This window comes from Mucilaginibacter sp. P4_C11, from assembly GCF_056402115.1.
On record NZ_JBFUIA010000010.1, the window covers coordinates 173,015 to 218,638 of the forward strand.

Annotated in this window: 30 protein-coding genes and 3 pseudogenes (1 of these 33 running past the window's edge); 23 read left to right on the forward strand and 10 right to left on the reverse strand. The window is 43.6% G+C overall.

From position 1 onward, the window contains the following. The 5 genes and pseudogenes from AC1DU2_RS11625 to AC1DU2_RS11645 form a co-directional block, all read left to right on the forward strand. Window positions 1–2,844, forward strand: the 3' portion of a protein-coding gene (locus AC1DU2_RS11625; protein ID WP_477384530.1) for a hybrid sensor histidine kinase/response regulator. It extends 1,359 nt beyond the left edge of the window; 2,844 of the gene's 4,203 nt are visible here — the last part of the coding sequence; its start codon lies off the left edge, out of view; its stop codon occupies window positions 2,842–2,844. A 36-nt stretch (window positions 2,845–2,880) separates the two neighbouring features. Beyond that, complete coding sequence (locus AC1DU2_RS11630) at window positions 2,881–3,663, forward strand: NIPSNAP family protein (protein WP_477384532.1); 783 nt, start codon at window positions 2,881–2,883, stop codon at window positions 3,661–3,663. A gap of 281 nt (window positions 3,664–3,944) precedes the next feature. Further along, window positions 3,945–5,795, forward strand: a pseudogene (locus AC1DU2_RS11635) (PAS domain-containing protein); the annotation flags it as partial. Window positions 5,796–5,867: 72 nt separating this feature from the next. Next, window positions 5,868–6,485 (forward strand): annotated as a pseudogene (locus AC1DU2_RS11640) (sensor histidine kinase); the annotation flags it as partial. Between the two features lie 102 nt (window positions 6,486–6,587). After that, on the forward strand, window positions 6,588–6,926 hold the full coding sequence (locus AC1DU2_RS11645; protein ID WP_477359633.1) for a response regulator: 339 nt from the start codon (window positions 6,588–6,590) through the stop codon (window positions 6,924–6,926). Window positions 6,927–6,999: 73 nt separating this feature from the next. On the opposite strand, the gene AC1DU2_RS11650 is transcribed toward AC1DU2_RS11645, so the two are convergent. The 8 genes from AC1DU2_RS11650 to AC1DU2_RS11685 all read right to left on the reverse strand — a co-directional run bounded on the left by AC1DU2_RS11650 (window position 7,000) and on the right by AC1DU2_RS11685 (window position 17,583). Then, window positions 7,000–8,670 carry an alpha-amylase family protein gene (locus tag AC1DU2_RS11650; RefSeq protein WP_477384534.1) on the reverse strand — a complete coding sequence of 557 codons (1,671 nt, stop codon included), beginning with the start codon at window positions 8,668–8,670 and terminating at the stop codon, window positions 7,000–7,002. A gap of 109 nt (window positions 8,671–8,779) precedes the next feature. Beyond that, window positions 8,780–10,078, reverse strand: coding sequence for a sensor histidine kinase (locus tag AC1DU2_RS11655; RefSeq protein ID WP_477359627.1), 1,299 nt, complete (start codon window positions 10,076–10,078; stop codon window positions 8,780–8,782). Beyond that, a complete protein-coding gene (locus AC1DU2_RS11660) occupies window positions 10,062–11,435 on the reverse strand; it encodes a sigma-54-dependent transcriptional regulator (protein ID WP_477384536.1) in 1,374 nt (457 codons plus the stop codon). The genes AC1DU2_RS11655 and AC1DU2_RS11660 overlap by 17 nt, the downstream gene beginning before the upstream one ends. A gap of 75 nt (window positions 11,436–11,510) precedes the next feature. After that, complete coding sequence (locus AC1DU2_RS11665) at window positions 11,511–12,698, reverse strand: ABC transporter permease (RefSeq protein ID WP_477384538.1); 1,188 nt, start codon at window positions 12,696–12,698, stop codon at window positions 11,511–11,513. A 29-nt stretch (window positions 12,699–12,727) separates the two neighbouring features. Then, window positions 12,728–13,960, reverse strand: a complete 1,233-nt coding sequence (locus AC1DU2_RS11670) for an ABC transporter permease (protein ID WP_477384540.1) — start codon at window positions 13,958–13,960, stop codon at window positions 12,728–12,730. A gap of 22 nt (window positions 13,961–13,982) precedes the next feature. Continuing rightward, the gene (locus AC1DU2_RS11675) at window positions 13,983–14,648 is read right to left on the reverse strand and encodes an ABC transporter ATP-binding protein (protein ID WP_477359615.1); all 666 of its coding nucleotides are present in this window, start codon (window positions 14,646–14,648) and stop codon (window positions 13,983–13,985) included. A 138-nt stretch (window positions 14,649–14,786) separates the two neighbouring features. Beyond that, on the reverse strand, window positions 14,787–16,244 hold the full coding sequence (locus AC1DU2_RS11680; RefSeq protein ID WP_477384542.1) for a TolC family protein: 1,458 nt from the start codon (window positions 16,242–16,244) through the stop codon (window positions 14,787–14,789). An 88-nt stretch (window positions 16,245–16,332) separates the two neighbouring features. Next, entirely contained in the window at window positions 16,333–17,583 is a 1,251-nt protein-coding gene (locus AC1DU2_RS11685; protein ID WP_477384544.1) for an efflux RND transporter periplasmic adaptor subunit, read from the reverse strand. Between the two features lie 503 nt (window positions 17,584–18,086). Here AC1DU2_RS11685 and AC1DU2_RS11690 point away from each other — a divergent pair. The 8 genes from AC1DU2_RS11690 to AC1DU2_RS11725 all read left to right on the forward strand — a co-directional run bounded on the left by AC1DU2_RS11690 (window position 18,087) and on the right by AC1DU2_RS11725 (window position 29,585). Beyond that, window positions 18,087–19,397, forward strand: coding sequence for a hypothetical protein (locus AC1DU2_RS11690; RefSeq protein WP_477384546.1), 1,311 nt, complete (start codon window positions 18,087–18,089; stop codon window positions 19,395–19,397). 6 nt (window positions 19,398–19,403) lie between these two features. After that, the gene (locus AC1DU2_RS11695) at window positions 19,404–20,333 is read left to right on the forward strand and encodes a nucleoside hydrolase (protein ID WP_477359602.1); all 930 of its coding nucleotides are present in this window, start codon (window positions 19,404–19,406) and stop codon (window positions 20,331–20,333) included. Between the two features lie 120 nt (window positions 20,334–20,453). After that, a complete protein-coding gene (locus AC1DU2_RS11700) occupies window positions 20,454–22,670 on the forward strand; it encodes an outer membrane protein assembly factor BamB family protein (RefSeq protein ID WP_477384548.1) in 2,217 nt (738 codons plus the stop codon). A 17-nt stretch (window positions 22,671–22,687) separates the two neighbouring features. Continuing rightward, the gene (locus AC1DU2_RS11705) at window positions 22,688–23,068 is read left to right on the forward strand and encodes a DUF5071 domain-containing protein (protein WP_477384550.1); all 381 of its coding nucleotides are present in this window, start codon (window positions 22,688–22,690) and stop codon (window positions 23,066–23,068) included. A 58-nt stretch (window positions 23,069–23,126) separates the two neighbouring features. Beyond that, on the forward strand, window positions 23,127–23,810 hold the full coding sequence (locus AC1DU2_RS11710) for a hypothetical protein (protein ID WP_477384552.1): 684 nt from the start codon (window positions 23,127–23,129) through the stop codon (window positions 23,808–23,810). Between the two features lie 316 nt (window positions 23,811–24,126). Then, the gene (locus tag AC1DU2_RS11715) at window positions 24,127–27,099 is read left to right on the forward strand and encodes a gliding motility-associated C-terminal domain-containing protein (RefSeq protein WP_477384554.1); all 2,973 of its coding nucleotides are present in this window, start codon (window positions 24,127–24,129) and stop codon (window positions 27,097–27,099) included. Window positions 27,100–27,237: 138 nt separating this feature from the next. Next, on the forward strand, window positions 27,238–29,220 hold the full coding sequence (locus AC1DU2_RS11720; RefSeq protein WP_477384556.1) for a M1 family metallopeptidase: 1,983 nt from the start codon (window positions 27,238–27,240) through the stop codon (window positions 29,218–29,220). A gap of 116 nt (window positions 29,221–29,336) precedes the next feature. After that, a complete protein-coding gene (locus AC1DU2_RS11725; RefSeq protein WP_477359589.1) occupies window positions 29,337–29,585 on the forward strand; it encodes a hypothetical protein in 249 nt (82 codons plus the stop codon). Window positions 29,586–29,588: 3 nt separating this feature from the next. On the opposite strand, the gene AC1DU2_RS11730 is transcribed toward AC1DU2_RS11725, so the two are convergent. Beyond that, window positions 29,589–30,872, reverse strand: a complete 1,284-nt coding sequence (locus AC1DU2_RS11730; RefSeq protein ID WP_477359585.1) for a hypothetical protein — start codon at window positions 30,870–30,872, stop codon at window positions 29,589–29,591. A 133-nt stretch (window positions 30,873–31,005) separates the two neighbouring features. Here AC1DU2_RS11730 and AC1DU2_RS11735 point away from each other — a divergent pair, with 133 nt between their 5' ends. From AC1DU2_RS11735 to AC1DU2_RS11780, 10 genes are all read left to right on the forward strand, one after another. Next, entirely contained in the window at window positions 31,006–31,650 is a 645-nt protein-coding gene (locus AC1DU2_RS11735; RefSeq protein WP_477359582.1) for a hypothetical protein, read from the forward strand. A gap of 25 nt (window positions 31,651–31,675) precedes the next feature. Beyond that, window positions 31,676–32,323, forward strand: a complete 648-nt coding sequence (locus tag AC1DU2_RS11740) for a LamG domain-containing protein (protein WP_477359579.1) — start codon at window positions 31,676–31,678, stop codon at window positions 32,321–32,323. 2 nt (window positions 32,324–32,325) lie between these two features. After that, complete coding sequence (locus AC1DU2_RS11745) at window positions 32,326–33,156, forward strand: alpha/beta fold hydrolase (protein ID WP_477384558.1); 831 nt, start codon at window positions 32,326–32,328, stop codon at window positions 33,154–33,156. Window positions 33,157–33,248: 92 nt separating this feature from the next. After that, on the forward strand, window positions 33,249–34,463 hold the full coding sequence (locus AC1DU2_RS11750; protein WP_477384560.1) for a glycoside hydrolase family 88 protein: 1,215 nt from the start codon (window positions 33,249–33,251) through the stop codon (window positions 34,461–34,463). A 27-nt stretch (window positions 34,464–34,490) separates the two neighbouring features. Continuing rightward, window positions 34,491–35,093, forward strand: coding sequence for a TMEM175 family protein (locus tag AC1DU2_RS11755; protein WP_477384562.1), 603 nt, complete (start codon window positions 34,491–34,493; stop codon window positions 35,091–35,093). A gap of 154 nt (window positions 35,094–35,247) precedes the next feature. Further along, window positions 35,248–35,892 carry an RNA polymerase sigma factor gene (locus AC1DU2_RS11760; RefSeq protein WP_477384564.1) on the forward strand — a complete coding sequence of 215 codons (645 nt, stop codon included), beginning with the start codon at window positions 35,248–35,250 and terminating at the stop codon, window positions 35,890–35,892. A 90-nt stretch (window positions 35,893–35,982) separates the two neighbouring features. Next, window positions 35,983–37,197 carry a FecR family protein gene (locus tag AC1DU2_RS11765; protein WP_477384566.1) on the forward strand — a complete coding sequence of 405 codons (1,215 nt, stop codon included), beginning with the start codon at window positions 35,983–35,985 and terminating at the stop codon, window positions 37,195–37,197. Between the two features lie 349 nt (window positions 37,198–37,546). Next, entirely contained in the window at window positions 37,547–40,900 is a 3,354-nt protein-coding gene (locus AC1DU2_RS11770; RefSeq protein WP_477359561.1) for a TonB-dependent receptor, read from the forward strand. A 23-nt stretch (window positions 40,901–40,923) separates the two neighbouring features. Continuing rightward, window positions 40,924–42,429, forward strand: coding sequence for a RagB/SusD family nutrient uptake outer membrane protein (locus AC1DU2_RS11775; RefSeq protein WP_477384568.1), 1,506 nt, complete (start codon window positions 40,924–40,926; stop codon window positions 42,427–42,429). Between the two features lie 203 nt (window positions 42,430–42,632). Then, a complete protein-coding gene (locus AC1DU2_RS11780) occupies window positions 42,633–44,915 on the forward strand; it encodes a GH92 family glycosyl hydrolase (protein WP_477359555.1) in 2,283 nt (760 codons plus the stop codon). 502 nt (window positions 44,916–45,417) lie between these two features. On the opposite strand, the pseudogene AC1DU2_RS11785 reads toward AC1DU2_RS11780, so the two are convergent. Next, window positions 45,418–45,624, reverse strand: a pseudogene (locus AC1DU2_RS11785) (hypothetical protein); the annotation flags it as partial.

Genomic DNA, 45,624 nt, shown 5'->3' on the forward strand with positions numbered 1-45,624 from the left:
TATTTAAATGATCCTGCTAACCCCAATAGCTTAAGCAATAACAATATATACGCGCTAATACATACCCGCGACGGCAATGCCTGGATAGGTACCTATAATGGCGGGCTTAACAGGTTTGACAGCAAAACGAAATTGTTTAAAACCTTTAGGTTTGACGCCCATGATGCCGGTAGCGTGAGCAGCGACCGGATATACTCGCTATTTGAAGACAGCAAAGGAAACCTCTGGATTGGTACCTTTGATGGCGGCCTGAATAAATATAACCCTGCAACAAACTCCTTCACGCGGTTTATACACGATGAAAAAACAAACAGCATCAGCAATAACGGTGTCCCGGATATTTTTGAAGATAGCAAGGGGCGGCTATGGATAAGCACCCTGTTAGGCTTAGACCTTTTTGACCCTGTAACCGGGCGCTTTACCGTTTTCAATACCAAAGATGGCCTGCCCAGCGATATTATTTATGCGGTGAGGGAGGATAAAAAAGGGACGCTGTGGGTGAGTACCAACAATGGCCTTTCTAATTTTGACCCTGTAAAACGCACCTTTAAAAATTATACTGTGGAGGATGGGTTGCAGGAAGATGAGTTTAAATCGCATTCGGCATTGCAAACCAACGATGGTAAATTATACTTTGGCGGCATTAACGGGTTTAACGGATTTAAGCCAGGGCAAATTTTAAAGCCCGCGGGCTTTTCGCCCCTCGTAATTACCGATTTTCAGCTGTTTAATAAATCGTTGACGATAGCGCGTAATGCCCAGGATCCGTCGCCGCTTAAGCAGGAAATTGTGGATACTAAATCCATTATATTATCCTATCGTCAGTCGGTAATAACTATGCGTTATGCTGCGCTTGATTATGCATCGGCTGATAAAAACCACTACAGTTATATCCTGGAAAATTTTGATAAGGAATGGAATAACGTGGGTAGCCGCAATACAGCCTCATATACCAATTTACCTCCCGGGCACTATCAGTTTAAATTAAAATACAAAAACACTGCGGGTAACTGGTCGCCGGTTACACTTGGTTTGCAGATTACCATAGTGCCCCCTTTCTGGTTAACCTGGTGGTTTAAGCTACTGGGACTTTTAGGTATCATCGGCCTGGCTGATGTTTTTTTCAGGTATCGTATTATGCTCGAAAAAAAGCAAAAAGTGGTATTGGAACGTTTGGTTGAGGAGCGCACCGATAGCCTGACCAAAATGACCATCGACGAACGGATTTCGCGCGAGGCCGCCGAAAAGGCCCGCGAGGAGGCCGAAAAAGCAAAAGAGGATGCTGAAGCTGCCAACAAGGCAAAAAGCGTTTTTCTGGCTACTATGAGCCATGAAATCCGTACGCCTATGAATGGCGTAATTGGCATGGCATCGCTGCTGGCCAGCACGAGCCTTACTCCAGAGCAGGAAGAATATACCGAAACAATAAAAACAAGCGGCGATGCCCTGTTGACGGTGATTAACGACATCCTGGATTTTTCTAAAATCGAATCCGGAAACATGGAAATTGAGGAGGAAGATTTTGATTTGCGCGAATGTATAGAAAGCGTATTGGACGTTTTTGCCGAGAAATCATCGCGCTCGAATCTCGATCTGGTATACCAGGTGCAGCACGATGTACCGGCTCAAATAGTTTCCGATTCGTTACGCTTGCGGCAGATATTGATAAACCTGGTGGGTAACGCTATTAAATTCACCACGCAGGGCGAAGTATTCATCAGCGTATCAGTTAAAAGTAACCAGGACGACGTACTAGAATTGCTGTTTAAAGTACGCGATACGGGTATCGGTATTCCCGAGGATAAGATGGAGCGCCTGTTTAAAGCCTTTTCCCAGGTTGATTCAAGCACCACCCGAAAATATGGCGGTTCGGGACTGGGGCTGGCCATTAGCGAAAAGCTTGTTAAAATAATGGGTGGCGAGATCACTGTAAAAAGCGAGGTTGGTATAGGCACAACCTTTGCCTTCAGCATTAAAACAAAAATAGGTAACAAGGCCAAACGCAATTATGTGTACCAGAATCTTGCCGAACTGGAGAATAAGCGCATCATGGTTATTGATGATAATTTAACCAATCGCGAGATTATGGAAACGCTGCTGCGCCAATGGAAATATGAGCCAGTGATGGCATCATCGGGTGCCGAAGCTATTAAACTATTGACGCATGCTGCCGCTGTCGACCTGGTAATAACAGATATGAAGATGCCGGGCATGGATGGTGCACAGGTAGCAAAAGAAATTAAAAAGCAATGGTCGGCCTTACCCGTAATCCTGGTAAGCTCGGTAGGTGGCGAGCATCATAAAAACGAAGCAAACCTATTTGACGCCGTATTGACCAAACCCGTAAAACACCATGTGCTGCACAAATTGGCTACAGAACAATTAAAGAAGCTTACGCCTCAAAAAAAAGATGCACAACTTACCCACTCCCAGTTTTCGGAAGAGTTTGCAAAGCGGTACCCCATGCGTATTTTAATTGCCGAGGATAATGTTATTAACCAACGGCTGGCAATCCATATTTTAACAAAAATGGGATTTACCCCGGACCTGGCCGAGAATGGACATGAGGCAGTTAACGCGTTAATGGCTAAAGATTATGATGTGATACTGATGGATGTGCAAATGCCCGGCATGGATGGGCTTGAGACCACCCGCTTCATACGGCAGAATATGGCCACACAACCACTTATTATAGCCATGACGGCAAATGCACTGCCCGAAGACAGGGCTGCCTGCCTTGAGGCAGGTATGGATGATTATTTGAGCAAACCTATGAAGCTTTTGGATATTATGGATATGCTGGAAAAATGGGGTAAATACATTAATAAAATGCCCGGAAATTAAAAGTTTGAATCTATATTTACGAAATTTTAAGTATTCATGAAAACACAACTTACCCGTACACTTACCTTGGCTTTTGGCTTCCTGCTTTTGGCTTTTAGCTTATCTGCCTCTCCAAAAAGGTATTATTATGAGCTTAAAGTTTACCACTATAAAACAGTGGATCAGGAGGCTAAAATTGAGCATTATTTAAAGGATGCTTATTTGCCGGCGCTGCACAGGGCAGGTATACCCAATGTTGGTGTATTTAAACCCGTAAAACAGGACACTGCGGATAGGCGTATTTATGTTTACACTCCGTTTACCAGTTTAGATAAACTTACAGGTATTGATAAAAAATTACAGGGCGATACCCAATATTTTACCGATGGCGAGGAGTACATGAACGCCGATTATAAAGATGCCCCTTATTCACGTATCGAAATTATGATACTGCACGCGTTCCCCGGTATGCCGGCGCCCTCTGTTCCCCTGCTTACAGGTAATAAAGCAGACAGGGTTTACGAACTCAGAAGCTATGAAAGTCCTACAGAAAAATATAACTACAATAAAGTACGAATGTTTAATGACGGCGACGAAATCGGGCTGTTTAAACGCCTTGGTTTTAACGCGGTTTTTTACTCGGAGGTAGTATCGGGCTCGCATATGCCCAACCTGATGTACATGACTACTTTTGAAAATAAAGAAGAAAGAGAAAAGCACTGGGCGGCGTTTGGTAGCGATGCGTATTGGAAAACCCTTTCGGCAAAAGCCGAGTACCAGCACAATGTATCGAAAGCCGATATTTTCTTTCTTTTTCCGACGGACTACTCAGATTATTAATACCCATCCGGCAAACAAAAGGTGCACTATATGGTTGTAAATGGAATTTAATTGCAAATATATTTTTTGTTATAAAAATTATATTAGTTGTTGGTAAAAATTTACAGCAATTCCGGTTGATGCTACACCATAATTACAAATTTTTAGAAGGCAGTGGCGAAATGGCTACCCTGATCAGGGAGCATGATTGGTCGCAAACATCCATAGGCACGCCTGATAAATGGCCGGTTAGCCTGCTAACAACCATTGGTATAGTTTTAAATTCCCGGTTCCCGATGTTTATGTACTGGGGGTCGGAGCTTGTTTGTTTTTATAATGATGCCTATCGCCCCAGTTTAGGTGTAAATGGCAAACATCCACAATTTTTAGGTCAGCCTGCAAAAGTATTCTGGTCTGATATATGGCATGTTCTCGAACCGCTTATTCAGCAGGTATTATCGGGCGGCGGGGCAACCTGGCATGAAGATCAATTGATACCGTTTTACCGTAACGGTACCACCGAAGATATTTATTGGACATTTAGCTACAGCCCTGTTTTAGATGAAACCGGTAATCCGGGCGGCATTATAGTAGCATGTACCGAAACAACCGAAAAGGTGCTTGGCCTAAACCAGATTCGCGAAAGCAAACAGGAATTGGAGTTTGCAATAGATGCAGCCGAATTAGGTACCTGGGACCTTAACCCATATAACAATAAGTTTATAGGCAATAACCGGCTTAAAAGCTGGTTTGGCATTAAGCCCGAAGCTGAAATAGACCTATCCCTGGCCTTGAAGGTAATAGCCGATAAAGACCGCTACAGAGTAGCAAGCGCTATTGAGGAAGCTTTGCAACCATCGTCAGGCGGCAAATATGATACAGAATATACCATTATCCACCCCGAAACAAAAACAGAACGGATAGTAAGGGCCAAAGGAAAAGCACTTTTTGATGAAAATGGTACGGCCGTACGCTTAAACGGCACGCTGCAGGATATAACGGAAGAGGTAGTGGCCCGGATAGAACTTACACGAAGCGAGCAGCAATTTCGGGCTTTGATATTGCAGGCGCCGGTAGCAATAGCCGTATTTAAAGGGCCGCATTTTGTTGTTGAGGTAGCAAACGAGCCCATGTACCAGCTTTGGGGCAGGGGACGCGACCAAATTATGGGGAAGCCTATATTTGAGAGTCTGCCAGAAGCGCAGGGACAAGGTTTAGAAATACTATTGGAAAACGTATACCTCACGGGCGAAAGATTTGAGGCCCGGGAACACCTGGTAATGCTGCCGCGTAATGGAAAGGTTGAGGTAACCTACATTAATTTTGTTTATGAGCCATTGCGCGATAACAACGGTATAACTGGTGTAATTGGTGTGGCTTCGGAAGTTACAGAACAGGTAATTGCCAAGCGTAAGATTGAAGACGCCGAGGAGCGGGCCCGGCTTGCCCTTGATGCGGCCGAGATGGGCAGTTTTGACTATAACCTGGTCACAAAGCAAATTATAGGGTCGGATCGCCTTAATGCGATATTTGGGTTGCAAGGAGTTCCTGAGCATGAGGATTATTTGAGAAAGCTTAAAGCAGATGATCAACACGTAAGGCTCAAGGCATTTGAAGAAGCCTTAAAAACAGGCCACCTGTATTATGAAAGCAGGCTAATTTGGGATGACGGCAGCGTTCGCTGGATTCAAACGGAAGGCAAGGTTTATTTTGATGAAGATAACAAGCCAGTGCGTTTGCTGGGTACAGTGCTTGATGTAACCCAGGAAAAAGAATATAGCGAGGAGTTGTTGAAAATTAACCAGCGCCTGGAGATTGCTTTGGAAGCTGGTAGGTTGGGGTCATATGAACTGGTTATAGATACAGGTTTAATGACCTGCACAGCACAATTTAAAGCCAATTATGGTTTGAATAACGAAGCTGAGTTTGAGTTTGAAGATCTTATTACTTTAATTCTGCCTCAATACCGCGATGGCGTTAAACAAAAGATGGATGATGCCATTACAAATCACAGTGTATACAATATAGAATACCAGGTGCAATGGCCCGATGGATCAACTCATTGGATAAATGCATCGGGCAAGGCCAGGTATGACGAAGTTGGCCGTGCTACAATTATGGTAGGGGTTACTTTTGACATTACTGAGCAAAAACTGCTGCAACAGCAAAAAGACGAATTTATTGGCATTGCCAGTCATGAACTCAAAACGCCGGTAACCAGTATTAAAGCTTATACGCAGGTGCTTGAGCGCATGCTGACTCAAAAAGGTGATACGCGTGAAGCCGCGATGATTGGTAAAATGGACGCCCAGTTAAACCGTCTCACCAGCCTTATTGCCGATTTGCTTGATGTTACCAAAATAAACTCGGGCAGGCTGCAATTTAACTATACCTGGTTTGATTTTAATCAATTGATAGCCGAAGTTGTAGAGGATTTACAACGCACTACACAAAAACATACACTTATTGAAGATATGCAGCAAACAGGAAAAGTGTATGCCGATCGTGAAAGGGTAAGCCAGGTATTGGTCAATTTAATTACCAATGCTATCAAATACTCGCCTCACACTAAGGAAATTATTATTAGTACACGAAAAGAAAATGACGAGGTGTTAGTGGGCGTACAGGATTTTGGCATTGGTATCTCCAAAGAAAAACAAGAGCGGGTTTTTGAGCAATTTTATCGCGTTAGCGGCGTAAAACAGCATACTTTCCCCGGTTTGGGACTTGGTTTATACATATCTTCAGAAATTATAAAACGTGAGGGTGGTCGTATTTGGGTTAATAGTGCAGAGGGTAAAGGCTCTACTTTTTATTTTGCCCTTCCGGTGCAAAAAAGTTAAAATGATTGTAAGTGAAATTTAATAAGAAATATTCCTAAAACTGCTAACGTAGGCTTGATTTTTGCTGTGAAAATTGTATAAGTGGGAAATTTAAAAAAAATCATGATAGCGGACGATGATCCGGCGATTGTGGACGCGGTAGAGATTATACTGGATTTTGAAGGATACGAGGTTTCGTCGACCGTTAATGGTGCTACGGTGTTGGATATGAAAACAGAATTTCCAGACTTACTTTTGCTTGATATATGGATGTCTGGCTCAGATGGCCGCGATATTTGCCGCGAACTTAAACACCGGTTGGATACCAGGGCAATTCCCATTATTATGATATCTGCCAGCCGCGATATCGAACGTTCTGCGTACGAAGCAGGTGCCGATGATTTCCTGGCCAAACCCTTTGAAATTGATGACCTTTTGGGAAAAATAAAACGATTGTTATAAGTAAAAAATCCTCTATTAACAGGCGGTACATCGTACTATTAACAGAGGATACAGGTATCTGCAATATTATTGGTTAAGCCCAATCAAAATCTACCACTTTTCCGTCGAGTTTCCATTTTTGAGGTAGCATCGTTTCCATCCAATCTATAGGTTCACCCAATGGGAGCACTTTGGCTGCACTGGCAAAAGCCTTTTTAACGGCAGCCTTTTGTTCGGCGCCCATAGCTTCGGGTTGGCCGGATACAAATAGGGGCGCACCACTACCGGCCAATAATTCCAGCCATTGCTTATTGCGGCCCCATGCTATTTTAGTAGTTATACCTACGCAATCACCATCTACAGCATAGAATTTATTGTGCTGCGGCAGGCGGAAAGCAAGTGTGTTTACGCCCATTTTGCGAGTGCGCTCCCATTCGTTACCGCTGGTGTCATCGCCTATGCGGCACATCTCGAAAATGCCCGCGCTTAAATGGCTCATGGTGTTACAGCCTATTACATATATTCCATCGCCTGCTGCTTCGCGAATATCGCGGTACAAATCAAGAATGATTTCGGCTGTAGTTTTACTCCGGTCGTGATAATTCCAGTTGGGCGCCGTAATGCTGTCTTTCATGTCAAACCCCCAACGGCCTGTGATATCGTAAGTGGTAAAGTCGTGTTTAACCATCTCGTATCCCCATTGCTTGTAAAAGGTAAAATTGCGCTTAATACGCTCCCGGTTTTCGGGGATGGTAGGGTCGAGCGTAGGGTTTTTAGGATCGTCCCGGCCGGGAATTTTTGGTGCAAGCAAGCTCGTCTTTTCATCATGGCGGGCACATAACGGACGCATCCATAAACCCGGACGCATGCCCAGTTTCTTAATCTCGTCACCTAACAGGTGCATGTCCTTAAATTTATCGTTTGGCTTGCTAAAATCATCGTTCCAGCCGCCATCTCCCGGCAATAGGGGCGAGTATGTTGCCCAGCCCGCGTCAATTACCGAAAATGGTTTGTTATTGGTATCGGTAACCAGCTCGCTCATCATGGCGGTGGTTTGTTTTATCAGGTCGAAATTGTTGTTGCCATAGGCAAAATACCAATCGTTGATGCCATAAATAGGTTGTTTGGGTAGTCGCGGTTTTTCGCACATCATACCACAAAAGCGATGATCGGTATGAAAAGCGTTTTCGCCCGGTTTGCTGTGTGTGGTTACAATATCAGCCGCATGCAGGGTTCTGTTACCCAGCAATACACCATTGCCGCCCGAGTGTGTATCCAGGTTAAGGTCAAGGTCGTTTTGGTCCAATCCCCACCAGCAAATACTGCCCGCACCGGTTTTTACACCAAAGCAGGCAGTTTGTTTCCCGTCATTTATTAATATATACCATGGGCTTTTACTTCCGTCAAAGCCAGATTTCCATTTTAAGTCGCCATAGGAGCGTTCCCAATGGTCGCCAAGGTATTTTGCCGATGATGGCGTATTATGTTTCCAGCGCAACCTAACGGCGTTTAACTGTTGTGTTGGCGACTGTACGTAGATGGCTTTAGCATTGCCGTTGGTTTTAATGATTACCTCGATATCCTTATAAGTGAATTTTGTACCGTTGATGCCTTTTAGCTTAACCCATTCTTCACCGGATTGCGCCCAAACCTCGTCAGGTGCATTCATAGTTGTTGTTTGGGCTGATGTAGCATAAGTTAGGCGGCTAAACAATACGGCGGCGCCGGTAGTTGCCGTCAGTTTCAGGAAATGTCGTCTTTGCATAATAATGTTCTGAATTGGATGTACAACATTACTAAAAGCATTTAGTGATTTAAAATGAAATGTTGCAATTTATTGATACTAAAACGACTAAAGCCAGTTTTTATGAGCGCTAAAACCAAATGGAAAACTCGGTTTGCCCCGCAGCCACAGTTTTTAAACTAAATTCAAAACCATGGTTCAGGAGTATCTCGCGTGTTAAAGTAAGCCCTATACCTTGTCCGTCTTTTTTTGTGCTGAAGAATGGCGAAAACAGGTTGTTGTTTTGTTCGGCGGTGATGCCCTTGCCCGTATCGGTAACGATGAGTTTCCGCTCCTTGGAAATGAGTGCGAATTTTACCAGGCCTTCATCTTCAATAGCTTCAATGGCATTTTTAACGATATTTATAAGCGCCTGCTCTAACTGTTGCTCATCAGCCATGATGCTTAAGGCTTCATCAGGCAGGTTAAATTCAAATTCGACGCCTTTTCCTTTGGCTTTTGCCTGCATAAGGACGGTTACCGACCGAACAAGTTTTTGAAGTAAAACAGGCTGTTTATTGGCAGGCGGAAGCTTCACTAAGTCGGCAAAGTTGCGCATAAACAGGTTGAGGTTTTGGTTGCGGTCCATGGCTATCTGTAAGGCATCCTTCAGGCTATCAAACTCGTGGCCGGCCCATAACTGGTCTGTTTTCATGGCCGATTGCATAATGGAATTTACCGGCCCGATGGTGTTGTTCACTTCGTGTGCCATCATCCGGATAACTTTGCCGTATACCTTTTTCTCGGCGGCCAATATCTCGGCAGTTAAATCCTCTATCATAATAAAATGGCGGGAAAAACCGCGGTCAACAAAGTGCGATTTCTGAAGTTTGAAGGAATTTATCCCGTCTGGTTTTACCACTGCGGTTTCGCCGGATTTAAGCAATCTCATCTGCACAAATAGCGGATGATCCAGCTCATAAATGGAATTACCTTGTAACTTATCATCCGGTATCGCCAATAATTGCAGGGCTTTTGGGTTTATTTGCTGAATGCGATCATCAAAATCCAATATAACGATGCCGGTAGGCGAGGTATAAATCAGTTTTTCCAAAAAGAAATGTTGCTGTTCCTGCCTTGTACGTTCTGTTCTTAACTCGTCCATCATATGATTATATACATCAATTAATGTATCAACCTCGTGCCTGCCGGTTGATAAAAATTTCACGTTAAAATCCTTGTCTTTTATAGCATCAAGCCCCTGCATCAATAATTTTAAAGGGTTTATGAGTTGCCGGTAAAGCTGTACCGATACTATTACAGAAATTAGTACAAATACCTCAGAGGCGATGAAGTAAACCTTGTTTTGCTCAAAAATGAAATAAGTGAGCACCAGTGTTACCAGGTGCAGTGTTACAACAAATAAAACATATTTAGTCCTCAGCTTCATCGTATGGTATCTGGTATTTATCAAGCCGGCGGTAAAGCGCACTCCGCGTGAGCCCAAGGGCCGCCGCTGCCCGGCTTATTTTGTTTTTGTGGTGGTCCATGGCACGTTTTATCATCTCCACCTCCACCTCTTCCAAAGTTAGGGTACCTACGCCGGGTAATTGCATGTTTCCTTTTTTTACAGGCGATAATTCCAACTGCGACCGGAAATCGTCAATACCCAGCTCGTCTTTCCGGCTTACCAGTATTGATCGCTCTACCAGGTTTTTAAGCTGCCTGATATTGCCGGGCAATGGCAGTTGCTGCAACCACTTCATGGCGGCGGCAGATACCGATAATTGGGGCCGGTTGTAGATATCTTTTAGGTTATTAATAAAAAAATCGACCAGTAGGGGTATATCCTTCGGCCGCTCGCGCAGGGCGGGCAGGTAAACCGTGATCAGGTTAATGCGGTATAACAAATCCTCACGAAAAGTACCGCGCGATACCATTTCGTTAAGGTTTTTATTGGTGGCGCAAACTACCCGCGTATCTAATGTTTTGGTACGGCTGCTGCCCAGCATTTCGTAAGTACGGTCCTGCAATACCCTTAACAGCTTTACCTGGCTGCTGGCGTCCAGGTCGCCAATTTCGTCTAAAAATATGGTTCCCTTGTGCGCCATTTCAAAACGACCAATGCGGTCAAAACGGGCATCAGTAAAAGCCCCCCGGATATGGCCAAACATTTCGCTTTCAAACAACGAAGTAGAGATACCACCAAGATTAACTTTGATAAATGGTTTATTGCGGCGCAGGCTGTTTTGATGGATGGCTTCGGCTATCAGCTCCTTGCCGGTGCCGCTTTCGCCCATAATCAGTATCGATGCATCTGTGGTTGCCACCCGGCCTATGGTTTCCAGGATATTCAACATTTGAGGGTCCTGGCCAATAATGCTTTGAAAATGGTAGCTTTTATCTAATTGTTTACGGGTATGGTGCTCTGTTTTTTTATCCTTTAAATCTAACAGTGTTTTAACGGTTTGTATAAGGTGTTCGTTATTCCAGGGTTTATTGATAAAATCGTTGGCGCCCAGTTTCATGCCTTGTACGGCAAGTTGGATGCTGCCCCAACCTGTAATTAATATTACTGGTATAGCGCTGTTAAGCTGCTTTATGTTTTCAAGCAGGCTCATCCCTTCACGGCCCGATGTATCAATAGAAAAATTAAGGTCGAGAATAATCAGTTCAGGATTTTTTTTCTTTATGATCTTTATAGCCTCGGCGGGCTCTTCGGCGCTCACAGCATCATAACCCTCGCTTTTGAGTAATAGCAAAAGCGAGGTACGTACAGCAATATCATCATCAATAACCAGTATCATAATTGCAGGTCAATATCGTAATTAGTTAAAAGTATTGAGTGGTGAGTTTTGAGTTATTTTTATGATGCTCATATGCTATTCTTCGTGTAAAGCAACAGCGGGATAAATGGCCGCCGCCTGCCTGCCCGGGTATAACGAACATAAAAATACCAGCAGGTAAATAAATATGATTGAAAACAGGATAGCCACCAGGTAAATCCCTGCCGAAAGATCAAACACGTTGAGCAACGGGAATTGTATGGCGAAAAATGAACCAATGATAAGCGAGAAGGTAGCCAGTATCATTGATTCCATAATGAGTTGGTTAGATACCGAGCTACCGGTGGCGCCAACCGCCCGGCGTAAGCCAATTTCGCCACGGCGTTTATTAATGTTGTACCAAAGCACTCCAAACAGGCCAAGCGCCACGTTAATAACTAAAAAACAGCCTACAATACTTAGCACTATCATGGGTACTAAAGTAAAATAATTGATATCCTTCCGTTTGTTTACCAGGTGCTCAATCTCCACGTTTGAATTTTTCATGTAGTTGGCCAGGGTTTTATACAAGCGGGCTTCAAAGGCCGCGTTAGCGGCAGGCGTAACCTGTATCATTATTTTACCAAGCCACCTAAACGTACCGGTATCAATTCTGTGGTATACGGCATCGCCCGCAGCCGCATAGTCGCCTTTGGCTTTAATGGCCTGTATTACGCCCACAACTCTTTTCTTATTTTTGCCATCTTCACTCTCATCAATGATTTTTCCTATCGCTTCGCCTTTGCCAAACAGCTTCTCACGCAATTCGTTATTGATAACTACGGATGGTATTTTGGTAGCCATATCGTTTTTATTAAACCAACGGCCTTCCAGTAACTGCCCGTTTAAAGTTTTCAGATAGCTATCCTCGGCATTATACATATTTACATTGCTGTAGTTGTGTTTGTTATAACCCGCCAGTCCTGTCCAGGTGTTTGCCGAAAACGGGACATTGTCGCTGCAAAAGCTAATTTCGCTTACCTCGGGCATAGCCTTGACGGTATTACGCAATGTTTCGTAATAAGTATCCAGCGAATCGGTATTTTTTGTTTGCAGGGCGTTATTGTAACTAACAACCCATACATTTTGATAACTCATCCCCATTGGTTTTTTGTAATTGTTATAGTAATAAACCAACAGGCTAAATACCGCGAATAGTACCAGGAATGAGAATAGCATCTCGGACATCAGTAAAAAGTTTTGCTTCTTTTTATTCCAGATGAGTTTAAATAAATGCTTAAACATAATATCTTAATTTAAAGGGTGAATAATTGTTATGAAGCTTTAAGTGCTGTTACCACATTTAGTTTTGACATGCGCCAGGCGGGGTAAACACCCGATAGTAAGCCAAAAAGAAAACAAATAAGCAGGCCAATTGCCAAAACAGTAAAATTGATGGATAATACCAGGTTAGGGATAAGGTTCATGCCATTTAATACCTGGATGGCTATGAAGGATAATATTACCCCGATGAAACCTCCTAATAGCGTAAGGATAATATTTTCGACGATAAACTGGTAAACCAACGTGACCGATGACGCCCCGAAGGCCTTGCGTACGCCAATCTCTGACGAGCGCTCCATAATACGGGTGATATTGATGTTGACCAGGTTAAGCGTTGGCAGCAACATTACCAGTAAGGCAAATATGCCAATGGTTGTTAATACGATCATAACCCCCGATGTATTTTCGTTGCCGGTATCAACGTAGCTTACAATATAAGGATCGGCATGGCTGAATATTTTATCAAATTCCTTGCTTTCCATTGGTAACCGGGCAACCATACTTTGATACTCATCATGCATGCGGGCTACATCGGCGGTTGAATTTGCCAGCAGTACGCCAAAGAAACCGCCGCGGTAGCTTTTGTCTTTACGCACATCAGATTTTGATACGGTATAAGGCAGATAGATGTCGCCATAGGTCATGTAGCTGGTTATAGGTACATTTTTTACCACGCCGGTTACCCTGTATTTTACGTTATCGGCTTCGAAGTACTTGCCTACAACTGAGGGTACATCGCCGAAGTATTGCTGTTTCATATCCTCTGATATGATCACTACTTTATCGGCATTATCAACCTGTTGTTTATTGAAAGCCTTGCCCTCAATAAAATCGTATTCCATAATATCCCAGTAGGCATCGTTGGTATATTTATAGTTTACAGCAATCTTTTTATTGTTTACATAGGTATTTGTACCGCTGAATATGGAGGAGATCCCCACCTTAACCGGCGTTTTTAAACTACCCGCATAATGGCTCAAAAAATAGTACGATAAAGGACCCGAGCTTTGCCCGCCGGTTTTGTTTACCTCCTGCATTCTTGAAACGTATAGTGAGCGGTCGCGTTTTCTGTCGGGATAGCTGTCGCCGGCAATTTTATCTATAAAGGCGGTAAGTACAAGCAGTATGGTAAGGGTAAAGCTGATACCAAACAAGCTGATGAAGGTGAAAAACTTCCTTCGTCTTAACACCGCAATGGCTATTTTAAAATAATTTTTAAGCATGATTGATTGTTTAAGCGGTTAATTACTGAACTTGCGAACCATCAAACAGGCGTACCAAACGGTGCGTTTTGTGGGCCATATTTTCATCATGTGTAACCATTACAATGGTGGTACCCTCGTTACGGTTAAGGTTAATGAGGATGTCCATAATTTCGTTACCCATGGCGCTATCCAGGTTACCGGTTGGCTCATCGGCCAAAATAATATCAGGCCTGCCCACAATCGCCCTGGCTATGGCTACACGTTGGCGTTGCCCGCCCGATAGCTGGGTAGGGAAGTGTTTGATGCGGTTGGCCAAACCAACTTTTTCCAATGCTTCGGTTGCCAATGTGCGGCGTTCTTTTGCGGTGGTATCGCGGTACAGTAGGGGTAGCTCTACGTTGTCAAGCACCTGCAAATCGTTAATCAGGTGATAGCTTTGAAAAATAAAGCCCAGCGTTTTATTGCGAAACTGCGCCAGCTGTTTATCGTTTAGGTTGGCAGTTGTTTTATCGGCAATTTTAATATCTCCTTTTGATGGCGCATCCAGCAGGCCCATAATGTTAAGCAACGTGCTTTTGCCGCAGCCCGATGGCCCCATGATTGATAAAAATTCGCCCTTGGCAACGTCAAGGCTTATGCTGTTCAGGGCCAGGGTTTCTATAGTGTCGGTACGATACACTTTTTCGATGTTTTGTAAACGGATCATATTGGTGAGTTGTGGATGGTGAATAGTGAGTGGTTGGTTAATTATTGAATTATTGAATGACTGAATTATTGAATTTGTATTTTTTAATTATTGAAGCGACGAGTTTTTTGAATTTTTACTTTTCAATTTTGACTTTCTCTACTGGTAGTTGATTTTTCTGTTGGTTTCAAAATCAAATAACGACAAGTAACGTAACTGGTAGTAAGCGCCCCAGAAATCGCGGAGCGATGCCACATAGTCCCGTTTGGCCTGGTCATTTTCGCGGAAGGCTATGCCAAGGTCGGTGATGCTCAGGTCGCCTAAAACGTAGCGTTCGCGGGCTATCTGGTACTTTTCAGAGGCTATACTGTCGGCCTCGGCGGTGTATACCAGCTGTTCTTTCATTACATTAAAAAGCGATACCTGGGTTATAATTTGCTGTTTAAAAGTTTGCTTGTCTTGTTCAACCGCATACTCGGTAAACTGCTGGTTGGCCAGGGCCGTTTTGGTGCGGGATTTAGAGCGACCCCAATCCAAAATCGGCACTGCTAACTGAACCTGTAACACCTGCTGGTTTTGCGGGTTTTTATAAACCCCCGGTATACTGCTTGATGTATTTGAGTAACCCAAATTGGCATTCAATGTAGCGGTTAAACCATTCTGGCCTTTTGCTTTTGCCACATCCCGCTTAGCCTCGGCCACGCGGCGCAAAAATGCAATGGCATCCGACCGGTTGGAGAATGCCTCGGCCAAAACTTTATCTGCCGATACCTGCATCTGGCTTATCTGTTCGGGAACTACCAGTACAATTTTCTCTTCGCCTTCCTGCCCGGTATAGCTACGCAGGTTAAGGGTGGCAATTTCCATGTCGCGTTTCGCGGTGCCTACAGCTTTTTTTGCGTTTATCTGTTCCAGTTGCAATTGCAGTATTTCGTTTTTTGAAACCTTGCCCAATTCAAATTTTGTATTGGCAATGCTCATGATTTTTTGGGTATTAGCGTAATTGGTTTCGGCAATTTTAAGGTTAACCTGGGCCAGTAATAAATCGAAAAAGAAACCTTCTACATCTATGGCTATTTTTTCCTGTGCTTCAATGTAGGCCTGCTTACTCTCGTTATATTTTAAAGGCTCAATGCGTTTATCCCACTTTAAGCTATTAAACTGAAATAGGGGCTGGGTATACCCGATGCCATAGGGGATGCCATTGTAAAGCACGTTATGCCTGTCGAAATCATCAAAACGCTGCAATTGCGTGGTTCCGTAAATCGTTCCGCCGGTGGCGGTAATGCTCTGGCTAAAATTAAGCGCCAGCGACGAGTTATCGTTATGTATCGGCTGAAACTGTATGGTGCCGTCGGGTTGTTGTACCTGGGTAAACGTTTTGGTGTATCCCGGTAAAATGCCGCTGAGTGATAGCTGCGGCTGGTAATTTGATTTATAGGTGCGGTATTCCCAGTATTTTGTTTCGCGCACCGTAGCAGCCTGCTTGGCAGCTATGGAGTTGGCCTTAGCCATCTCAACCACCTGCTGCAGGGTTAGCCGAAGCGTATCGCTACTGCCCGCGGCAAATGCCCGTGAAACAATGGTTAGTAATAATATGGTGTATAAAAATTTCATTTGCTTCAATTGTTAATAGTCGACAAAGGGCTACTGCTAAGTCTCTGGTTGGACGGGGCTTTAAAAGTCTCCCCATTCAGGGGGAGATTTAGAGGGGGCTTATCGTTACTTCCTTTGAGTTCTTAAACTCGGTCATATCTGATGTAATGACCACATCCCCGGGTTTAACACCATCCTCAATCTCCACATATTCAAAATTGGTAAGGCCAATGTGAACGGTGCGCCGTTCGGCTTTGCCATTGTTAATTACAAAAATGTCCTGTACGGTTGGGCCTTTAAATGCCGGGCCGTTGGCTACCCGCATTATCTTGCTGTGGGTGGCAGTTACCAAAAACACATCCACTTTCATATTTGGGCGAAGTTGTTTGTTGGCACGGTCATCCAGCTGGATATCGAAGGATATTATGCTGTTTTGTATCGATGGCGAAACATTGGTAACATGCCCGCGCAGTTGCGTATCGTTAATACGGATAATTACCGGAATTCCGCTGTGCAGTTGGTCCATCGAATTATCCGATATACTGCCCGATACTTTAAAGCTGCCCAGGTTGGCAATACGGGCAAGGGTTTCGCCCTCATGCACGTTGGCGCCTATGTTTTTGTTTACATAGGTAATAACACCTGTGCGGGTAGCCACCACATTGGCCAGTGCAAGCTTGCGTTGCAGGGCCTTCAAATCGTTTTCCTGTATGGCGGCAGCAATCTGGGCCTCTTTAATCTCTATCTGCATGGTTTGCTGCTTGTTTTTAATCTCGTTTTCCAGCTGCTTTTTTTCCAGTTGGGCAACTTTAAGATTAAGTTCGGCCTGTTCAATCCCCTCGCGGGTGCCGCCGCCCGCTTTAAACAGGCGTTTGGCATTTTCAACGGCATCGGCCAGGCTGCTGATGCGCAGTTGCTTAATGTCGTTGTTTGATTGGATATCGTAAAAGCTTTTAGCAAGGTCAAGTTTTAGTTTAGCAATCTCATTCCGTTTTGATTCGAGGGTAAAGTTTAGCTTATCAAATTCTGTTTGGGTGGTCGATTTATCTAAGGTTAATATAGACTGGCCCGGAGTAATTTTATTACCCGCATCCATCAGCGCACTTTTGATAGATGCATTTATGGGGCTGGTGATGATCTCCTCAAACTCGGGCAAAACCTCGCCGGTAGCGTTAAGGGTATTTTCTATATTGCCAACTTCTACGGTGGCGGTAGTAATCTCTGCTTTTTTTACCGATGATTTGATGAATCCCCGAAGAGCAACAATCAGCAGTACTAATACCGTAATACTGATCACTGCAATCACCGCGCCTTTTTTTCTTTTTTGCGATGTTACCTCGAGCGTAATTTCCTTATCCATTGTGCTATAATTTGCACAGGGTTTTGCAATAGGTATACCAAAGTTAAAGTATTTATTATTAGTGTTTTATGAAATTTTTATTTTGAAAAAGTGTTCGGTATCGGACAAGTTTTTCGATTTTGGACGAGGCGGAGTTGTCTGAACTCGAATTAAACGAATTAAAGAATTAACAGAATTTAAAAGCAAATTCGGGAAATTCTAAAAATTCGTTTAATTCGAGTTCAGAAAAATGCGTTAGGGACAAAAGCGGATACCGGCTTCGCGGATAAGGCCTGTGCAGTATGAGCGGTTGGCCCGGGCCGCAGGCAACGCTAAAAAGAGAGTCAAGACTCAAGAATTAAGACTTTTGAAAGGACAGTCGATAACATATAGATTGCCGAAATACACTATCTTCATTCTGCTAATTCAAAAATCCTGTAAATTCTGATTCAGACAAACATTCCTTCTGTAAACAATGTAATTATTATCTTGTTCCACATTTACATCGAACCGGATACTTGGCTATGAAGAAAATACTGCTCTATTTACCCCTGTTTTTTATGTTATCATGCGGACATGGACCGGCACAGCTGGACGAGAATAAGAAACTTAACACCCTTGCTACTGAATATGTTAGGCTTGGCCTTAACATTGGACAGTATGATACTGATTTTGTGGATGCCTATTACGGCCCCGACTCGTTAAAGCCAAAATTGCCGCCTGCAAAAGAGTTTCCGAAGGATAGTTTGCTGGCCAATACTAATATTTTGATGAACGAGTTGAAAATAATTTCGACCAACGCGCAAGTTGACAGTAATAAAATGCGGGCAGATTGGATGATCAATCAACTGGTGGCATTTGGCCGGCGCATCAGGATCTACTCGGGTGAAGAGCGGCCCTTTGATGAAGAGTCGAAAGAACTTTTCGGCGTATCGGCGCCTGTATATGACGAGGATCATTTTAAAGTGCAGATAGCTTTGCTGGATAGTATTTTGCCGGGCAAAGGCAGGGTAAGCGAGCGTTTTCAAAAACTGGCCAATAAATTCATTATCCCCAGGGACAAATTAGACCCCGTTATTAAGGCCGCAATTGCCGAAGCCCGCAAACGTACACTGGCGCATTATGGCTTACCGGCCGGCGAGGCATTTACGCTGGAATATGTAACCGATAAGCCATGGAGCGGATACAACTGGTATAAAGGTAATTATAAAAGCACGGTGCAAATTAATACCGACCTGAAGATTTTTATTGACCGCGCCATTGATGTAGGGAGCCACGAAAGTTATCCGGGCCATCATGTATACAATATGCTGTTGGAGAAACACCTGTATCATGATAAAGGCTGGGTAGAGATTTCGCTTTACCCATTGTTTAGTCCGCAAAGTTTAATAGCCGAAGGGAGCGCCAATTATGGTATTGAGGTGGCATTCCCCGGCGAGGATAAAGTGAAATTCGCCAAAAATGTATTGCTGCCCCTGGCCGGTTTAGACACCGCCGGTATTGACCTGTATTTTAAAGCACTGGCCATTAAAGGCAATTTGAATTATGCCCGCAATGAGGCGGCAAGAGGTTTGGTAAACAATACGATGTCGAGAGATAAAGCCACCACTTACCTCACTAAATATTGCCTGATGAATGACGAGACAGCGGCCAAATCCATCAGCTTTATAAAAAAATACCGCAGCTATGTTATCAACTATAACTACGGACAAGACCTGGTAAAAAATTATATCGAAAAAAATGGCGGTACTGCTAAAAATCCTGCAAAACGATGGGAGCTTTTTGGTAACTTGCTGAGCAATGAGGTCGGCCCCGACCAGTTGCTCCAAAAGTAAACCGCTATGTTTAAAAAAGTTGTCCCTGTTTGCCTTGCGGCTATATTATTAGCCAGTTGCTGCTATGCGCAAAAACGAATAGTTTGGCTTGATTCTGATACGGCCAATGAGATGGACGATTTGTACGCCCTTACTTACCTGCTTAAAGATGCAGGTGTAAACGTAGTTGGCCTAAGTTCGGCCCATTTTAATAATGCTGATATGCTTGTTGGCGAAAAATGGCATTATTACCCTACCAAAAACATCAATACGGTACAGCTAAGCCAGGATTTAAACGAGGAAATGTTGAAACTTATGGGCCGCACCGATATACCGCACCCGTTGGGCGGCCGCGGAACCATAGGCCACGCCTGGGGCGGCAAAGAACTGGTGCTTTCGGCAGCCGAAAAGGGTATTATAGCTACCGTACATCAGCTTAAAGCGGGCGAAAAGCTGGATGTTTTGTGCATAGGCGCGGCATCAAACCTGGCATCGGCTATACAGGCCGATACCTCCATTATCCCGCACATAAGAGTGTACCTGCTGGCTGCCCGCTATTTTAGCGACCGCAAGGTTTGGGACAAAAGCGAATTTAATGTGCGTAACGATCTGAACGCCTTCGATCTGCTGCTGAACTGCAAAGGCTTGGACTTAACAATTATGCCCATTAATACCGCTATTGCCTTAAAATTCGACCGTACGGTTTGCCGCGATAATTTAAAAAATAAGGGCAAATTAGGGCAGCTGTTGTATAACCGCTGGGATTTTGTAGAAGCCGGCCAAACCTGGATTATGTGGGACCTTGCCCTGGTAATGGCCTACCTTGATCCTGCCAAGGCCGAAAAGATAAGCGCACCTGTGCCGCCAGAAAACGACGCACGCGAGATATCGGTTTACAAAACCGTTGATGCGACTAAAATGCAGGCCGATTTTTGGAATAGAATGGCAGGGAAGTAAGGACAAAAACATTCGGTTGAGTCTTCGCTGCCCTGCGATTCACGTAACACCCTTCAGTGCTTCGCAAAGTTTTACAGCTCAGCATGCCCATTATAATAATACCATTAACCCATTATAACAATGAAGTCCCGATTTTTGATAGCCCTTTTAATTGCAACCTGCACTTATGTGTCGTGTAAAAATCCAAAGCCCAGCCATAACGTAAAACCAGGGCCGCCAAATAGTGGCTGGGGCACCTACGCGGGATCAAAAGAAGGTAACAGGTATTCATCAAATGAAGAAATTAATTTAGCTAATGTAAGCAAGCTAAAAGAGATTTGGCGATACAGCACTAACGATAAAGACTCGGCCAACCGCAGCCAAAATCAATGTAACCCCATTATGGTTGATGGTATTTTATATGGCACCAGCCCCAAATTAAAGTTGTTTGCATTGGATGCGGCAACGGGCGAACAAAAATGGCTTTTTGACCCGGCCAAGGCCGACACCACCAACAACGGCGACCCGATGGCTTACTACAAAGTGAGCAGGGGAGTTATTTACTGGCAAAACAAGAGTGGCGGCGAAAAACGGCTGTTTTACAGCGTTGGTGCCAAAACTTTTGCCATCGACGCCGAAACCGGCAGCCCTATTACGACCTTTGGGAAAAACGGTTACCTGGACCTGACGAAAAATCTCGACAGGGATACCAAATCATTTGTGGCCGGTACAACGCCGGGCGTAGTTTATAAAGATTTGCTGATAGTTGGTACGCGTGTAGCCGAATCGGCAGATGCCGCGCCGGGACACGTTAGGGCCTATGATGTGCGGACAGGGAAATTACGCTGGATTTTTCATACCATACCCCATCCCGGCGAAGCTGGTTATGAAACGTGGATGGATACAGCCGCTTATAAAAAGTTCGGTGGGGCTAATAGCTGGTCGGGAATGGCGCTGGATGAAAAGCGGGGGTTGGTTTATATCCCCACCGGTTCTGTTGGCGGCGATTTTTATGGCGGTTTCCGTAAAGGGCAAAATCTGTTTGCCAACTCGCTATTGGCTTTAGATGCTGCTACCGGCAAGCTTAAGTGGCATTTCCAGGTGGTGCATCATGACCTGTGGGACAGGGACTTGCCGGCCAACCCCAATTTGGTGACTATTACGCACGATGGTAAAAAGATTGACGCGGTAGCCCAGATAACCAAACATGGCTATATTTTTATGTTCGACAGGACAAACGGAAAGCCAGTTTTCCCGATAGTGGAAACCCCTGTGCCAACCAAAGGATTGCCCGGCGAGGCACCATGGCCAACACAGCCAATCCCGACGTTGCCGCAGCCTTTTGCCCGGCAAATATTTAATCCCGAAGATGTTACCGACCGCACACCCGAGGCGCACAAAGAAATGCTGGATAAATATAACCAGGTTAAAAACCGCATTATGTTTACACCGCCAAGCAAACAAGGCGGCTGGATATTTCCTGGTTTTGACGGCGGAGGCGAGTGGGGTGGCGCCGCGGTTGATATACAAACCAATATCATGTACATCAGCTGTTCTGAAATGCCCTGGGCGCAGGTGATGATTGATGTGCCTAAAGCGACAAGCGATGGCACGCTGGCCGGCAACGGACAGGTTATTTACAATAAAAACTGCATAGGCTGCCATGGCCCCCAACTGAAGGGCAACGGGTCGTCGTATCCTTCATTGGTCAACATTGGCAAAAAATATAAGGAGGATCAGTTGAGCCAGATTATAGCCAGCGGCCGAAATATGATGCCGTCTTTTAAACAGATAACACCCGAAGATAAAAAAGCGTTGCTGGCGTTCCTCCTTAAACTACCCGATGCCAGGGCAAATAAAGCATTGGCCAAAGAACCAACCGGCGACCGCACCGCAGCAACCAAAACTGAGAAGAAAATGGTTGACGAAATACCATACACCATGACGGGTTACAACCGCTTTTTGGATAAGGATGGTTACCCGGGCATTAAACCGCCATGGGGTACGCTTAACGCGGTTGACCTTACCACCGGCAAGCTGCTTTGGAAGGTACCGGTGGGCGAATATCCGGAACTGAAGAAAAAAGATATCCCTGTTACCGGTACCGAATTATACGGTGGCCCGTTAGTAACTAAAGGCGGGCTTGTATTTGTGGCAGCCACCAAGGACGAAAAGATTCATGCCTTTGATAAAAAAACAGGCAAAATAGTTTGGGAGGCCCAACTGCCCGCGGCCGGGTACGCAACACCTGCTACCTATGCAATAGATGGAAAACAATATGTGGTTATAGCTTGCGGCGGTGGCAAAATTGGTAGTAAATCGGGCGATGAGTATGTTTGTTTTGGGTTGGGGGAGTAAAATTATTGAGATAAGATATGGATATTAAAAAACTTATTCCAAAACATAAAGACGATCAAGAAGTAATTGCAGGCCTTAAAAAGCTTTCGTTTGAACAGTTGGAGCCTATTATTCCTGAGTTGTTAGTATGGCTTCAAGATACAAATTGGCCAATTGCCAGGCCTGTTGCCGATATTCTTGAACCCTTTGCCGATAGGATAGTTCCTGAAATAATTAAGATCTTAAAAACAAACGATGGCGAGTGGAAAAGGCGTATATTGATAAACCTAGCGAGAGATACAACAGACCCTATTTTGTTACAAGAAATTGAACGGATCGCGAAATTTCCATCAAGAGATGAAATTGAAGATGAGGTGAATTTGGAAGCGATTGCTATTTTAAACGGGGAATATAAATGAGATAACCGTGTATTTGTAGCAATGTAAATTGACAAATTAAATACCTGATCAAGTCAAAATGACAAAGAATGACGATTTTAAAATATTTCGGGAAGAGGTTAGCTGGTTCATAAAACCGGCTTCAAAAGTTCAGTTGACGGAAGGCGACATCAGATTAAGTGTTGAATTTGAAGTTACATTTCCAAAACTGACTTCGTTGATAAAAAAAGCGAGGGTTACAATAGTTGATATCGACAAGGTAGAATATTTGTTATTTGCATGGGATACCAAAGAAAATCTGGTTTGCGGATGGTTAAATATCATACAGGAACCCGATAGTTATTTTGTCCCTATGATTCCCGAACATCATTTACTCGTCAGAATTATTGGGGGCATACAGGAAGCTTTCAATCAACCAGAAAATTCATTTACCAATAACCAAAACTTTATATTCTTAGCAACTGAGTGCTCAATGGGCATTGGGGACTGGGATGATTACTACGGCATGATGTGCGAGGAAGCCGATTTCGCTCAAATCGATTTTACTAATTTGATTGCCTTTGCCGAAGAAGCAAATGGAGCGTTGACAATGTACGAACCGACAACCAAAAATGTGTTGTTATTTTCACATGATCATAGTTTTGACAATGTTAATTTTATGGAAGGACAGCCCCGGTACACATTTCATACTTTTAAAGGAGTTAATACATTTGTGGATTACGTTGAAGAATTAGCTGCACAATGGTTAAAAAACACGAAATAGATTACCGATGGCTCAAAGAGCAGGTATATAATCTCCTCTTGCTACCACGGCCAATTAACCTCCATGATGTTGTCTTAAATTTTCATACGCAATAGACGGAAAACAATATGTGTTTATAGCTTGCGGCGGTGGCAAAATTGGCAGTAAATCGGGCGATGAGTATGTTTGTTTTGGGTTGGGGGGAGTGAAGGTGAAGATGTCTAATCCTAATTATGCATTCTGTTTTTGGCTGCAGCTTTTAAATTTATCATATATCCTTAAGTAACGGTACGTTGCTTATCGTGCCTTAAATATTAATATATTAGCGGCACTTATCATGATAATATTAAGAGCGTTCAAAGTAGTCATATGGCTGCTGGTATTGCCGGTTTGTGTTTATGCGCAGGTAAAATATCAACAAAGCACCTTGTTTGGCTTTGCCGAAGATTCGGGTGCCGGTATTTTTGACATTGATAACGCGGGGAACGCCTATGTGGTAATGTCAGGCAGGGACGATATAAACTTTGGTGGTAAATTGTTCGATCGGCACGCCGCAAGCGACTACTCGGTAGTTGGCAAATTAAATGCCGCGGGCAAGGTAATGTGGTCAAGAACATTATCGGCTGTTACCGGGTTCGATCAGATCTATGACCTTAAGGTCGACAACAATGAAAATGTATATATTTCGGGTGCGGGAAGCGATATCACGCTTGACGACGGCACACTTTTGCAGTCAGGTTTGTTTTTAATAAAGCTCGACAAAAACGGAAAAACGAGTTGGGGAATCATCTCCGATGTTTACCGTGATCCCGAAATAACCGGCCCGCTGGCGCTGGTTCCCGATGGCGTTTATTGGAGCGCTATATTTTACGATAATTTAAAGATTCAAGGTTACAACATCAACGCTTTTTACCCCAATACAACAACCCCAGAAGGCATTGTTGCCAAAGTAACATCGGCAGGTAAAATAACTGCCATATACCATGATCCGGCGCGGGGTTCAATCCCACAGATAATGGTATCGTCAAACAACGGCTTAGCAACCGTGATCATGAGCCGGGGAGGTATTCCTAAAAACCAGGTAGTACTTGATGCCAACTGCCAGGTGGTATCTGATAAGCCTTGGCTTATTTATGGCGATTTTCCGCTCCCGGTAAGGGCTATCGGTGCTGGTTATCAAATGCTTACCAATATTTACAATGATACACCCAATGGCCTTGCTTACAACGGTTTTTATGATTACAGTTTCGACGATAAGCTAAATACCATCAGCGCAACCAGGGTATTTGCCGATAAAGAAAACCTGGGGCTGATTTATGGCACGTTGAAATACAATGATCAGTACTTTATAACACTGCCTAAAACATGCTGCTTTGGCTACAATTTCGATTGGTCTTTGGCTGACGGGAAAGGGAGCTACAACCTTTTGCCCGATGATAACATCGGCACCTTTGGCGACGACCCGATAACACGAACCTACGTAAAAATGGTTGGTGATACGCTGAATATGCTGGTGAGGCATTTAAGTTACTATACTACCGATTATACTTTTGATGGCAAACACTATTCAACACCATCCAACCTGGATGGAAGCTATTTTTGGTGTAAATACCTGTACGAAGACGCTGATTCCTGTAGAAAGCTGCACGCCTCGGTGCTTAAAAACGGCATAGAGGGTAGCCAGGATGTTATATTGCACCTGGCTTTGCCTAGGTCATGCCCGGCGGGCGAAGATATTACGGTGAAATTGTCGCAAAAAGATCCGTCCCTTAATCAAAACGACTTTGTTTTACCTGCTACAGCGGTCATCAAAAAAGGAGATACCAGCACCAATATTACGGTAAAAGTGATTAATGACGCGGTGGTTGAAAGTGCTGAAACATTTACCGCCAACCTGGATATTGGTGCCAACGCTGGCGGTTATAGGCTGGCAACAGGATCAACTACCAGGGATTTTACCATTGCCGACGACGATAATACGCCGGCCAACAGAATTTATACCATTAGCTATACACCTCAAATAACAGAAGGCGCATCCGGATTGATCACTGTATCGTTGCCGCCTGGTACCTTGTTATCATTGCCGCTAAGTTTTAATTTTTTATCACTTGCCGATCCTTTTGCCGCGTTACCAGGCGCCGATTATACGCCTGTTGCCATCACAATACCGGCAGGTCAAAATTCGGTACAGTTTAAGGTTGATGCCAAAACCGATGATTTAATTGAAGGCGACGAATTTATTAACGGACGGTTGAGTCCGGTATTAAATGATCTGGGCACATTTACCACTGCAAATGATGCTATCCGCATAAAAATAAATGATTTGAATAATACTGCTGCCAATATGGTGATATTGGTTACACCAGCTACCGATACGCTAAAAGAAGGGAGCAGCATTGCTTATAGTTTTAACCTGCTGCAACCCAATAAACTGGTACGGCAGCTGCCTGTACAAACGGTGCAAACACGATGGTTTACACCGTTACAACAATCGCAAAATGATATTTTGATAGATACACCATCGGTTGCTGCATCAATCAATATCACTTACCCTGATGATAATATCATCAGCAAAAATCGCCGGGTAAAGCTAACGCTTAGTGCAATTGACGCGCATACGGGCAGCTTTCAGTTTTTGTGGAAGGGGCAGCTTACCGATTCGCTCTCCGTTGTGGCAGTTGATAATGACCAGGACTACAAATACCTTGAAATTTCGCCGCTGAAACTTACTATTCCCGAGGGCAAATCGGCGGATGTAACACTGCAGGTACCGGGTGGGCGTTATTTTGAGGACGATATTGCGATAGCTTATAAATGGGGCGGCACGGATATCAGCACAGATCAGCGGATAATTATACCACAGGCCGGTGTAACTATCCCTGTAGGGCAAAATAAAGTTAGCATTAGTATGCCCGTAGCCGATGACCAAAAGATAAACGAATTTAATGATAGGTTAATTGAATTTAACGCTCTTGCCGTCAGCGATGGCAGCACTGTTGCCATCAATCCGCAAAACACGGAGGCAGTGAAAATTATTGACGATGATTTGGGGGTGTTGAAAATTCCTAACATTTTCACGCCCAATGGCGATGGGGCTAATGATACCTGGGTGATACCAAACCTGTCATTTGATGCGCAATGTAAGGTTACCGTGTACAACCGTTTTGGTGCAGTAGTATTTAGCAGCATTGGTTATGCCACCCCCTGGAATGGCAAAACAAACAGCGGCGATGTACCTGCAGCAACATATTATTATATCATCAACTCGCGCGGCAAAAAGTTTTCGGGCAATGTTACGGTGTTGAGGTGATGCCGGGGGGGCGAACGATAGATGCAATTCAAACTATGCATATTCTTGCCTCAGGTTGGCCCAGCGCACGCCAAAAAGGATAATTTCTATCCATCTTAACCACATTAGCCAAAGCCATTAATTATTATATTGCAGCATATGCAAAATAACAAAACTGTTTCTTCAAATAAACGCTTGGTTAGATTTTTCATCCCCTTTACGTTAATCGTTTTAGTGGTTTGCCAATCCTTCGGGCAATCGCGATATCAACCATCGGCATTATTTCCCGCCTTACCGCTGTTGCCCCCAGGTAATGAATATCGTACTGCCACCGGCGAACCCGGACCATCATACTGGCAAAACCAGGCCGATTATGTGATAGACGTAGCCCTGGATGATCAGAAGAACGTGGTTAGCGGAACCGCCACGATAACTTATACCAATAATAGCCCCAAATCGCTATCGTCATTATGGTTGCAGTTGGAGCAAAATGTTTTTAAAAAAGAGTCAAAGGGCATAAAATCAAAATTATTCCTTTATAAAAACCCGGAGGAAGAAACTGCCGATGGCGGATACGATATACAGGCAGTAAAGCTGAAAGATGGCGCAATTACCGGCGATGTTAAATATAGCATTTATGATACCCGGATGGAATTGACATTGCCGCAACCTTTAAAAAGCGGGCAAAAAGTAACTTTCAGCGTTCAGTACCGTTACAACTTCCCTCAAAGCTATAAAAATGCCGATTTCCTGGTTAACCGTACCGATATCCTGCCGACTAAAAATGGCAACATTTACGCGGTTGCCCAATGGTACCCGAGGATGTGCGTACTGGATGATGTGGAAGGCTGGAATACGCTACCTTACCTGGGTAACGGCGAGTTTTACCTGGAATACGGCAATTTTAACGTGAACATTACCGTGCCCGCGGGCTATATTGTAGAGGGCTCGGGCGATCTGCTGAATCCCGAAGAGGTGTTAACGCCCATACAGCTTAAGCGCTGGCAGGCGGCTAAACAAAGCAAGATGCCGGTATTTATCCGTTCGGCCAAAGAAGTTACGGAAGCCTCGTCGCGGCCTGTAAAAGCTACCTGTACCTGGAAATACAGGATGGATAATACCCGCGATTTTGCCTGGACGGCTTCGAAGGCGTTTATTTGGGAAGCCTTCAGCTTCCCGGTAGCCGGGGGTAAAAAAGTGTTTGGAAGTTCACTGTACCCGGTTGAATCCGATAAGAAAGACAGCTGGAAACGGTCGTCGGAATATATCAAATTCACGTTACAACATTTTTCGGATAAGTGGTTTACCTACCCTTACAATAAGGCGGTAAATGTGGCATCCAACCTGGATGGTATGGAGTACCCGGGTATGGTGTTTTGTTCGGCCAGGGATACCGGCAATGCTTATTTTATGGTGGTAAACCACGAATTGGGCCACACCTGGTTTCCGATGGTAGTGGGCGGCAACGAGCGTAAATACGCCTGGATGGATGAAGGGTTTAACACCTTTATTGATAACCTGGAGGTAAAAGATTTTAATAAGGGTGAGTTTAGGGGCTATGCTGAGATATACAGCCCGCTTGATACGCTTTTTTCAGAACGGGTTGTACCTATCATTACCCGACCTGATGCCATACCCGGCGATATGGTTTTCCCGGTCCAGTACCAAAAGGTAGCCTATGTGTTAACCTTGCTGCGTAACCAGGTAGTTGGCCCCGAAAGGTTTGATAAAGCTTTTCGCAAGTATATCAGCGATTGGGCCTACAAGCACCCCACACCCTGGGATTTTTTCAGGAGCATGGATAGCTCGGCAGGCGAGGACCTTAGCTGGTTCTGGAAATCGATGTTTTTAGAAAATTACCGCCTTGATCAGGCGGTAGCTAAAGTAGAAAACCTTGCAAATGGTAGGGCGCAGATCACTATAGAAAACCTGGAAAAGGCCGCCATGCCCCTGGTGGTTCAACTAACCTACGCCGATGGCTCGACAGAGCACCGGGAGTTTCCGGTAGAGGTATGGGAATATACTGGCAGCTACAGATTTACCGGTAACAAAAAAGCCGCGGTTACTAAAGTGTCTATCGATCCGGATAGCCTGTATCCCGATGTAAACAGGGGAAATAATATATATGAGATAAAAAAGTAAATACAGGCGACGGTTGTTTAAAAGGTGTTTTTTGCCCCTTATCAATAACAATTAAATAACATACAGTTAAATTGATGTTGATGCCCGGCCCTTAAATTTAAGGAAGCAAAAACCCAATGGACCGTATCCTTTTCCCCCGCAGTAACTTTGATGATCTTCGTAATTGCCCGATAGATAAACTGGAGGAGGATATCTCCCGCACATCAATCCGCTTAAAACTACAGGGCAACCTGGCGGCAGATCATGACCGCGAGCGCTACAAGCAGGAATTGGATAAACTAAGCGTTTTTAAATACATAAGCCAGCTGCGAAAAGGCAAACTGAGCTATGAGGATTTTAACCAGAAGGTAGAATTGACGTCCTGAGCTCTAAAAATTCTCTTCGTATACCATTGCGCCGGGCGTTTCCAGCTTGTAATGTTTTACCTGGCCGGGACCTTCAAACTCAAAGCGCAGGCCTACAATACGGCCAATGTTGCGCTTTTGTTCAACATCCATGATTTGTTTGTTATTGAGATAAATTTTTAAGCGATGGTTATTAACACTGCATTTTAAGGTTTGATATTGCCTGAAATCGCAGCCGAATGCACTCAGGTCATGGTCGTTGCCGCCAATCCAATATTGGCCGGTTAAAACGCCCATATTGGCAATGCATCCTTTGTTTACAATGGGTATCACAATGGCCATCCCATCGCCCAAAATGGTTAAATCGGCTTTACGGCAAACAGATTGGCCAGGTGTTGCTGTATTGCGCAGCGTGCATTCCATCATGAAATTATCAGCCCGGATGCCAGGAAATTCACGCACGTTGCAAAATTTTAACCAGGTATCATTAAACACCGGCGTGCCCAGTTTTTGCTGCATCAGGCTATCTTTAATGCCCATATAGCCATCACCCTTTATTTCGGACGATGACAGGTACACGGGCACAGGCTGACGATCTATAATCCCAACCCATCCTTTGGTTTTTATAAAAACAACAGTTTGTTTAACTATCCGGTTGTTTACCACCAGTTTTGCTATAAAATGGCCAGGGGTATAATAGATGGACGTATGCTGTTTACCACCGCCGGGCACAAGCTCGCGTCGGCGTGGGTCCCATGATTGCTGGATGTAAACACTGTCTGTATGAAAAGCAGATGCATCATAGTTGAAAACCACAGAATTGGGCAGGTCGTCAGATGTCTTTTTACTGCTGAATTTTACGGTTGATAAATCCGGTGTGTCTTTTCTGTTGATGCCGGCAAAATAAAAGGCGGCAAACAATAGCAAGGGGATAGCCATGAGCAACAAATATTTGTACCTGTTTTTGGAGGAAGCCTTGACCGCCGGAATTTGTTCAATTGCAATGGCTGGCTCGTTTTGTTCAACCACGCCATTAACCTGGTGGTGTTGCCTGAAATCGCGCCAGCTTTCATAATCCAGGAAACGGGCCAGGGCATTGAGTGTTGCGGTTGTTGGGTAGCTATCATAACGTACTTTGCCCCAAATCCTTTTTAGGGTAGAAATACTGAGCCTGACTTTTGTTTTTTCGAAGATCAGCTTGCTCAATTGCTCAAAATCGTCATTACTCCAAATGCTGTTATCGCCCCAGTTTAACGAGCGTTGAATAAGCTGGCAGCATAATAAAAGCAGTTGTTTTTCTTTTTCCATCAAATTTTAGGCGATGATGCATATTATAAACCTGCAAAAACGGCTTGACACAAACTTGAACAGGATTGAAACGCCCGTTCTGCTTAATTCTGAATGCTATTTGCAAGTTTTGCTAAAGTTAAAATCTAAAACCATGAAGAACAATATTTTATTTAGCCTCTTTTTAATAACTACGTTTTTTTGCGGCGATGCCTGTGCGCAGCAAAAGGGAGCCTATGATTTGAATAGCCTGTTAAAACAGGATACGCCGATAACATCGTCCGCAAAAAAATTAAGCAAAATCACCGACGGTACCAGGGAGGGGATTTCGTTTACAGGTATCGTTTGGCTTAAAGACATAGACTTTACAACCGGGACAATTGACGTTGATCTTCGGGGCAAAGACGTTTTTCAGCAAAGCTTTTTAGGCATTGCTTTTCATGGGATTGATACGGTTACCTATGATGCCATTTATTTCAGGCCTTTTAATTTTCAATCACCAGATACACTTAGGCGTAAGCATGCCGTGCAGTACATCAGCCAGCCAAATTTTTCGTGGGATAAACTGCGGGCAGATCATCCGCTTGTGTACGAAAATGCCGTTAATCCATTCCCGCTGGCTACCGCCTGGTTCCACGCGCATATTGTGGTAAAAGCTGATGAAATTGTGGTATATGTAAATCATTCAACTAAACCATCGCTCAGCGTTAAAAAGCTGAATGACCGGCAACACGGCCTCATCGGATTGTGGAATGATAGTTTGCCCGGCGATTTTGCCAGTCTCGTTATCAAACAATAAAATGCCAACCTATAAAAGTCAAATTATGAAAAAGCTATTGATACTATTTATTCTTTTTGCAGCTATTAAGGTAAGTGCCCAGCCAAGGTATAAGGTGCTGAACCTGCCGCCCATTAACCCGAAAGAATGGGATATTCCTAAAAATGATACCCTTGACTATGAATTAGGCAGCTACCAGGGTAAAAAAGCGCTGCTGATAAAACGGAAGATAGATAATTACAAATCGGCCAGCCTGGCTTATCCAAAAAAAATAATTTTTAAGGATGGTATTATCGATTTCGATTTGGCATTTGCAGGAAAAGGCAATGGTTACATCGGCCTTGCCTTCAGGATTAAAGATGCTCATCATTATGAAACTGTATATTTCAGGCCATTGTCGTCAGGTACCATCAACGCCATTCAATATATGCCCGAAAAAAAGGCCGAATTTAACTGGTGGGATTATGAGGCCGATAAATACCAGGCCAGCGCAATACTGCCTGCTAACGGCTGGTTTCATGTTAAAGTGATAGTTATAGGGCGCAAAATGGAAGTGTATGTGAACAATGCTGCCAAACCTGCCATGGTTTACACCTCGCTTGATCCTACATTAAAAATTGGCTCTGTTGGTTACTGGCATGGTAATTCATCCTTAGGCGCTTACCGGAATCTGACAATAAAAACACTCGAATAGTTATGAAGAATATAATGTTAATGGTGGTGCTTTTTTGCTCTTCGGCAATGGCGCAAACCATCGAATACGGTAATAACCCAGGCGTAGGTAATTATCTGAAAATGAAAGATAGTACCAGGATTTACTACGAAGTTTACGGCAGCGGTAAGCCGTTGGTTTTGCTTCACGGTGGTCTTTATGGCGATATCTCTGAATATGGAAGACTAATCCCTGCTTTAGCCAAACAATTTATGGTTATAGCTATTGGCACCCGCGGCCACGCTAAATCCGAAATAGGGCATAAGCCTTACACGTACCATATGATGGCCGAAGATGCCTATGCCATTATCCAACATCTAACGAAGGACAGTATTTTACTTTTAGGCTTTAGCGATGGTGCTGTGCAGGCAATGGACCTGGCTATCCATCACCCCGGTTTGGTAAAAAAAATGGTATTTGCAGGCGGAAATATCTCGGCGGCAAGTTACCGCCCCGGCCTAATAGAAGAGCTTAAAAAACTAAACGGCAGCTCGTTGGAAAAAGACGATCCGGGATTTGTGAGCGACAGGAAAAAACTAATGCCCGAACCACAACGCTGGGATGAATTTGTGGAACTATTGAAACAGGCATGGGTTAACCAGGTAGCTTTTACCGATGATGAGATAAAAAATATCATATGCCCGGTAATGGTAACTGCCGGCGACAGGGATCGGTATAATTCGATAGAAAGCTTTGTGCGCGTATACAAATTGTTGCCGCACGCACAATTGGCCATCATCCCCAATGCCGACCATATTATTTTTTACCGGCAGCCAGAGTTAATGGAAAAGCTGGTGCTCGATTTTTTACGGTAGTGTATAGATAGGGGCGGGTTAATAAAGCCACCGGTTTATGTTGGCAAATTCCAACCAAAATTTGCAACTTTATTGCCAGCCAAATAATACCTATGAAATTTAAAATATTGCCAATCCTTTCCTGTACTGTTTGCTTAACTGCGATAGCTTTTTTTAGTAATGCGCAATCGGTTTTTAAACCGCAAAAGGACCTTTCTAACACCCTCAAAAAAAACTTTATTGCCGCAGATGCCCAATACAAATTATTAGCAACAAAGATAGGACCGGAGGAGTTCCCGAAAACTTACCATCCGGATAAAGACAAACAGGAAAACAGCAACTCGGGCTGGTGGTGCAGCGGCTTTTATCCGGGCAGCCTGTTGCTTTTATACCAGGAAACAAAAGATAAACAGCTGCTCACCGAAGCCAACCGTATTATGGGGGTACTAGCTAAAGAGCAATTTAACACCCATACCCATGATTTGGGTTTTATGATGTATTGCAGCTTTGGCAACGCCAATAAAATTGAGCCAAAGCCGGAGTATAAACAAATCCTGATTAATAGCGCCAAATCATTGTCAACCAGGTTTAACCCGGCAGTGGGCTGTATTAAATCCTGGGATTCAAAACCCGGCGATTACCTGGTGATTATTGATAACATGATGAATCTTGAGCTGCTTTTTTGGGCAACCCATGAAACGGGCGATTCCAGCTATTATAAAATAGCGGTTACCCACGCCAATACCACCATGAAAAATCATTTCAGGCCCGATTTTAGTTCGTACCACGTTATAAATTACGATGCCCAAACAGGAGCGGTAAAAGAAAAGAAAACAGCCCAGGGCTTCGCTAATGAATCGGCATGGGCAAGAGGACAATCATGGGGGCTGTATGGCTATACTGTTATGTACCGTGAAACTCATGATAAAAAATATCTTGACCAGGCGCAAAACATTGCTCATTTTATATTGACTAACCCAAATTTGCCGGCAGATAAAATTCCATATTGGGATTACAATGCAAGCAACATTCCCAATGCTTTAAAAGATGCCTCGGCTGCGTCGGTCATGGCATCCGCCCTGCTTGAATTATGCAGGTATAGCGATGCCAAACAGGGGCAACAGTATTTTGATGTTGCACAAACCATATTGAAAACCCTTTCGGCGCCCCCCTATATGGCTGCCGCGGGTACTAATGGTGGTTTTATTTTGCAGCACAGCGTTGGCCATTTCCCTGCCGGGACAGAAATTGACGTCCCCTTAACTTACGCCGATTATTATTTTATCGAGGCGATGCAGCGTTACCTGTCATTCGGCACAAAAAAATAACTTACTTTTAGCTGTATAAATTATAAAATGGCATTAGGTAAAGGTAGGTTAGAGGCTTTCAGCGATGGCGTTATCGCCATCATTATTACCATTATGGTATTAGAGATGAAGGTGCCGCACGGCGATAGTATTGAAGCTTTAAAGCCGCTTATTCCGGTTTTCATGACCTATGTATTGAGTTTTGTTTACGTAGGTATTTATTGGAACAACCATCATCATACCCTGCAGGCGGTAAAATCAATAAATGGCAAAACGCTGTGGGCCAACCTGCATTTGCTGTTTTGGCTATCGTTAATACCATTTGTAACCGGGTGGATGGGCGAAAATCATTTTGCCAAATGGCCTGTAATGTGTTACGGTTTTGTTTTGCTGATGAATGGCATAGCCTATTCAATCCTGGTGAAAAATCTTGTTCGCCATCACGGCGAACACTCTTTGTTGGCACAGGCCTTTGGCGAAGATTGGAAGGGTAAAATATCTGTTATTTTATATGCCGTAGCCATTTGTTTATCGTGGTTTAGTGCCAGTGGCGCTATGGCGCTATATGTTTTGGTAGCCGGTATTTGGTTTATTCCCGATAAAAGGATCGAAAATAAACTTACCCATCATGATACTGACAACCAGCTATAAATAGGCTTTAACTCAAAATAATATCAACTAAATCAATTTAGTTGATAAAAAAGTATAAACTATTTCGCAATTTCGTAGTTGTAGTAGTGTTTTAACCTAAGTGATTTTTATTGCATTTTAATTAACCATTATTTGCACTACTACACGTTTACCTATGTTGGATATTGCTTATAACCATGAGCCGGAATTGCTTGCAAGGGCATCGCCGCAACATCATGACAAGGATTTGCTATTACAGGTAGCGGAAGGGGATGAACATGCTTTTCGCCGCTTGTTTATTATACACCATCAGCAATTGGGGGTTCATATTCATCGCGTCACCAACTCAATAGAACTGGCCGAAGAAGTTGTACAAGATGTTTTTTTGAAAATATGGATGGCGCGCGAAACCCTGGCGCAGGTAGAAGACTTTAAGGCTTACCTGTTTGTTATATCAAAAAACCATGCCCTTAATTGCCTCAAAAAGCTGGCGAAAGAAAAGGTACAGGCAAAAAAACTGGAAGAGAGCAGTTTTGGTTTGATCATGGGCGATCAGCAGGATAACTTATACTATAACTTATTGGATGAAGCAATAGATCACCTGCCATCGCAACAGCAAAAAGTATATTTGCTAAGCAGGCACAATCGTTTGAAGTACAACGAAATTGCCGATCAGCTTAAACTGTCCCGCGAAACGGTAAAAAAATACCTGCAAATAGCCACAACCTCTATAACCGATTATGTACGGAGCCATTTGGATGTATATTCGGTTGTTTTATTGGCAATAAAAACTTTTTTTATTTTTTTTCAAAAGCGATAGCCCCTTTTTTATCGCATTTATTGTCTTATGTGTGAGTTGACCCCAAACTCGGCATTTACCAATTTATAATATGAATTAACATCTACCTGTATGAGTGCATTTAATGCAAGGCTTAACTACCTGTTTAATAGTTATTACCACCAAACTGCTACGCAGCAGGAGAGGGATGAATTGTTTGAAATCATCAACTCATCTGCTAATGATGCGGAGCTTACTGCACTTATTCATGAAGCCTGGAATGCCCTCCAGGCAGATGACACACTTTTTGATGCCGCAAAAAGCATGGAGATGCTTAATAATATTCTTCAAAGTAAATCTCACCCTGACGATATACACCCCATAAGGCCACCAAATAAAAACCAGTTATGGTTAAAAGTTGGTGTTGCAGCCGCTATGATGGTGTTTGTTGGCTTTGGTGCCTATGTTTTAATTAATCAACACAAAACAGCAGCAAATAAACGGGCCCAGGCCAGGCTAAAGCCTGTGCCGGTGCATGATGTTTTGCCCGGTGGCAACAAGGCCGTGCTTACCCTGGCCAACGGTAAAACTATAACGCTGGATAGCGCAAAAAATGGTTTACTGGCTAATGAAGGCAATGCTCATATCAAAAAAACACATGATGGCCAGTTAGTGTACGAAGGGGGTAAAAACGGAGGCGCTGATGTACCTGCTGCTATGAATACTGTATCTACCCCGCGCGGAGGGCAGTATCAGCTGGTATTGGATGATGGCAGTAAGGTTTGGCTAAACTCGGCATCGTCGTTAAGTTTCCCGGCAACATTTAAGGGCGCAACCAGGGAGGTTGAAATTACTGGCGAGGCTTATTTTGAGGTGGCCAAAAATGCGAAGATGCCATTTAAAGTAAAAGTAAATAATACCGTTGTTGAAGTGCTGGGTACCCATTTTAACATTATGGCTTATAATGATGAAGATGCTATGAAGACAACGTTGTTAGAAGGATCTGTGAAAATCAGCAACAAACAATTTAGCGGTCTTTTAAAACCCGGGCAGCAAGCATTACTTAAGCAAAACGGGCCTATAAAAATAACGGATGAAGCAGATGCAGACGATGCTGTTGCCTGGAAGCAGGGGATATTCCAGTTCAGGGATGCAAGTATCGAGGCCATTATGAGGCAGGCAGCGCGCTGGTACGATGTGCAGGTGAGCTTTGCCGGCAAAATACCGGCAAAAGAGTTTACCGGTCGCATTTCGCGTAATGTAAAGGCGTCCGAACTGATGGGAATGCTAAAATATATGGGCGTTAATTTTAAAATTGAAGACAAACATATAACGGTGCTGCCATAAATAATCAACCCCAATTAATAACCAATTTAAATACAACTAATCAACAACCAATTACTCACTTTTTAAAAAAGCTATGATGGAAGAAATACCAAATATAAGTTAGCCCGGGCGGGGCTTGCATGGTAAAATGGCTCGTCGCTCATGTTTAAATAACATGCCGGTGCCAAAATATAACCAATAAAAAACCGGGAAGTATTCGCAGTACTTTCCCGGCTAAGCATCTGGGCCCCAAAAAAATGCAATCGACGAATTGAAAGTTAATGTTTAACCCAAACTCTACAAACTTATGAATTTTAATTCTAAGGCCACGCCTTTGGTATGGCCCCAATTATCCAAAATAATTTTAGCTATGAAGCTAACAGTTATTATTATGGTGGCGGTACTTACCAACGTAAGCGCCAAAACCTACAGCCAGGTTGTTACCCTGCACCAAAAAAATGCCAGTGTCGAAAAAGTACTACGTTCTATCGAGAAACAAACTGGTTATCATTTCATGTATGAGAAACAGGATGTAGCTAAAGCAAGCGCTATTAATATCGAAGTTTCGGGCGTTACACTTGAACAGGCGCTTGACCAGGCGTTTAAAGATCAGCCCTTAACCTACAAAATTTTCCAGGAAACCATTGTGGTTAAAAAGAAGGACGCGGTAAATGCAGATGCTGCTGCCGATATTAAAGTATCGGGTACTGTGTCTGATTCAAAAGGCCCGCTGCCTGGTGTAAGCATCAGGATCAAAGGTTCCAATGAAGGCGCCCAAACCGATGTAAACGGTAAATTCAGTTTAAACGTACCCGAAAACGGAACACTGGTATTCAGTTTTGTTGGCTACAACACGCAGGAGGTTCCTGTTGGCGGTAAAACAACACTAAACGTGTTACTTGCCGAAGCGCCCAAAGCGTTAAGTGAAGTTGTTGTTGTTGGTTATGGTACCCAAAAACGTGTTGATTTAACAGGTTCGGTAGGTAGTGTAAACTCAAAGCAGTTACAGGAAAGGCCGCAAACCAACCTGGAGCAGGAATTATCAGGTAAAATTGCCGGTGTAAACGTATCTACAAACTCTGGCGCGCCAGGTGGTAACACCAAGATCAGGATTCGTGGTTACAGTTCCATCAACACCCGTACAGATCCTTTGTACGTAGTAGATGGTGTGATATGGACAGAGGGCGGTAACTCGATAAGCCCTAATGATATCGAATCGGTAGATGTGCTGAAGGATGCGTCATCAACTGCTATTTACGGTACACGCGGTGCAAACGGCGTTATTTTAGTTACCACCAAACGCGGTAAAAAAGGAGAAGGTACCATAAGCTATGATAGCTACGTAAGCGTAGGTCACATGGCCAAAGAATTACCTGTTTTGAATTCGGCTCAATTTATGGCTGTTGAAGACCTTTCATACGCCAACATTAAAAAATATGACCCTACAGGCTGGGCATCTGGCAAATATGCCGACCAGGATCCTGTTAAATTACGCACCGCTTTAATAGGTAAGTTATTTGACTCAAACCTTAAGCCGTTGTATGATGTGGATTGGCAAAAAGCTACCACCCGTAATGCGGTAAGTCAAAATCATAACCTGAATTTCACAGGTGGTTCAGACAAGTTAACCTATGGTTTCTTTTTAAACTACGCTAATGATCAGGGTATAATTTTAAATAGCTATTTAAAACGCTATAATGCCCGTTTAACTTTCGATAACCAAATTAAACCGTGGTTAAAGGTAGGTGCCACTTTAAATTACAACACCCAGGATCAACGTACAGCTGATGATGGTACAGGAGGCAATAACATTCCGCGTATGTTAATTGAGATGGTTCCTTTTATTCCAATCAAATATCCTGATGGAACCTACGGTAAACGCACTGATTATCCAAACTTAGAAGGTGGCGATAACCCGGTGGCCCAGGCCAACGAAGTTGAAGCACTTTACCGCAAACGTATTTTTAGTGGTAACAGTTACCTGAATATAAACATTATACCCGGCCTTGAATTTCGCAGTACTTTGGGTGTAACAACAGCCGCCAATTATAACCCGCACTTTCAAAGTGGTTTAGTAGGTGGTTCTGTAGCCAGCCAAACAAACAGTTCGGCATCAATTGATGAGCAGAACAATACTTTCTGGCAATGGGAAAATCACTTTACTTATACCAAAACCTTTAATAAGGTGCATACTATTAACGTAGTTGCAGGCACCGAGCAGCAAAACTTTCAGCAAACAGGTTTAGGCGCATCTACCGGCAACTTAGCCGATAATTACTACCAGTATTATAATTTAGGCGCAGGTTCTATCCCAGGTATTCCTTCATCAAATTATGATGCATGGCAAATGCGCTCTTATTTTGGACGCTTAAATTATAACTATAATGAAAAATACCTGTTAACGGTTACCGGTCGTCAGGATGGTTCTTCCCGTTTTGGTACAAATGTAAAAACAGGGTTTTTCCCATCAGCCGCTTTTGCGTGGAGGGCTTCACAAGAAGATTTCCTGAAGGACAACAAAACAATTTCTGATCTTAAATTCAGGTTGAGCTACGGTTTAACAGGTAACTCCGAAATTGGCGAATACCGTTCACAAGCGCAAATTGGTACAGTTAATTATGTATTTAATGGAGCCCAGGCTGTAGGTACACAGCTAACATCAATTGGCAACAATGATCTTTCATGGGAAAAAACCGCGGAGTACGATCTTGGTTTCTCTGTAGGTTTATTTAACAACCGTGTTAATATTGAGGCAGATGCCTATTTAAAGAAAACCAAAGCCTTGCTGCTTAACGCGCCATTGCCAGAAACCAGCGGTTTTAACAGTGTTTACAAAAACATTGGCAGGCTGCAAAACAAAGGTTTGGAGTTAACTATCAGTACACAAAATATCAAAAGCCAGGATTTCTCCTGGAATACTACATTCAACATCTCGTTCTTAAAGAACAAAATATTGGCTTTGGGTGCCTCAAACGATGATATATTTTTATCGCCAACGTTCCTTTCACAATTTAACCTGATGCGTGTAGGTTTACCTGCGGGTAGCTTTTACGGTTACAAAGTGTTGGGTACATGGGGTACTGCCGAAGCATCGCAGGCCGCAATATTTAACAAATTACCAGGCGACCTGAAAATACAGGATACTAACGGCGACGGCAAAATTACAGCCGATGATAAAGTGATCCTGGGTAAATCAATACCAGATGGATACGGAACATTAAGTAACACCTTCCGTTATAAAAACATCGATTTGGGTATCGATCTGCAGTTTAACTATGGTAACCAGATCATGAACCTAACCCGCCACTCGGGTCAGGATCGCACAGGCCAGGCTAACAGCTATGCAACCGTATTAAACGCATGGACTCCGACTAATCAAAATACAAGCATCGCAGAAGACAGGCCGGCTTATGTGTATTACCAAACGGAGATTTATTCGACTAAGGTAGAGAGTGGTAATTTCATCCGCGGCAGATCGGTAACACTTGGTTATACTTTCCCAACTGCTTCAATAGCTAAAATCAAATTGAGCAGGCTAAGGGTGTATGCGCAGGCTCAAAACTTGTTTGTGATAACCAAGTATACTGGTTACGATCCCGAAGTTTCTACTTATGGTTACGATCCTAAGAATCCTAACAATAACAGCAACTTTAATCAAAGCATCCAGTTTTACGATTATCCAAAACCAAGAACCTTCCTGCTTGGCTTAAATGTTAGTTTCTAATTTAAACGTTAAAACATATTATTATGAAGTTTAATTTAAAAAAATACCGGATCGGTTACTTATTACTGATTCTTACTATACTGGTTGGCAGCTGTAAAAACGAACTTGTTGAAAAGAATAAGGGCGGTTTTGTAAAAAGCAATTATTTTACCAGTGCAAACCAGGCGCGTATATTTGTTAATGGTATTTACCAAAAGCTATACCTATTTCAAAACGGCGATGCTTACGGCGAAAGCCCGTTTATTACCATTGAGCTTTTTGCAGGCCACACCACATCATTAGGGCAAAGCGTTAACAATAATAACGTTATCAACAACCGTACAGATGCGGTTAACCCGGGTTTTGAGGATGTATGGCAAAATAGCTACGCGGCAATATCGAACGCCAACCTCGCCCTTGCGAATATTCCGCCAATCACTCCCTTCGCCGATGCTGATAAAAAAGCCTTATTAGGCGAAGCCTATTTTTTAAGAGCGTTCTTTTACTATCACCTGGTGAGGTTATACGGCGATGTACCATTAATTACCCAGCCGGTTAGCCTTACAAGCCCTGATCTTTATCCTGCACGTACAGCTACCGCTGCTGTGTATGATCAAATCATCAGCGACTTAAAAGCCGCAGAAGCGTCGGGCCTGCCCGAGTCTGATAAAACAGGGAAGGTTACGTTAACCGCTGTGCGCACTTTGTTGGCCAGTGTTTATTTAACCACTGCGGGTTTCCCGCTTAAAAAGACCGCCAATTATGCTTTGGCTGCTGCCGAAATATTGCCGGTTATAAATAGCAACGCTTACACCTTGTTTGATAAGTACGATTACCTGCATGACAATGCACACAAAAACCAGGGTGAATTGATATTTCAATCCAACTACCTGGTTGGTGTAGCTACAAATGCCATACCCCAGTTAACCGTTCCATTTAACTTACTGGTTGGTGTATATGGCGATCACCTTGGTGCTATGATACCTACCAATGCCTTTTTTAACAGCTACGAGGCGGGCGACTTACGTGCAAAAGAACGACAGTTTTACTTTTCAAGCTACCCATCATCTAAAGATGGTACTATTATCAACTTTGGCGAGCATGCCCTTTACAAATATTTCCACGTAGAGAGTGCTACAGGTAATGGTCAAAGCGATGAAAACTGGACCTTTTTACGCTTGCCAGAAGCCATGCTGATTTATGCAGAAGCAAGTAACGAAGCAGAAGGAGCCCCTAATGCAACAGCAATTGCCCAGCTTAACAAAATAAGGGCACGTGCACAACTGGCACCGATAGGCGCCTTAAGCCAGGACGCCTTCCGCAAAGAGGTTTGGAAAGAGCGCTATCATGAACTGGCCTATGAAAACAAAGCTTATTTTGATATACAGCGTACCCACCAGGTTTATGATGTTATCAACAATACTTTTGGTGATGCTACATCAACCAAAAACGAGCAAAATGTAACCATGAAAGCTCAGTATTACCTGTGGCCTATTCCGCAGCGCGAGATTAGTACCAATGCTAAACTAACCCAAAACCCAGGTTGGTAAAATAGAAGCCTCACCTAAATCCTCTCCAAAGGAGAGGACTTAAAAAAACATTCAAATCAAGAACCCTCTCCTTTGGAGAGGGCAGGGTGAGGCCCCTTTAGAAAGGATTTAGGTGAGGCAAATATTTAAATATAAAAGACCGGCCATTGCAGCCGGTCTTTTATATTTACAGGTAAATTGAAAAACATTAAATGTCTCCCCGAATGAAGAAAAGCATTGTACTTATTGGTTCATTATTAATGGCTGCCACCTGTGCCATGGCGCAGCAGGTAAATAAAGTAACCGACCCTGTTGAATACATTAACCCGCTGATGGGTACCGATTCGCATTATGACCTATCCAACGGTAACACTTACCCGGCAATTGCGCTCCCCTGGGGTATGAACTTCTGGACACCTCAAACCGGCGTAATGGGCGATGGATGGGCTTATACTTATGATGCCCATAAAATACGCGGCTTTAAGCAAACCCACCAGCCGTCGCCATGGATGAACGATTACGGGCAGTTTGCTATAATGCCGGTAACCAAACATTTAAAAGTATCGCAAAACGGCCGGGCAAGCTGGTTTTCGCACAAAGCCGAAACAGCCAAGCCATATTATTACAGCGTTTACCTGGCCGATCATGACGTAACTACCGAAATTACTCCGACCGAAAGGGCGGCCCAGTTCAGGTTTACTTATCCCAAAACAGACAGCTCATTTATTGTGATAGACGCGCTGAACAAAGGGTCATACGTAAAGATTATTCCCGGCGAGAAGAAGATAGTAGGTTACTCTACCAAATACGCCCGCGGCCCGTTAAAAAACTTTAAAAACTATTTTGTTATTTATGTAGATAAGCCCATCACCATTGCGCAAACCTACAGCGATACTACCCTGAGCAATGGCCTGGAACTGAAAGCCGAGCATGCAAGCGCTTTAATAGGTTTTGCAACTACCCATGGCGAGAAAGTACATCTGCGGGTAGCTTCGTCATTCATCAGTATTGAGCAGGCCGAACTAAACCTGAAAAGGGAAGTGGGTAACGATAGCTTTGATGTAACCAAACAAAAAGCAAAGGACGTTTGGAATAAAACCCTTAGCCGCTTGACTGTTGAGGGCGGCACTATCGACCAGACCCGTACTTTTTACTCTTGTATGTACCGCATGGTTTTCTTCCCTAATAAATTGTATGAGATAGACGAGAAAGGAAATATTGTACACTACAGCGCATCTACAGGTAAAGTATTCCCCGGCTATAAGTTTGCTGGTACAGGCTTTTGGGACACCTTCAGGGCGCTGTACCCATTCCTGAACCTGGTTTATCCGTCTATCAATAAAGAGATGCAGGAAGGCCTTATTAACGATTATAAAGAAGGCGGCTGGCTGCCGGAGTGGTCGAGCCCCGGATACTCTGCGGTAATGATAGGCAACAACTCTGCATCTGTGGTATCCGAAGCGTACTTAAAAGGTGGCAAAGGTTACGATATCGAGAAACTGTACGAGGCCCTGGTACATGGCGCCAATAACAAAGGCCCCGCAGCAACCGGCCGCGAAGGGGTGGAGTATTACAACACATTAGGTTATGTACCTTATGATGTAAAGATAAACGAAAATGCTGCCCGTACCCTGGAGTACGCTTATGACGATTTCACCATCTACAAATTGGGTAAAGCCTTAGGCAAACCTGCTTCTGAAACTGATGTGTACAAAAAGCGCAGCATGAACTATAAAAACTTGTTTGATCCATCAACCGGATTAATGCGTGGCAAAAATAAGGATGGCTCATTTGAAACCCCTTTTAGTCCGTTTAAATGGGGCGATGCCTTTACAGAGGGCAACAGCTGGCATTATAGCTGGAGTGTGTTCCATGATATCCAGGGGTTGATAAACCTGATGGGCGGCAAAAAGCAATTTGTTACCAAGCTCGATTCGGTATTTACCCTGCCGCCAGTTTTTGATGACAGTTATTACGGCGAAACCATTCACGAAATCCGCGAGATGCAGATTGTAAATATGGGACAATATGCTCATGGCAACCAGCCTATACAACACATGATATACCTGTACAACTACGCCGGCGAACCTTGGAAAACCCAGCTGCATGTGCGTGATGTAATGAACAAATTATACAAAGCTACCCCTGATGGCTATTGCGGCGATGAAGATAACGGGCAAACATCTGCCTGGTATGTATTCTCGGCCATGGGCTTTTACCCGGTAACGCCGGCCAGCGACCAATATGTGCTGGGTGCGCCTTTGTTTAAAAAGATCACCTTAAAGCTCGAGAACGGCAAAATGGTAACCATTAATGCTGCCAATAATAACTACGCAAACAGGTACATCAATACCATGAGTGTAAATGGCAGGCCTTATGATTTGAACTGGTTAAGCCACAAGGAATTGTTAAAAGGTGCCGCCATCAACTTTAACATGGCCCCGGCACCAAATAAAACAAGAGGGGTGAAGGATAGCGATGTGCCTTACTCGTTATCCAACGAATAGCCCCCTAACCCCCTGAAGGGGGAACGATAGCGGGTTTATTTACAAATACTAGCCTTGCGAAGTTTTCAAAACTTCGCAAGGCTTTTTTTATTATGTCATTGCACACCAGATAGAACCTGAAGAAAATTTTTATGACGTGCAACGGATGTAGTTAAACGAATGTTCTAAGCTACCGTCATTGCGGGTATCCATCAGGTAAAATCTGAAAAAAAATGTTATGACGCGCAACGGATATAGTTAAGCGAATGCACTAAACTACCGTCATTGCTTTGTGCCTTATAATGACATGATTTTAAGCTATTGATTATCAGGGTTGTTTTTTTAATGTAGAGACGCAATACTTTGCGTCTCCCCCAGGACATTCAAAATTTACAGGCTCAACTTGCATGTGTGATTTGCATGCGGGAGACGCAAAATGTTGCGTCTCTACAAAAGCCCCGTTTACAATTATGTCATTACTGTTTTTTCAAGCATAGGCTGGTGGATACTCGATTTCTATGATCTATGCAACTAATTTAAGATAATTTTTTTCATACTTTCTGTTTTGGTTAACACAGGAGAAGATGCGCTGCACAAGTTTATTCCTGACCGCATTAATTACGCTCATTTTGCTCTTTTTTTCGACTTTGACTTTTCGTTCGTAGTAAAGCCTTAGTTCATCATTATACTGAATCGCCACCAGTGCAGCCATATGCAGAAGCGTCTTTAC

Excerpts from the sequence above, each read along its gene's own strand:
- AC1DU2_RS11630 (WP_477384532.1), top strand. The coding sequence starts at position 2,881 with ATGAAAACACAACTTACCCGTACACTTACCTTGGCTTTTGGCTTCCTG.
- AC1DU2_RS11645 (WP_477359633.1), top strand. The coding sequence starts at position 6,588 with ATGATAGCGGACGATGATCCGGCGATTGTGGACGCGGTAGAGATTATA.
- AC1DU2_RS11650 (WP_477384534.1), bottom strand. The coding sequence starts at position 8,670 with ATGCAAAGACGACATTTCCTGAAACTGACGGCAACTACCGGCGCCGCC.
- AC1DU2_RS11655 (WP_477359627.1), bottom strand. The coding sequence starts at position 10,078 with ATGAAGCTGAGGACTAAATATGTTTTATTTGTTGTAACACTGCACCTG.
- AC1DU2_RS11660 (WP_477384536.1), bottom strand. The coding sequence starts at position 11,435 with ATGATACTGGTTATTGATGATGATATTGCTGTACGTACCTCGCTTTTG.
- AC1DU2_RS11665 (WP_477384538.1), bottom strand. The coding sequence starts at position 12,698 with ATGTTTAAGCATTTATTTAAACTCATCTGGAATAAAAAGAAGCAAAAC.
- AC1DU2_RS11670 (WP_477384540.1), bottom strand. The coding sequence starts at position 13,960 with ATGCTTAAAAATTATTTTAAAATAGCCATTGCGGTGTTAAGACGAAGG.
- AC1DU2_RS11675 (WP_477359615.1), bottom strand. The coding sequence starts at position 14,648 with ATGATCCGTTTACAAAACATCGAAAAAGTGTATCGTACCGACACTATA.
- AC1DU2_RS11680 (WP_477384542.1), bottom strand. The coding sequence starts at position 16,244 with ATGAAATTTTTATACACCATATTATTACTAACCATTGTTTCACGGGCA.
- AC1DU2_RS11685 (WP_477384544.1), bottom strand. The coding sequence starts at position 17,583 with ATGGATAAGGAAATTACGCTCGAGGTAACATCGCAAAAAAGAAAAAAA.
- AC1DU2_RS11690 (WP_477384546.1), top strand. The coding sequence starts at position 18,087 with ATGAAGAAAATACTGCTCTATTTACCCCTGTTTTTTATGTTATCATGC.
- AC1DU2_RS11695 (WP_477359602.1), top strand. The coding sequence starts at position 19,404 with ATGTTTAAAAAAGTTGTCCCTGTTTGCCTTGCGGCTATATTATTAGCC.
- AC1DU2_RS11700 (WP_477384548.1), top strand. The coding sequence starts at position 20,454 with ATGAAGTCCCGATTTTTGATAGCCCTTTTAATTGCAACCTGCACTTAT.
- AC1DU2_RS11705 (WP_477384550.1), top strand. The coding sequence starts at position 22,688 with ATGGATATTAAAAAACTTATTCCAAAACATAAAGACGATCAAGAAGTA.
- AC1DU2_RS11710 (WP_477384552.1), top strand. The coding sequence starts at position 23,127 with ATGACAAAGAATGACGATTTTAAAATATTTCGGGAAGAGGTTAGCTGG.
- AC1DU2_RS11715 (WP_477384554.1), top strand. The coding sequence starts at position 24,127 with ATGATAATATTAAGAGCGTTCAAAGTAGTCATATGGCTGCTGGTATTG.
- AC1DU2_RS11720 (WP_477384556.1), top strand. The coding sequence starts at position 27,238 with ATGCAAAATAACAAAACTGTTTCTTCAAATAAACGCTTGGTTAGATTT.
- AC1DU2_RS11725 (WP_477359589.1), top strand. The coding sequence starts at position 29,337 with ATGGACCGTATCCTTTTCCCCCGCAGTAACTTTGATGATCTTCGTAAT.
- AC1DU2_RS11730 (WP_477359585.1), bottom strand. The coding sequence starts at position 30,872 with ATGGAAAAAGAAAAACAACTGCTTTTATTATGCTGCCAGCTTATTCAA.
- AC1DU2_RS11735 (WP_477359582.1), top strand. The coding sequence starts at position 31,006 with ATGAAGAACAATATTTTATTTAGCCTCTTTTTAATAACTACGTTTTTT.
- AC1DU2_RS11740 (WP_477359579.1), top strand. The coding sequence starts at position 31,676 with ATGAAAAAGCTATTGATACTATTTATTCTTTTTGCAGCTATTAAGGTA.
- AC1DU2_RS11745 (WP_477384558.1), top strand. The coding sequence starts at position 32,326 with ATGAAGAATATAATGTTAATGGTGGTGCTTTTTTGCTCTTCGGCAATG.
- AC1DU2_RS11750 (WP_477384560.1), top strand. The coding sequence starts at position 33,249 with ATGAAATTTAAAATATTGCCAATCCTTTCCTGTACTGTTTGCTTAACT.
- AC1DU2_RS11755 (WP_477384562.1), top strand. The coding sequence starts at position 34,491 with ATGGCATTAGGTAAAGGTAGGTTAGAGGCTTTCAGCGATGGCGTTATC.
- AC1DU2_RS11760 (WP_477384564.1), top strand. The coding sequence starts at position 35,248 with ATGTTGGATATTGCTTATAACCATGAGCCGGAATTGCTTGCAAGGGCA.
- AC1DU2_RS11765 (WP_477384566.1), top strand. The coding sequence starts at position 35,983 with ATGAGTGCATTTAATGCAAGGCTTAACTACCTGTTTAATAGTTATTAC.
- AC1DU2_RS11770 (WP_477359561.1), top strand. The coding sequence starts at position 37,547 with ATGAAGCTAACAGTTATTATTATGGTGGCGGTACTTACCAACGTAAGC.
- AC1DU2_RS11775 (WP_477384568.1), top strand. The coding sequence starts at position 40,924 with ATGAAGTTTAATTTAAAAAAATACCGGATCGGTTACTTATTACTGATT.
- AC1DU2_RS11780 (WP_477359555.1), top strand. The coding sequence starts at position 42,633 with ATGAAGAAAAGCATTGTACTTATTGGTTCATTATTAATGGCTGCCACC.